This window comes from Bifidobacterium sp. 2450, assembly GCF_041900695.1.
Taxonomy (GTDB): domain Bacteria; phylum Actinomycetota; class Actinomycetes; order Actinomycetales; family Bifidobacteriaceae; genus Bifidobacterium; species Bifidobacterium longum.
Genome location: NZ_JBHEEA010000008.1, coordinates 1 through 57,671, shown reverse-complemented (window position 1 = coordinate 57,671; position 57,671 = coordinate 1). Strand labels below are relative to the sequence as shown.

The following is a 57,671-nucleotide window of genomic DNA, read 5'->3' as shown; positions in this document are numbered from 1 at the left end:
ATAGCGGCCCGCCCGAGCAAGGATACCCTGATGCTGCTCCACGTCTGCCGCGCTGAGTTGCTTCTTCAATGCGGTTCCGGAAATCATCGTCTCCAGGCAACCGTGCTTGCCGCAAGGGCACAGCGGCCCGTCAAGATCGATGGAAATATGGCCGATCTCGCCAGCCGCGTGCAGTTCGCCGATTACCGGCGTGTCCGAAAGCAGAATCGCCGAACCGATGCCTCTTTCGATGCGCGCGAAAAGCATATTCGGCCCGCCTTGGCCAAAGAAACGTTCGGTGAGCATGGCTGCGGTGGCGTCGTTGCTGACGTTTACTTCAAGTCCGAAATGTTCGGCGATTGGCGTGGACAGGTCGAGATTGTTCCAGCCGCGCATCGTGGAGGAGCGGGCCACGCCGTTGTCTACCACGCCGGGGGAGGCGACTCCGATGCCGATGACCTCGCCGTCGGACATGCCCAGCATCTTCTCAATGAGCTCGATGATCACATCCACGGAAACGAATGAGCCGGTGTTCAGGGTGACTTCGGCGTGACGCAGCGGCTGGCCGAGCAGATTGGTGACTGCGCCGTGCAGCAGGTGCTCCTGCGTCAGGTCGATGCTGATGATGCGCAGTCGATCGATATCGATGCTCAGCAGTGTGCCTCGTTTGCCTTTGCCGCCGCTGGGTGCCTGACCGGTCTCGCGCAGCAATCCTTCCTCCAGCATCTGACCGACCACATCGGAAACGGCCACGCGGCTCAATCCGGTGCGTCGGCCGAGCTCGGCGCGCGAATACTGGTTGGTGGGGAACAACAACCTGAAGATAAGTTGGCGGTTCTTGCGGCGCACATCGGCGAGGGAAGCCTTGGCCGCATGGTCGGCGGTCGTTGTGTTGAGACCGAGATATGACATGTTTCCTCCTGCCTGATGGTGAGCGAGTGGACGGCGATTGTTGTTCCATACACAGCTTAGACGGTGAAGCGCAATTTCGTCGTTGAAACTGTTATGAAACTTCACTAATAAATTCCAGTGTACCTGTGTGAAGCGTCAGGAAACACCGTGAGTGTTCATAAGGTCCAAAATTGTTAGTATCATTAACAAATAGCGAATCACCAATCGGCGCTACGCCGAACGGTGGTTGGAACGCCGCGCGGCACCCGGACGTGACAAGGATGTTGTCATTATCCGCAAGACGGGCGGCGGTACAGCGACTCGCATCGGGCGGGCCGCACGGAACTGGAGGAAACCGATGCCGGAAATCATCATTGTCAAGGACGAAGCCGAGGCCGGCGAGATCTACGGCCGTTGCGTGGCGGGCCTGATCAAAGCAAAGCCGGACGCCGTGCTGGGCCTGGCCACTGGCTCCAGCCCGCTGGCCGCCTATCAGGCGCTCGCCAAGATCGTCAAGGACGAGGCCATTGACGTTTCGGGTGTGCGTGGTTTCGCGCTCGACGAATACATCGGACTGCCGCTGACCCATCCGGAGTCCTACCATGCGACCATCCATCGCACTGTGGTCGAACCGCTCGGCCTGGACCCGGCCAAGGTTCATGTGCCCGGCGACGTACTCAACGGCACTCCGCTTGAAGACGGCGACAAGGTCGCGCTGGCCGGCCCGGCCTATGATCGTGCCATCGAAGCCGCTGGCGGCATTGACGTGCAGATCCTCGGCATCGGCACCGACGGCCACGTCGGCTTCAACGAGCCCGGTTCCTCGCTGGCCTCCGGCACTCGCGTCAAGACCTTGGCCGAACAGACCCGCATCGACAACGCGCGCTTCTTCGACAACGACATCAACCAAGTGCCCACCCACTGCATCACGCAGGGTATTGGCACGATCATGAAGGCCCGTCACCTCGTGCTGCTGGCGTTCGGTGCCGGCAAGGCCGAAGCCATCGAGGAGACGGTGGAAGGCGGCGTGTCCGCGTTCTGCCCGGCTTCCGCGCTGCAGATGCACCCGCACGCCACGATTATCGTGGATGAGGAAGCCGTTTCTCGTCTGCGCCACAAGGACTACTACCGTTACGCCTACACCCACAAGCCGGCCTGGCAGGGCATCTGAGTCAATCGTGTGCTGGCTCTCGCTGGCGGGAGCTGTCGAATGTAATGAGACTGAGGGTGGTTATCAGCGGCGGCATATGTGTATTGCTTCCCGATTGGACCACCCTCAGTCTCGCTTCGCGAGCCAGCTCTCGCTGGCGGGAGCGCATGAGCGGTAAGGAGAACAACATGTCTGATAGGAACGAGATAGTCTCGCGCGTGACCGCGGCACTGGAGGGCAAGCCGGCTCCGGTGGCGATTCGCAACGCGCGCAAGGCGGATGCGTGCGGCGAACGGCGCGGATATTGGGTCGTCTCCGATGCCGCCGGCGTCATCGTGGCGGCCGGCACGGGGGAGGAGGCCTTCGAGCACTACTGCCGCACGGTGGAGCTCGATCCGGCCGATCGCAACGCGGTCATCGACGCCGAAGGCCGTATTCTGACCCCCGGCTACGTGGACATCCACGCGCACGGCGCATGGGAGAAGAGCTTCGATGACGGGTCGGATGGCATCGACGTGGCGCGGGCCGGACACGCCGTGCACGGCACCACGCGCCAGGTGCTCTCGCTGATCACCAATCCCGTGGACGTGATCTGTCGGAACATCCGCACCGTCCGCGCCAAGATGGAGTCCGGCCGCCCCGACATCCTAGGCTGCCATCTGGAAGGTCCGTTCCTGGCTCTGGCCCGCAAGGGCGCACATGACCCGGAATGTCTCAAGGATCCGGTACCCGACATCGTCGACGACATGCTTGAGGCTTCAGGCGCGGCGAACGGCAAGATTGGCTGCATCCGCCAGATCACCATCGCCCCCGAACTACCCCACGGCATCTCCGCCATCCGCCAGTTCGCCGCTGCCGGCGTGGTGCCGGCCGTGGGCCACTGCGACGCCGACTACGAGACCGCCAAAGCCGGCTTCGACGCGGGCGCGGGCATCATGACCCACATGTTCAACGCGATGAACGGCCTGCACCACTGCGAGCCCGGTCCGATTCCGGCCGCGGTGGAGGATCCTCGCGTCACCATCGAGCTCATCAACGACGGATTTCACGTGCAGGATCCGATGGTGAGCCTCTCCTTCCGGTTCGCGCCTCATCGTACGGCCTTCGTAACCGATGCAATGGCCGCGACCGACTGCCCGGACGGTGCCTACAAGTTGGGTGCACTGGACGTGAACGTGGTCGACGGGCATGCGCGCTTGGTCTCCAACAGCGCCATCGCCGGCTCCACTCTGCTGCTGGAGGTCGCCGTGCGCCGTGCGGTGTGCGAACTGGGCTTTAGCCCGGTGGACGCGGTCGAGGCGGCCACTCTGACGCCGGCCGAGGCGTTCGGCTTCGACCGGCCGAACCCGGTCACCGGGGCGCCTATCGGCCTCATCGCCCCCGGCTTCGCCGCCGATTTCAACCTTGCCGATCCGACCGATTGGACGGTCGAACAGGTGTGGTGCGCGGGCCGCAAGCTCAAGTAGCAGTAGGCCGACCGGTTGACGAATGGAAAGCATTCGTCTACAAACATGTTCAAATGGTGACATGATAGCATGTTCATCTCACCATTTGAACGTTATTCACGTCGTAATACAAGAATCCGTAATACTGCTCGATACCGCATAAAACCGGCCATGGTCGCCACAAGCGAAACATAAGTCGATGGCTGTGGAAACGCAGGGGTAACACATCCGCACCATAGTCAGGCGGTAATCCACGCCCGCAGTGATGACGTGGAAACGAGTTATGAGAGAGAGGATTCCTGTTGAATTCCAAGAAGATTCTGGCCGCCGCCGTCTCCGTGGTCGCCATCGCATCCCTGGCCGCCTGCGGCGGTGTGAAGGATGACACCACCGCTGCAGGCGATTCCGGCAACGCCATCACCATCGGCACCACCGATAAGATCACCAGCCTGGACCCCGCCGGCTCCTACGACAACGGCTCCTACGCCGTACAGATCCAGGTGTTCCCGTTCCTGTACGCCCAAGACTACAACACCTCCGAACTGAGCCCGGACATCGCCGCCGATGACGGTACCTGGAACGATGACGGCACCGAGTTCACCGTCAAGCTCAAGGACGGCCTGAAGTTTGCCAACGGCAACGACCTGACCGCTTCCGACGTCAAGTTCTCCTACGACCGCATCAAGAAGATCAACGACTCGAACGGCCCGAGCTCCCTGCTCGCCAACGTCGAATCCGTGACCGCTAAGGACGACACCACCGTGGTGTTCAAGGATTCCGTGCCTTTCGACGTGACTCTGAAGCAGGTCATGTCCAGCCCCGCCGGCCCGATCGTCGATGAGGATACCTTCGACGCCGACAAGCTCACCGACGCCGACACCATCGTCTCCAAAAAGGCCTTCGCCGGCCCGTACACGCTGACCGCCTTCAAGATCAACGAGTCCGCCGCCTACGCTAAGAACGACTCCTACAAGGGCCTGACCCCGGCCAAGAACTCCGCCGTGCAGGTCAAGTACTTCGCCGACGCCTCCAACCTCAAGATGGCCGTCCAGCAGGGCCAGGTCGACGTGGCCTATCGCTCCCTGAGCCCGACCGACATCGAGGACCTCTCCAAGGACTCCAAGGTCAAGGTCGTCAAGGGCCCGGGCGGTGAGGAGCGCTTCATCGCCTTCAACTTCAAGATTCAGCCCTACGGCGAATCCCAGCCCGACGCCGACGCCAACAAGGCCAAGGCCGTGCGCCAGGCCGTCGCCAACCTCATCGACCGCGAAGACCTCTCCACCAAGGTCTACAAGGGCACCTACACCCCGATGTACTCCTTCATCCCGGACGGCCTGACCGGTCACGATGACACGCTGAAGTCCGCCTACGGCGACGGCAACGGCAAGCCGAGCACCGAGAAGGCCAAGAAGGTCCTCGCCGACGCCGGCGTCACCACCCCGGTCGACCTCAAGCTCCAGTACAACAGCGACCACTATGGCTCCGCCTCCGCCGACGAGTACGCGGCCTTGAAGTCCCAGCTTGAGGAAGGCGGCCTGTTCAAGGTCGACCTGCAGTCCACCGAATGGACCCAGTACTCCAAGGACCGCGTGGTCACCGACGATTCCGACGGTGTGTACCCGGTCTACCAGCTCGGCTGGTTCCCGGACTACTCCGACCCGGACAACTACCTGTCCCCGTTCTTCCGCGACGGCAACTTCGTGAACAACGGCTACTCCAACAAGGAAGTCAACGACCTGATCGTCAAGCAGGCCGGCGAGAAGGATGCCACCGCCCGTGAGGACATCCTCAAGCAGGTCCAGAAGCTCGAGACCGAAGACCTCTCCACCATCCCGCTGCTGCAGGGTGCCCAGGTCGCCGTCACCGGCACCTCCGTGAAGGGTGTCACTCTCGACGCTTCCTTCCGCTTCCGCTACGCCTCCGTCACCAAGGGCTGATCCAGCATGAGCTCCCCTCTTTGAGTGGGGGAGCTGTCTGCCGACGGCAGACTGAGGGGAGCCCAACTCGTATGACTCCCCTCAGTCGGCTTCGCCGCCAGCTCCCCTCGGAGAGGGGAGCCTTTATTGCTTTATATACCGATTACCAACACCAAGGAGCATCGCGTGTCAGACAGCGCCACAGCGACCTCCAGCACCACTCCGGCGAAAGCCAAGACGAAGAAGAACCGACTGTCAGGTAGTTTCTTCCGCTTCGTGCTGACGAGGTTCCTTCTCATTATCCCCACCGTTTTCATTCTGGTCACCATCGTGTTCTTCGTGATGCGCGCCACCGGCGATCCGATTTCCGCCGCCCTGGGCGGCCGCCTGACACCCGCCGAACTCCAGCAGCGCATCCACGCGGCCGGCTATGACCGCCCGCTGATCGTGCAATACGTCGACTATCTTGGCGGTCTGCTGCACGGCGACCTCGGCACGACACTGACCGATAACCAGCCGGTGATCAGCATCCTTACGCACTACGGCGCCGCCACATTCGAACTGGCCTTCCTCGCCCTGATCGTGGCGCTGATCGTCGGCATCGGCCTGGGCCGACTCGCCGCCCGCAAGCGCGACCGTGCCGCCGACGCCGGCATCCGCACCTTCGCCATCCTGTGCTACGCCACCCCGGTGTTCTTCCTCGGCCTGGTCCTGAAGCTCATCTTCGCCGTCTGGCTCAACATCCTGCCCGCCTCCGGCCGCTCCGACCTGAACTCCGAAATGCAGTTCACCCGTCTGGTCTCGCCGACCGGCTTCTACGTCATCGACGCCATCCAGCTCGGCGACATGAACGTGCTCGTCGACGTGCTGCGCCATGCCGTGCTGCCGGCCGTCGCCCTAGGCCTCCTGACCGCCGGCGTGTTCATCCGTCTGGTACGCACCAACGTCATCTCCACCTACAATTCCGGCTACGTCGAGGCCGCCCGCTCGCGCGGCGTCTCCGAAAAGCGCCTGCTCAACAAGCACGCCTGGCGGCCGGCCCTGATCCCGATCATCACCGTCATGGGCATGCAGATCGCCCTGATGCTCGCCGGCGCGGTCCTGACCGAAACCACCTTCGAATGGAAGGGCTTGGGCTTCATGCTGTCCCAGTACCTGAAGGCCCGTGACTTCGTGGCCGTGCAGGGCATCGTGATCCTTATCGCCATCATTGTGGCCGTCGTCAACTTCCTCGTCGACGTCATCGCCGCGCTTATCGACCCGAGAGTGAGGTACTGAGATGACCACCACATCCCAAGACAAGATCACCGTTCCCGGTGACGACCGCCTCACCAAGCTCAACGTCAGCACCAAGACGCCGTTCTGGACCAAGATTCCAATCATCAAGGAACTGCGCGTGGCGGTCGGCTGGCAGAAGGGCATGCTGATCACCGGTCTCGCGATCACCGCGTTCTTCCTGCTCGCGGCCCTCTTCGCCCCGCTGATCGCCCCCTACGGCCACGCCCAGATCAAGGCCGCCGACGGCACGTCCTTCCCGGCGCAGGCCGCGCCCTCCGCCGAACACATCTGGGGCACCACCGCCGCCGGATTCGATGTGTTCTCCCGTGTGGTGTGGGGTGCCCGCACCGCCGTCATCGCCATCGTCGTGGCCGTGCTGCTCTCCATCTTCGCCGGCGTGCTGCTCGGCCTGGTGTCCGGCTACTACGGTGGCTGGGTGGACCGCATCCTGGTGATGATCGCCGACGCCGTCTACTCCTTCCCCTCGCTGCTGCTCGCCATTCTGATGGCCATCATGATCTCCCACGGCCAGTCCGGCCTGTGGAGCGGCATCCTGGCCTCCGGCATCTCCATCACCGTGGTGTACATCCCGCAGTATTTCCGCACAATTCGCGCCGAAGTGATCCGCATCAAGGAATCCGCGTATGTCGAGTCCGCGCGCGTGGTCGGCGCCTCCACCTGGCGCATCATGACCAAGCACCTGTTCAAGAACTCCACCCGCACGCTGCCGGTGATCCTGACGCTGAACTCGTCCGAAGCCATCCTGACCCTCGCCGGCCTGGGCTTCCTCGGCTTCGGCATCGAGCCGACCGCCGCCGCCGAATGGGGGTACGACCTGAACCGTTCGGTTTCCGACGTGACCGCCGGCATCTGGTGGACCGCCGTGTTCCCGGGCATCGCCATCGTGCTTATCGTGCTCGGCATCACGCTCGTGGGCGAATCGCTCAACGATCTGGCCGACCCGCGTCTGCGCGCCCGCAAGTCCGCCGGCGAAGTGGTCGGATCGATCGAAGACACGTCCGTCGACCCAAACGAGAAGCCGTCCGCACGCAACGAGGTGATCGCCGAACTCGACGCGAACGTCGACCCGCCGGCCACCGTCACCGACCATGACCCGACCATCGTCGCCTCTGAATGGACTGGCGAGGGCAAGCCGGAAGGCAAGGAGTGAGAGATGAGCGAAGACAACAAGAATCTCGCCGATATCAAGGACCTGTCCGTCTCCTTCATGACCGACGCCGGCTCCATCAAGGCCGTCGAGGACGTGAACTTCACCATTCCGCGCAAGACCGTGGTCGGCGTGGTCGGCGAATCCGGTTCCGGCAAGTCCGTGACCGCGCGCTCCATCATCAAGCTGCTGCCGGAGACGGCCACCACCTCCGGTGCCGTCTACCTGTCCAAGCGCGATGGCTCCGATTCGCTGGACGTGCTCTCCCTGAGCGGCGAACAGCTGCGCGAAGTGCGTGGTTCCGAGGCCGCGATGGTGTTCCAGGAGCCCAATTCGGTGCTGAACCCGGTGTACACCATCGGCTGGCAGATTGAAGAGGGCCTGCGCGCCCACGGCATGAAGGACAAGAAGGAACTGCGCGCCAAGGCCATCGACATCCTGAAGAAGGTCGGCATCCCGGATGCCGAAACCCGCGTGGACTACTACCCGCACCAGTTCTCCGGCGGCCAGAAGCAGCGCATCGTCATCGCCATGGCGTTGGTGCTGAACCCCGGCCTGATTCTGGCCGACGAGCCCACCACTGCCCTCGACGTGACCGTGCAGGCCGAAATTCTCGACCTGCTGCGCCTCGCCCGTGACGAGTTCGACGCCTCCGTGCTCATCATCACCCACAACATGGGCGTGATCGCGGACATCGCCGACCAGGTGGTCGTCATGTACCGCGGCCACGTGGTCGAGCAGGGCGACGTGGAGCAGATCTTCTACCATCCGAAGGACGACTACACCAAGCGACTGCTGGGTGCCGTGCCGTGCATCGGTCAGAAGCTGGTCGTGCGCGACCGCGAGGGCAAGCCGATCGAGCGCAAGGCCGATTGGCGCGAACAGCCGATCGCCGTCGAGGCCAAGAACCTGACCATCACGTACCCGGGCCATCTCATGCAGTCCGACTTCAAGGCCGTGGACGGCGCGAACTTCACCATCCACCGCTCCGAAGTGCTGGGCTTGGTGGGCGAGTCCGGTTCCGGCAAGTCCACCACCGGCCGTGCCATCGCCGGCCTGCAGAAGGTGTCCGGCGGCTCCCTGAACGTGCTTGGCATCGAGATGAACGGCGTCAAGGAGCGTGACTTCAAGCCCAAGCGCGCGGACATTGGTTTCGTGTTCCAGGATCCGGGCTCCTCGTTCAACCCGCTGATGACCATCGCGGAGAATGTGGCCGAGCCGCTGCTCGTGCACCACAAGTACGGTTCCGTGGCCGAGGCCAAGAACTATGTGGGCGACCTGCTGGAGATGGTCCAGCTGCCGCGCGCCTACATGAACCGTTTCCCGCATGAGCTGTCCGGCGGCCAGCGCCAGAGGGCGTCTTTGGCGCGTGGTTTGGCGTTGAAGCCGTCGCTGCTGATTGCCGATGAGCCGACTTCTGCATTGGACGTGTCGGTGCAGGCCAAGGTGTTGGAGCTGTTCAAGCGACTGCAGGCGGAAATCGGCTTCGCGTGCCTGTTCATCACCCATGATTTGGCGGTGGTCGATATGCTCGCCGACCGCATCATGGTGATGCATAAGGGCCAGATCGTGGAGCACGGCGATGCCGACCAGATTATGCAGCACCCGGAGAACCCGTACACCAAGAAGCTGCTGGCCTCCCTGCCCGTGCCCGACCCGCGCGAACAGCAGCAGCACCGCGCCTACCTCCACGAGCTCCTAGCCCAAGAGGCGTAATCGCATAGCATTGGAGCTCCCTCGTCAGAGGGAGCTAACTTTATATCCGCTAGTACTGCTGCCCATCGAACTGGAACAGGGCGTGGGCGTCGCCGTGCTTTTTGTTCTCGATGTAAGTATGGAACAGCTCCAGCCGCTCGCTCGTGCTGGCCGCTAGGGGAGTGGGCAGGTCATCCAGATCGAACCAGCCGACGCTGAGGCTTTCCTCGTCGCCCACGAATGGCTCGGCATTGCCGCCGGGTTTCAGGGCACACAGGAACGAATGATCCATGTACATGGTGTTGTCGCCATTGACGTAGGTCAGCACCTTGTTTGACGAGGTGACGGCCACTAAATCGGTGACGATGGCATCGATGCCCGTCTCCTCCTTGATTTCGCGCACCACCGTGTCCGCCGGCTGTTCGCCCGGCTCGTTGATGCCGTAGACCATCGCCCATTCGCCCGTGTCCGAACGACGACCCAACAGCAGTTGACCATGTTCGTTCAGTACACAACCGGTCACGCCATTGAGCCACAACAGATCATGGCCGATCTTCTTACGCAATTCCAACACAAATTCCGGAGTGGACACATTGCCTCTTTAGTAGAAAAGAAGCTCCCTCATCAGAGGGAGCTTAGGTTACTTCGCCTGGGCAGCCTGCTCGGCCATCCAGGCTTCGACGTCGTCGATCTGCTTCGGGATGCCGGCGGAAATCCATTCGGGGCCGTTCTCGGTCATGAGCACGTCGTCCTCGATGCGGATGCCGATGCCGCGGTATTCCGGCGGAATCAGCAGATCATCCTCGCGGAAGTACAGGCCGGGCTCGATCGTGAAGATCATGCCCGGGCGAATCGGCGCGCCCTGATAGGACTCGAAACGGGCCTGCGCGCAATCATGCACATCAAGACCCAGGTGGTGGGCCACGCCGCAGGCGAGCCAACGGCGGTGCTGCTGGCCTTGCGGAGACAGCGACTCCTCGACGCTCACCGGCAGCAGACCCCAATCGTGCAGACGCTCGGCGATCACACGCATGCAGGCGTGGTGGATGTCGGAGTAGGTGGCACCCGGCTTGGCGGCTTCGAAACCGGCCTGCTGCGAGTCGAGCACGGCCTGGTACAGACGCTTCTGGAAGTCGGTGAACTTGCCGTTGGTCGGGAAGGTACGGGTGATGTCGGCCGTGTACAGGGAATCGACCTCAACGCCGGCATCCACCAGCAGCATGTCGCCGGTCTTCACCACACCGGTGTTGCGCATCCAGTGCAGAATCGGGGCGTGGGGGCCGGAGGCCACGATGGAGTCGTAACCGACGGCGTTGCCCAGTTCACGGGACACGGCGTTGAACGCGCCTTCGAGGATACGTTCGGAGCGCGGCTTGTCGAGCGCGGCCGGCAGTGCGGAGAGCAGACGGTCGAAGCCATGCTTGGTGGCGTCCACGGCCTTGCGCATTTCGTTGATTTCGTAGCCGTCCTTGACCATGCGTGCCTCGGCGGCGAACTCGTGCAGCTTGTCGTCGGATGCGGAGTTCTTGTCCGGATCGGCGAAACCGTTGGCCTCGCGGATGGATTCAACCATCGAAGTGATTTGCGGGTCGGTTTCGCTGACCACGCGCACGCGTACGGCGCCGGCTTCGGCGCCCACGTCCTTGGACAGGGCGTCGGCCAGCTGGGCGATGTCGTGGGTTTCGATGCCGGTCATCGCCTGCATCTCCTTGAGGCCAGCACGCGGGCCAACCCAGTATTCGCCGTAGTGGGCGGACATGAAGAAGTCCTCGGTGGAATTGTCGGCGCGCGGCGCCACGAACAGTTCCGGAGTGTGCGTCTTGCCGGCGGCGGCCTCGGGGGAGTCCGGATCGACCGGGTTCAACACCAGCACGGCACCGGCTTCGTAATCGGAACCCAGACCGGTGTAGTAGGCGAACGTGGTGTCCGGACGGAACATGTAATCGCAATCATTGTTGCGCACCTTCGGCTGGCCGGCCGGAATGACCAGACGTTCGCCCGGGAAGGCCTTGCCCAGCGCCTCAAGGCGGGCTGGCGTGAACTTGGAGGATTCGAGAGGCTTGATCTCCGGATCATCATCGGCCCAGCCGGACTTCATGAACTCCTTGAATGCAGCCGACTGCGGGCGCAGCGAGCGGTTGTTCACACGGTCGCTCATCGACTGGTTCGCGCCCGGCGCAGTAACGCGCTCTTCGGCCTCATATTCCTTGTCCTTGGCGGTGATCACTTCACCCATTGCCACTCTCCTGTATGTAGTTGTTGTCGAATCATCGATTCCCACCTCATATTAGTCGGCTTTATGCGATGTGCCACGATTGACGGCTGGCGGTAAAACCGAGTACGGAATTTGGACGGTCTTCTGGACATGCCCATATGGCGAGTGCGGCGGGCTGGAATGCGGGCCCGTTTATTGTTCTCGGTAGGGAAGGAGAGGGGCATGGGCTTGGGCTGGAGCTTGCCGATTGATATTGACATATTCTGCGGGCTGAATCCATGTGAACCCATGCGATGAAGGTTTATCGCGTCGCGGGACTCACTGCTATGCGGAGGTCTCCACCTGAGGCACCCCGGCTTTGATCAGTTTTACCCGCAGCGGAGTGCGTTCGATGACGTCGGCGTATGTGAAATGGACGATTTCGGTGGCACCGGCTCGTTTCAGTACCTCGTCGCGTGCACGTTCCTTGGCCACCACCTCCTGAATGCTGCGGTTATCGGTCATGGCTGGGTCCACGTATTTTTGTGTGCCGTCGTATTCGGCCACTATCACGCGCCCGTCATCGAGCTTCCATACGAAATCAACGCGGTACTCGGTATTCGTCTGCGGGTCGGTCACCGTTACCTGAATACGCGGCGTGAGGAAGCGGTCTTCGATGATGGTGCCTCGCGCGAGGGATTCTCCACCATTCTCGCTCCTTTCGCTTGCATAGCGCAGCAGGCGGAATACTCGGGCATAATCGATTCTCCATTGAACGCAGTCGGCGGCTATCTCTTCCTTGGTTATTCCCTTGGCAAGGGCCGAGTCAAAGATCGGCAACGCAAACCGAAAATCAAGGTCTATAGCGGCCTCGACCAAGGTTCTAGCCGGTGATATCAGGGATAGGCCGGAGGCCTCGTAATGTGTCTTCGGACTGTTCATATCGGGCATATAGACATGTCGTAAGCGCTGATGGCATTGACGAGATCCATGATCGGAAGTCACGATGGTTATGCAGCCATCATGCAAATGCCATTGATGTTCGAATCCATAGGCACTTACTGCCACCAAGCCGCCAAAAACCCACTGAGGATGCTCTTGCGCAAGAGCGCGGGCCATATGCAACGTTCGCTCCGGCGGCGTCAAACCATCCCAGTATGCGGTATTTGCATAAAGACTGGGAATGCCGTCATACACTTTCAACAACTCACCACTCTGGGCACGGCGGCGTAGAGCGGTTTGTTCCGCTTCATTTCTTGAATAGACGCATCTCAGCTCATTCTGCGCGGCTGATATGAGCGAGACCACTGCTTTGTGTGTCTTCATGACGTCGAGCGTAGCCGGAACGAAGCAGCGTAAGTATGAATTTCAGCCATTGTGGTTCTAGCCTCGGAGCTTGGCTGTCTTGGAGTGAGATATTCCCGATAATTTCAAGGTATTAGGCCGTTAATTCGGAATAGTGGATAACATACAAAACTTATCCACCATCAGTAATGTCATTCGAACAACGTGCTTTGGGGATTCGAACAAGATATCATCGGCGAAGGCGGATGTAGCTGGTAGAGGGCGGTGAATTGACGGTTAACGGTGCTTATGCTTTGTACGTCCTCGGTGCTGGTTCAGATATTGGCTGGCTTCTGTCTGAGTGTGGAATCTAGCGTCGGCGTGAGTCCAATGGTTGTATCGTGGCCGACGATTTGCTGCAATTTATTGGCGGCATAGATCCAGGGCTTGGACGGCTGCCGACGGTGAGAGCAGTCATAACAGTGAATGAGCCTCTGCGAGTTCAAAAGATGATGTAGAGGACGTTTGTGAGAGTCGTTTCCGGGGCAAGACATGGTCGATTGACGACGTTGAAATTTCTCAACGACGGCAGAATGGCATGCCTTGGCGAGGAGACGACACTGAGAGGCGATGGAGTCGGGATTAATCCAGGTTTTGGCCAGCTACCGACTCGCAAGAGCATCATAGCGTCGGTGTGCCGCCAGAAGCTGGCACTGTACCGACGCTGAATAGCATCAGCGTCGCCGGACATACAAGTTTTGGATTGCAGCCGACTAAGTATGGGATGCCGACGGCAAGAGCCGCATTGCAACTATATGAGACGGCTTCACTGTGCGCGCTGCAGGTAGAGACTGCTCGCGCGGCGGCGACATATGAGACGGTTTCACTGTGCGGGCACGATAAACCACCCCGGCGGCTAGGATAGAGGGAATTGAGGGAGTGCGGCTCCACGCGTGAAGGCAAGAATCCCGAACCATGCAGGGCAAACCTGTGCAAGGGGAGCTTCCTGCGCATGCGGAAGCGGAATATATGCGGGCATGCGTAGACATGACGAGAATGGCGCGAACACGTAAGTGGCATACGCACTCCGAACGGTGCAACAGCAACACGAGCAGAGGTTAGAAGAGGATATGTCATTCGAGCATCCGAATCGGAACAATGAGAGCATGCGGGACGTCGAACTGGACATCATGAGCCGCCCGCCGGAGCATAACACCACCAATCTGGATCTCGACCGGATGAACCTGATGCTCGACATCCTGGGCCACCCGGAGCAGTCGTTCCGCGTGATTCATATCACCGGCACCAACGGCAAAGGCTCCACCGCACGCATGGCCGAGGCCATCTGCCGCGCCTACGGCATGCGCACCGGCCTGTACACTTCGCCGCATCTGGAGAAGATCAACGAGCGTATCGCCATCGACGGCCAGCAGCTGTCCGACGACGATTTCATCGACATCTGGGACCAGACCAAGGATCTCGTGGCCCTGGTGGACGCCAAGATGGAGGAGCAGGGCAAGCCGAAGATGAGCTTCTTCGAAGTGCTCACCGCCATGGCCATCTGGAAGTTCGCCGACACGCCCGTGGACGTGGCCATCGTCGAGGTCGGCATGGGAGGCCTGTGGGACGCCACCAACGTGCTCAACGCGGATGCGGCCATCATTGGCCCGGTGGACATGGACCACATGCAGTGGCTGGGCGACACCGTCGAACAAATCGCCACCGAAAAGGCCGGCATCATCAAGCCGAACTGCACCGCCATCATCGGCCCGCAGCCGCATGAGGAAGCCGTCATGCCGATTCTCACCGATGCCGCCGAACGCAACCACGCCATGCTCGTGCGCGACGGCTACGAAATGACCGTGTCCGACCGCATGTCCGCAGTCGGCGGCCAAGTCGCCACCTTGACCACGCCCAACGGCACTTACGAGGGCGTGCCGATCGCCAAGTTCGGCGAGCATCAGGCCCACAACGCGCTTGCCGCGCTCGCCGCCTCCGAAGTGGTGATTCCGGTCAACGGCCCGCTGGACGGCGACTTGGTGGCCGAGGCGTTGAGCTCGGTCAAGATTCCCGGACGCATCGAACAGATCCGCACCTCACCGACCATCATTCTGGATGGCGGACACAACGTGAATGCCGCCGAAGCCCTGCGCAAGGCCATCGAGGAAAGCTACGACTTCAAGCAGCTGGTCGGTGTGGTCGCCATGATGCGCGACAAGCAGGTCGAGGAATATCTGGGCGTTCTGGAGCCGATCCTGAGCTCCGTGGTGGTCACCGAGAACTCGTGGCGCGAGCGCGTGATGCCGGCCGACGAGCTCGAGAAGATTGCCGTGGACGTGTTCGGTCGTGACCGTGTGATCAAGGAAGCGAACCTGCCTGACGCGATTCAGACCGCCGTCAATATGGTCGATGCCGAGGACGAGCTGGGCGTGGGCTACGGCCACGGCGTGCTTATCTGCGGCAGCTTCGTCACCGCCGGCGACGCACGCCTGATGCTTGAGGGGCACGCCAGCCCCACGATGAGGCAGGCTATGGCCGTTCATCAGCCGGCGGCTGACCCGGACGATTCGGATCAGACGGCAGATAAGGCCGAGGATGAGGCCGCCGACAACCTCGAGGATTCGGTAAGCCCGGACGACTTCGACGTGTTCGACGTCCTCGGCCTCGGCAAGGAACAGGCCAGTGACGCCGGTAACGCCGGCACCGGCACGGCCAGTGCCGACACCGACAACACTGACACAGCCAGCGCCGACACCGGCACCGACGATTCCGCCGACGTCCGGTAACCCGCATCCAAGGCATATCGGATATCCGGACACCCGACACACGGAAAACAGTCTCACGCCATGTATCTCAAGGAACTCACCCTCCGCGGATTCAAATCCTTCGCCTCCGCCACCACGCTGCGCTTCGAGCCCGGCATCACGGCGGTCGTCGGCCCCAACGGTTCGGGCAAGTCGAACATCGTCGACGCCCTGACCTGGGTAATGGGTGAGCAGGGTGCCAAAAACCTGCGCGGCACTTCGATGGAGGACGTGATTTTCGCAGGCACGTCCTCCCGCCCGCCGCTGGGCCGTGCACAGGTGAGCCTGACCATCGATAATTCCGATCACACGCTCGATATCGATTACACGGAAGTCACCATCTCCCGCACCATCTTCCGCAACGGAGGCTCCGAATACGCGATCAACGGCTCGCAATGCCGCCTGCTCGACATTCAGGAACTCCTCTCCGATACCGGTCTTGGCCAGCAGATGCACGTGATCGTAGGCCAGGGACGATTGGATGCGATTCTGAAGGCCGACCCGTCCGGCCACCGTGCGTTCATCGAAGAGGCCGCCGGCATCCTGAAGCACCGCAAGCGCAAGGAACGCGCGTTGCGCAAGCTGGCCAATACCGAAACGAACCTGAGCCGACTCGACGATTTGCTGGGGGAGATTCACCGCCAGCTCGGCCCCCTCGGACGCCAGGCACGTATCTCCCGGCGCGCCGACGCGATTCAGATATCCGTACGCGACGCCCAAGCCCGTCTGTATGCCGAAGACGCCCAACGTTCGATGAGCCGCCGCGACACGGTACGTCAAGAGCTTGGCAATGTGCGTAACCAGCTGGCCGTCGCCCAGCGTGAACTCGCCCAAGTCAAAGTACGCATCGAACAGGTCGAGGCGTTGAGCTCCGAATCCAGTCCGGCCATCGCCAAGGCCAACCAATACTGGCATGAATTCTCGCAGACCCGTGAACGACTGAACGCGCTCGCCCAGTTGGCCGAAGAGCGCAGCCGATCACTCACCGGCCAGATCGCCACCAACTTCGGTGAGGATCCCGGCATGCTCGTCAAACGAGCCGAGGAACTGGAATCTCAGGCCGCGGCACAAACCAAGGCCGTGGCCGATGCGCGCATCGCACTTGACAAGGCCACCGAGGAACGCGCCGACGACGAGAAGAAGCTTGCTTCGGTCCGTCAGACCTTGACGGAACTGCGCAAAACCGCACAGGAGCGCGATGCACAGATCGCTCGATTGCGTGAACTCATCGCCCGCGAGGAATCCGCCGTGCAACTGGCGACCAGCCGCGCCAAGGATTACGCCTCCCAGCGCGACTCGCTGACTTCCCAGCGCGACGATGCCCGGCAACAGCTGGACGCATTGCGCAGCGAAGCGGACTGCATTGCCGACGATGACGGTGCCGCATTGGACGCCGCACGTGCGACGCTCGCCGAATGCCGCGAACGACTGAATGAACGCGCCGATAAGCAGCGCGAGATACAGTCCAAGATCATCTCGCTCAAAGCCAAGGCCGATGCGCTTGCCGACACGCTAGGCAGCCGCAATGCCTCCGGACCGTTGGAACGCGACACGGACGTGGCCTCGCTTGGCCGACTCACCGACTTCATCCATGTGGCCGAAGGCTGGGAAGAAGCCGTGGCCCACGCGCTCGACCAGTATGCCAGCGCCATCGTGGTACCCGAGGCAGACAACATGTTGCACGCCCTCGAACACGCTCGGGAAGATAAGCTCGGCAAAGCCGTGGTGCTGACCGCGAGCATTGCCGGCGATCCCGCCACAGAGCCGGGCACGGAGTCGGAGGAGAGTAGCGCCGAGAACACGGCGGCCGCCCCGCAATCGGTCAGCGCGCTGGCAGCGCTCGTCACTGCGAACCCGGATGCCGAGAACTCGGCGCAGGCCGAAGCGGTCGTGCACACCGTGCGTCTCCTGCTGGCTGATGTAGCCGCGGCCGGCACCGCCGACGAAGCCCAGCACATCGTGGCGTCCGGCGAAGCCATGCGGGCCGTCACCAAGAACGGCGAGACCTTTGTGCACGGCGTGGCGGCGGTCGGCGGCTCTTCCATCTCTCAATCGGACCTGTCTTTGGCCGTACGCCGGGACAAAGCATTGGCACAGGTCAAACAGTTGACCGCTCAAGACGGCGGAATGGCTGAGCAAGTGGCCGAGGCCAAAGCCAAACGCGATGAAGCGGCCCGACTCGTCGACCAGGAATCCGCCAAACGCACCGAAGCCCGGCTCAAAGCCCAACAGGCGGAGAAATCTCTGAAATCCGCCACGGATCGCGTCGCATCGTTCGCCCGTCAGCTCGAGCAGCTGGACAGGAAAATCACCGAGACCCAAGAGAATCGCAACGAGCATCAGCTCAAGCTCGACGATCTCAATCGCGCTTTGGCCTCGGTCCGGCAATCCACAGCGGAACATGCCGATTTCGACGAACTCGATGAACGCGAACGCACGCTGGAGCGCGAACTGAACCTGACTCGCGAGCATGAGGTCGCCGCGAAAATCGCGTGGACCGAAGCAAGCCGCAAAGGGGAGTCACTGAGCCGACAGGCCGGGCTGCTGCGGGACAACGCCAAAGAAGCCGCCGAACGCCGCGCCCGCATCGAGGCGTTGAACGATCGCAGACGCGAGCAGGCCGCACACCTGCAAGGCGTGGCCGATGACGCGCGAGCAGTGGCCGCCATGGTAGAGCATACGCTGCATGACGTGGCCGCCAAACGAGACGAGCTGCAGGCCGCCGCCTCCAGCCATGACGAGGAACTCAAGGCCCTGCGCGCGCAGCGCAACCAGATCGAGCCCAAGGTCACCGATCTGACCGGGCGTGAACATGCCTTGGATGTAAACCGCGAACGGTTGGCCGCCGAATCTGGGCAGCTCATGCAAAAAGTGTCCGACGAACTCGGTCTCACTTTGGAGGAATTGGTTAGTGATTACGGCCCCGAACAGCCGGTGCCCGTGCTGGATGATGAGGGCAACCCTGTGCCGTTGGATGAGACGGAAGCTGAGGCTGAGACCGAAGAGGAAGAAACCGGGGGAGAGACCGGCACCAACGGCGATTCCGCCCGCTTTAAGACCGTGCCGTATAACCGTCAGGAGCAGAAGAAGCGTCTCGATAAGGCTCGCCGCGATCTGGCCGCACTCGGCAAGATCAACCCTTTGGCCACCGAGGAATTCGAAGCGCTTGAGGAGCGGAACAAGTATCTCAATGATCAGCGCAACGATGTGGTCAAATCACGTGACGATTTGATGCAGCTCATCAAGGATCTCGATTCCACGATGGTCCAGGTATTCAAATCCGCGTTCGACGATACCGCCGAGGCATTCGAGCAGATGTTCGCCACGCTGTTCCCAGGCGGCACCGGGCGACTGCGCTTGGAAAACCCGGAAGACATGCTCACCACCGGCGTACTGGTCGAGGCCAGCCCGGCCGGCAAGCGCGTCAAACAGCTGAGTCTCCTGTCCGGCGGCGAACGTTCACTGACCGCGCTGGCGTTGCTGTTCGCGATTTTCACCGCCCGCCCCAGCCCGTTCTATGTGATGGACGAGGTCGAGGCCGCGTTGGACGACGTGAACCTGACCCGTTTGATTAATGCGTTCAATGAGTTACGCGCCCATGCGCAGCTCATCATCATTACGCACCAGCAACGCACCATGTCGATTGCCGACGCGCTTTACGGCGTAACCATGCGAGCCGACGGCGTAACAGCCGTGGTGAGTCAAAAACTCGAACGATAAACGAGTGGTTCCCGCTGGTAGGAACTGGCGCCACAGGTGACAGAGAGTGGCCCATCTCAAAAGACCACCCTCAGTCTCGCTTCGCTCGATAGCTCCCGCCAGCGGGAGCGGGACGGTATTAGCGCAATGCCTTGCGTACGCCTTGGATGGTTTGCAGCGTCTTGTAGAAGACCTTTTTGATGGGTACGTCGCGGGCGGGGGCCACCGGGGTGATTTCCTCGGTGAACTTGCACTTGAACTCGTTAAGACCCTTGAGCGACGGCGCGAAATCGGAGCCGATGCCCATCAGATCGTATTCCGTAATACCTTGCGAGCCCAGGATGCAGCATTCGGAATACAGCAGCTTGTCGGTCACATGCAGACGCATAACCTCGTTGCGCATGCCGGCATAGTAGCGCACCGCATGCGTGCCATTCACGGTGACAATCGACCATGCCACCACACGGTCTTCAATACGTGCGGCGAACACACGGCAATGGTCGGCACCCAACGCGCCGATCATATCGGAATAGTCGCTCATCGGAGCAGGCGTGAATCCATCGCGCTGTCCGGTTTCGACCATCACATCGTAATATTCGGAGAAATCGGTCAGGGCCTTATCCGTCTCATCGGCAACCTCGGCCGGGCATTCACGTAGAGACTTGCGCACGTCACGGCGTCCACGACGCTTCATCCGAGCCAGAATCTCATCATCGCCACCGGTGACGTCGATGACCACGGTCTGGTCGTACGGCACTGTGGAGAGCACCTTCTCCGTACCATCGGCGAACCAGGTGTCGATACGCAGGAATGCGATGTTCTTGTCGGCCTTCTTGACGGTGTCCACGATGGCGTCTACGACCTCGCGCTCCTCAGCCTCGGTGGGCTTGGTGACCCACGCCGGCCCATGCATTGAGCGCAGATAATGATAACCGTGCGTCTCAAAATCGATAAAGGAGATCACGGCGACCAATTCACTATCACGCTTGATCAGATAATCGCCCCATGGTGTGCGTCCGTCGATATCCGCCTGAAAACCAGACCAAACCTTGGTCTGTTCGATGGGCAACGTGATGCCGGTCCTCTCGGCTTCGGCTTCCAGTGTGGCTCCGTCAACTTTCTCCAACGTGATCATTACGATTCAGCTATCCTTTTTCGTTCGTATCCGTATGTTGTGTTTCTGGTTTGGTCGTATTGCGCGTGATCTGATGTGGGCCAATCGGGATCCGATCAGGATCTGATTGGCCGGAATCCCGTCACAAGCCAAACATGCGTTCGACGACGTGATCGTCGCCGTCGAACGGCACATGCTTGTGATGGTCCTTGATCCAACGCTCGTTGCCCTTGCCGATGATCAGCAGGATGTTGAATCGGTCGGCGTGCGCACGGGCATCGTGAATGGCGTTGGTGATGGCCGTCGGACGGTCGGAAATCACCGTGGAGGCCACATCCTTGTTCGTGATGTAGCCTTGCATTTCCATGCAGATGTCGATGATCGGCTCGGTGTCCGTATCTTCGGCGGTGAAAATGAAGTTCGCGATGCGGTTCTCGGCAGCCTCGACGATTTCCTTACGACGATCGTAGGCCTTGTTGCCGGTCGATCCGGTCACCAGCGTGATACGCGGGTTTTCCTCGCCCCAACGCTCGTAGACGAAGTCAAGCAGCGCGGTGACGGATGCGTAGTTGTGCGCATAATCGACGATGGCGAGCGTGTTTGACTGCGGGTCGCGGAACTGTTCCATACGGCCGGCGATACGTACGGATTCGATGGCGTGCAGTGCGTCAGTGTCATCGAGCGATACGCCAACCGCATGGGCGATGGCGATGGCCGCCGCCGCATTGAGGTAGTTGAAGTCGCCATCGATGGACAGATGGTAGTCGCCAAGGGCCTGATCTCCGTCGGCGATGTGGAAGGAGGCGTGCGCCGGGTCGGCGGGCCAGGCGACGACGTCCGCACTGGTGCCGGCATTATCCGCGTCATGCAGGGCGAAGGTGGTCACGCCGATGCCGGCTGCCGCCGCGTCCTCCCGCAACAGATCGGCGTGCAGACTGTCCGCGCCGAGTACCAGCGACTTCGCGTTGGCGATGATCTGGCGCTTGCAATACAGGTAATCCTCGAACGTGGGGTGTTCGATCGGGCTGATGTGGTCGGGGGAGATGTTCAGGAACGCGGCCACATCGAAAGTCAGTCCATAGACGCGGTCCACCTTGTACGCCTGGGAGGAGACCTCCATCACCAGATACTTCATGCCGTTATCGGCCGCCTCGCGCATCATGCGGAAGGCGTCCATCGATTCGGGCGTGGTCAGATCGGATTCGACGTAGGTGTGGCCGTCAAGGCAATTATCGACCGAGGAGAACAATGCGGCCTTGCCGCCGGAGACGGCGTTGATAAGCGCCTGCGTGAAGTACGAGGTGGTCGTCTTGCCCTTGGTGCCGGTGACGCCGATGACCGTGAGCTCGTTCTGCGGATATCCGTAGAACGCGGCGGACAGCAGGCTCATCGCCTTGCGTGCGTCGTTGACGATCAGGCCGGGGGTGGCGGTTGCGGCTGAGTACTCGGTTTCGGCCACGTATGCGGCCAGGCCGGCTTCGTCGATGCCGTTCAGATACTCGGCCTTGAATTGGCCCTTGCAGCACAGCAGGGTACCCGGCGTGACCTTGCGGGTGTCGTAGGTGATGCCGGCGAACGGTTCATCCGCCGAAACGATACGGGCCGGGTCGTCGGTCCAGACATCCCATTGGATGATTTCACGCAGCAGGTGGTGTTCCTTGAGCAGGTCAGCAGCCGAAGCCAAAGTCAAAGCCATAATTGTTTCTCCCTATTATTTAGCCGATACGCCATTCTACAGGTGGGGTGTAGCGTGTTGTGACTCACACGTCATCGACCACGATATGGGCACATGATCTGATTAGAATGGTGAAGCGTGACGACAAGCGAAGCAACTATGCAATCCGGGCAGTCAGCCGGATCGGGCGAGTCCATGGTAGCCAAGCGCGCCAGATTTGAACAGCTCGCCATGCCCGCCGTCAATGCACTGTACCGGCGGGCGATGAGGCTGACCAACAATCCCGATGACGCGCAGGATCTGGTCCAGGACACCTTCGAACGCGGGTTCAAGGCCTTCGACTCATTCCAGCCGGGCTCCAACTTCGAGGCGTGGATGACCACCATCGAGCGCAATGCCTACTTCAACCAGTATGCCAAGGCCAAGCGGCGCCCGCAGCGTGCCAACGACTCCACCGGTGAATACGACGACTGGGATATTTACGATGCCGCCGAACATACGTCGGACGGGCTCAAGTCCGCTGAAGAGGAATATTTGGACGCCTTCGCGCCCGGGGAAATCATGGCCGCGCTCGCCAAACTCTCGCCGGAACGCCGGCAGGTGTTCATCGACGCCGCCATCGACGGCAAGTCCTACCAGCAGGTGGCCGATGAGCAGGGCGTGAAAATCGGCACGGTGATGAGCCGCCTGAATCGCGCCCGCACGCAACTCAAGCGTGAGCTCGCCTCGTATGCGAAAGAGCGCGGGTACGTGACTGGTTCGTCGGCTGGTTCACGGTCTGGTTCGTCGGCTGGTTCACCATCCGCGAAGTTGGGCGAAAACGTTGGTCGAATCGCCGATCCCGGCCATAATGGAAGTAGTGAACAAACTGTTGGTAGCAATGGCGACACGCAAGCCGTAGTGAGACATAGTCATGTGACTCACACCCACACGCCACAACAGTCAAGCAAGCTTTCGGGAAAGGAGATCTGATGAACGATCAGCCGGTAGAGCGTACTCGCCACATCTCCATAACCCGTACGGCGGCCGATGGCACAGTCAGCCAGACCGAAGTGCATATCACGGCGGTGCATCATCGTTCAGTGGATACCGGCTCGGCCTCTGCGTCGGTCCAGACGGACGTGCATATCGTTACGGAGGGCGACTGTTTTGACCCCCGTACCTGCTGCGACGAGCGTGAACGGGCGTTGATTGCCGCGTTGCATGCCTACTTGCGCCCGGATGCGGCACCCGAATGTCTGATGGCCCGGCTCAAGGCCACGCTTGATCACTGCTGCGGCGAAGATAAGTAACGACATATACAACAAGGCCCGTCTGATGTATCATCAGACGGGCCTTGAGCGTTCTATAAGAAACGCGAAGAATCAGGCGTTAGGACGCTTGCCGTGGTTGGCGGCCTTCTTACGACGATCCTTGCGCTTACGTCCGCGCATGCCCATGATGGACTCCTTTGCTGCAGTAAAAAATAAGCCTTCGGAATTATGCCACATAAGTATGACGTGATGCAACACGGGTGTCCATGTGGCGATGATCGTCAGGCTTGGTTATTCGGTTTTTCAGATTTGTTCGGCGTGGAAGGTGACCACGGTGGTGTAGTCATCGCCCGGCTCGAGCACAACCAGATCCTTGCCGGTGCGGAAGGCGTCGGCGTAGGCGGTCATCGGTTCGCCGGCCACGCCGGCCTGACGAGCCTTCTCGCCGATTTCGTTGCCGGTGCACACCTGCCAGGAATTGATGGTCTTGTCGCCGGTCAGCGTGACCTTGATGCCGTCGGGGCGGGTGAACATGGCGGAAGTGCTGCCGTCTTCGCCGCGGTTGGTGATATCGGTCCAGGCATCGTCGAAGCCACGTCCCTCCAGCGTGGGGTTATCGCGCAGGTCGAAGATGCCGGAAACCGGCTCTTCACCGGTGGGCAGCAGGTGTTCGTCTACAGTCACGTGAGTATCGCAGTGCAGCTCAAGACGGCAGGGCTCGTTGTCGGCGGTAATGGCCTGACCGGTGGCGTGCTTGCCGTTGGCCAGCCACGGGTGGATGCCAAATGCCCACGGGGCCTTCACGCTGTCGTTGTTGTGCACGGTGAAGGTTTCCGTGAGACCGTTCTCGTCAAGTGCATAAGTGACGGTGATGGTGATATCAAACGGGTAGCCGGCGATGTCGGGGGAACGCCAGGAGAGCGTCACATGTGATTCCTGCAAATCAACGAGCTCCCACATGTAGCGGTAGGCGTAGCCGTGCAGGGAGGATTGGCGGTCGAACTCGTCGATCGGCATCTGGTAGTCTTCGCCATCGAAAGAATACTGACCATTGGTCACGCGGTTCGGGTACGGTGCCAGCACCCAGCCGTTGCAGCAGGGGATGACCTTGTTCGGGTCGAAGGGGACGATGAGGTCTTCGCCGCGCCACTTCAGCTCGCGCAGGCTGGCACCCAGTTCGGTGACGACGGCATTCCATTCGCCGGACGAGATGGCGTATTGGTTACCGGTGCGAGGCTTCAAAGCCATAGTGCACACTCCTTTGTGAAAGCGTATTGTTATCGCTCACAATCGTACCGCATACGGTATGGGGCGCGGCGTACATAGATAACAAATTGGCTCTCCTCAACGAGGAGAGCCAAGACATAAGGCTACTTCTGGATTACTTCTGGGCTACTTCGTAACGCACCACAGTGGTGTAATCACTCTCGGGGGCGAGCGTCACCAAGTGGTCACCAGTGCGGAAGGCATTGGCTGGAGCGGTCATCGGTTCGACGGCGATACCATACGGATGCTCGGAGAACGGCGCGCCAGTGGCGGTGTAGCACTGCCAAGCATTAATCGTCTCATCGCCAATGAGCTTCACTTCAATCCCGTCCGGGCGGGTGAATGTGGTGGTGGTCGTACCATCGGCGGCGCGTTCCACGTCGACCCAGGCATCATCGAAGGTGCGGCCTTCAAGCGTCGGACCATCGTTCAGATCGTAGATGCCGGCTACTGGCTCCGTGCCGGTGGGAATCAGCGCCTCGTTCACCGTCACATGACTGGCGGCCTTGATCTGCAGGTGGCAGGCGGCGGAGTCGGCATCGCGTTCGGCGACAGTCGCGCCCTGCTTGCCGTTGGCCAGCCACGGATGCAGGCCGAGAGCCCACGGTGCCGGCTCGTCGCCGTCATTGCGGGCATTGACGGTCACGGTCATGCCGTTGTCGCCGAGTTCGTAGGTGACGGTCACGGTCACATCGAACGGGTATCCGTCCAGGTTGGGGAAGCGCAGCGAAAGCGTCACGGCGCTATCGGTCAACGATTCAAGCTTCCACATGTAGTGGTAGGCATAGCCGTGGTTCGCATTGTTGCGCGGTGCGGGATGATATTCGTTGACCGGAGCGCAGTAATGCTTGCCATTGAAATCGTATTCGCCGTTTTCGATGCGGTTTGGCCACGGGGCCAGCACATAGCCGTTACAGGTGGGGGTCAGGTCGTTGACGCCGAACGGGCAGAAAATTTCCTTGCCTTGATAATCGAATCGGCGAATCTTGGCGCCGAGTTCGCAGATGACGGCGGAATAATCGCCATAGTGAATCGAATACTGATTTCCGGTGCGTGGTGTTTTACTCGTCATGGAATCACTCCCGTAGTGAGGTGTGGTGGGCCGGTAGCTCCTGCTATCGCTGGCCCCAGTCTAGCGCGTCTCCTCTATCGAGGCGGGGATTGGCGATAGCCGGCATATAATAAACAATTCGTACAAACACGGTAGCAATACGTGGAGTGACGAGTCTCACACCATCATGCGAGAAGCACGTGGATCCCTTGGAAACCGGTGATTCGTGGGAGACGCGGAAAAGTTGTGACGGCAGATTCCTGTAATCCCTGCCTTACACTGGAAAACACTATTGACGTTCAGGAGGTTCCGATGACCAAAAGCGTTGTGCTCGCTGATCCGCGAGGCTTCTGCGCGGGTGTGGACCGTGCGATTCTTACCGTACAGACCATTCTCAAAGCCGCGGAGGCTTCCGGAAAGCGGACGCGCGAGGATGGGCTGCCCCCGGTATATGTGCGCCGGCAGATCGTGCACAACAAGCATGTGGTCGAGGACTTGGCCGGGCAAGGCGCGGTGTTCGTCCAGGAATTGGCGGAGATTCCGGATGCTGCTGCCCAAGCGGGTATTCCGGTGGTGTTTTCCGCCCATGGCGTATCTCCGGTAGTGAAGGCGGAAGCCGAACGTCGTGGCATGCATGTGGTGGATGCCACCTGCCCTCTGGTGGGTAAGGTGCACCGTGAGGTGCTGCGTTTCGTGCGCGAGGGGTATGAAATCGTCTATATCGGGCACAAGGGCCACGATGAAGCGGTCGGCGTGGTGGGGGAGAGCCCCGAACATGTGCACTTGATCGAGCATGAATCGGATGTCGATTCGTTGGATTTTGCGCCCGACACCAAGCTGGTGCTGCTCTCGCAGACTACGTTGAGTGTGGATGAGACCGCCGGCACCATTGCCGCGCTGAAGGCCAAGTTCCCGTGGATTCAAGAGCCGCCGAGTTCGGATATCTGCTATGCCACGTCGAATCGTCAGGCTGCGGTCAAACTGGTGGCCCAGCAGTCCGATTGCGTGGTGATTGTCGGATCGGCCAACTCCTCGAATTCCGTGCGACTGATGGAGGTGGCGCAGGAGGGCTTGGGGGAGCGCGGCAAAGCGTATCGCGTGGATGATGCCAGCGAGCTTGCCCCGGCATGGTTCGAGGGTCTGGAATCCGTGGGTATCTCCTCCGGTGCCTCCGTGCCGGACGAACTGGTGTCCGGTGTGATTGACGCTCTGCAAAACTTGGGCTTCACCGGTATGAAGTCCGTCGAAACCATCAAAGAAAACATGCACTTCGTGCTGCCGGCGGAGTTGCGCAGGAAGCCCTCGCGGTAAACCGCTCGCTTCGCCTACGAACAGCCCACTGGGCCGTCCGTTTTACGGCTCAGTCTGCCGAATTGCGTAAGCGGCCTTTTCAATAGATTGCTTATCAGGCATTTTAATGATGGATTCGTATGGTTACAGATTAGTAATGCTGATTAATGCCATTGAAGATATGAGAATAATGTAAAGTTTTTTTTTCAACTATAGTTGATATTGATGTGCCTACATTTTTGAAGGTATCATTTGCCATCTATAAATTCAGTTTCGAATTGCATCGGTTTGTCTGCAATATGAATATTTGATTTTTTTTTGGGGGGGGGCGGTGTTATTGGGGTTCAGGGCCATGTCTGGAGTCGGTCGGTTATTGCGGTTCGGGGCCGAGGATATTGCCGTTGAAGGCCGTTGGTGGTTAGGCTCCTTTCTTTTTAAGTGATTGTGAACCATGAGCCCAGTGGGCGTTTTGTCTGGAGGGGGGGGGTATCGTTTTCGGCATCGGCATAGGAGCCGAAGGGAAGGCCGGAAGGAGGCTTCGCAAAATATGAGCGGGTCATTTATTGCGTTGAATAGTGTTCTGCATTTGTCCAAGCATGAGCTGGATACGATGAAGGTTCGTTTTGTTGACCGGAATGAAGAAACAACAGCATACAAAGAATATATGAAATCTCCTTCAAATGTTAACGATGGCTGGTTTCTGTGGAGAACGAAGATAGATCGCTTTCGTATGGGAGAGTCGGGTATGTGTCTTATGCGGTTGCCGAAAAATTCTGATTTATGGTTGTTGACAACAATCAAAACGATTGTCAGGGAGCTTGCTCCTAAAGGATCTGTTCCTGGCCCTGCCTACATGGGTGAAGAGTGGTCATCTCTTCGGCCCTTTTATGGTCGTCTGATTATTCGTTATCACAAAAGTCGTCCTGTCTTAGTGCGTCTAAACACCATCATTGATGATCTCACGGTTGATTCTATCTTAAGTAGTGCAGTTACTTGGAATATGGAGTAAAGGTGTGAGCCAGCTATGAAAAAGAAAGCATTATTTATCATACCGGTGGTTGTTCTCCTTGTTCTTGGTAGCGTTATATTTGCAAAAAATATGAGACTATGCTCAACGATGGAAAAAAAGCGCAATGAAGAAATAGGTAAGGCAATAGAGCCTGCTGATGAAACAAATGTGAGCGAGGATAATGATGCAGACAAAGATGATTCCAAAGAAGACGATGATGCCTCCGATAATCCGCAATCAGTGACCAGAGAAATCAATTTCGAAAGTATATTTCTTTGCTTAGATCAATACAATTCTGTATTTAGCGGAAACAGCGCTGATGCATATTTTAAAATTGACCGAGACAGAGATGATAACAGTATTGCATATCTGCAATTTAAAGGACCAAATTATGATCGGATGAGGATGTATGACGGCTATGATTTAGAATCTCATGATTATGCAGTCACGATGGGGCTGGGGTGTATTGCGTGGGACGTCGGTTATGAGCCGGGCTTGGATTCAGGGACTGCTGGTGAACGATTGCGAGGATATCTGGAAGGGCTTGGATTGCAAAATCAAATTGATGAATATTCAGGTATCTATGGCAGTTCGATTTGGAATATAGAGTTCTCACCTTTGACTGATGTAGCACAGGCTCGCTGTACGCACAATAAAGGTTTTACAGTATGCCATATACAAGCAGCTGGAACAGGGGAGTCCACGATTACATATGACATACAGTGATTAATTTATAACAGAATAAACGAATAAAGGAAGTAGAATGAATAGAAAAATTAAATATTATTCTGCTGTTGTATTGGCTTTGATTATTGGAACTCTTATTTCCGCATGTTCGGTTCCATTGGGTAGTAATCCATATGGCACATACGAAGGGATGCTGGAGGATTGTGGTCATGGAGACAACATAAAAGAAATGCAATTCTACTCATTGTCATGTGATTATACCTTCACCATAAATAAGAATGGGACTTTGTCCGCTAATGTCGTTTATTATGATCAAAAAACCGGAGATGAAGTTACAATAGATAGCGTTCCCGGCGAAGTGTGGGGTGGCGCAGGATTGGTTAATATTCAGAATGGGAAGGTCGTTTCGGGCTCTCCAGAAGATAATTGGTTTGATGTCGAACTTAATACAGGAGATACTGTGAGAGTTTCAATTGAAAATAATGACATGACTTTTGACGTTGGAGGCGATCACGAGTTCACTCTTGAAAAGCAGTGAAACATTCGGGGTTAGTAAAGTACAATAATTGAGACTGATGGTTACGTTATTTATGCGACCGTCAGTCTCGAATTTTATGTATGAGAGAAGAGATTTCAACGAAATATAGAGAATAGCCGAGAAAATGTAGTGACTGAAAGCTGATTCCGTCACCACGTGCCGATCGGTGCGGCAACGGCGTTCAGGACCTTGAGCAGGTCCTGTGGATTCACGCCCACAGACAGGCCTCGCTTGCCGCCGGAGACCAGAATCTGGTCGAATTGCAGGGCGCTTTCATCCAACACAGTCTTATGACGTGTCTTCTGGCCCAACGGCGAGATGCCACCTACCACATAGCCGGATTCGCGCATTGCCACCTTGGGATCGGCCATAGAGGCCTTCTTGGCACCTACAGCCGCAGCCAGGGCCTTCAAATCCATATGTCCGCTGACCGGTACCACGCCCACCACACGCTCCGAACCGGTGTCCGCCATCAACGTCTTGAACACCTGATGCTCGTCGAAGCCGAGCTTGGTGGCCGCCTCCACGCCGTAGCCGTCATCCATATGGTCGTTGGAGTGCTCGTATTCGTATACGTGGAATTCCACGCCCGCCTTCTCCAGTTGGACTGTCGCCGGAGTGGAACCCGCGCCTTTATCATGTTTGCTTTTCTTTGCCATGATTACCGTTCTACTACGAAGAGACCCCCGCACAAGGCGGGGGTCTCACAGCTTAGTTCTCAAACGAACCGTAGCGGCCTAGACCGCAGTGGTTCACTCGGAGATCTCAGCGAAGTACAGCAGGGTACGGATCATGTTGGAGGTGAAGCCGTACTCGTTGTCGTAGAAGGACACGGTGCGAGCCAGGGTCACGCCGTCAATGGTGTTGACGTCGGTCTGGGTCGGGTCGAACACGCCACCGTGGGTGTCGCCGAGGATGTCGGAGGAGACGATGCCCTCATCGTTGTAGCCGTAGTAATCGGTGTCGGAGAAGGCAGCCTTGAAGGCTTCGTTGATCTCGTCGGCGGTGGTCTCGGTGTTCAGAACGGTGGTCAGCTCGGTGACGGAGCCGTCCGGAACCTGGACGCGCTGGGCGTGGCCCTGCAGCTTGCCGTTCACGGACGGAACGACCTTGCCGATGGCCTTGGCAGCGCCGGTGGAGTGGGCGATGGTGTTGATGGCGGCGGCGCGCAGGTTGCGGCCGGTCTTGGTGCCACGCGGGCCATCGAGCAGCATCTGGGTGCCGGTGTAGGCGTGGATGGTGGTCATGAAGCCGGCCTTGATGCCGAACTTCTCGTCCAGCAGCTTGACCATGGCGGCCATGGAGTTGGTGGTGCAGGAGCCGGCGGAGACGATCACGTCGGAAGCCTTGAGGATGTCGTGGTTCACGCCGAACACAACGGTCGGGGTGGTGTCATCCTTGGCCGGGGCGGAGATCAGGACCTTCTTGGCGCCAGCGTTGATGTGGGCCTGGGACTTCTCGGCGGAGGTGTAGAAGCCGGTGCACTCGAGCACGTACTCAACACCGTCGTTCTTGACCCACGGAATGTTGTTGGCGTCCTTCTCGGCGTAGACCTTGTATTCCTTGCCGTCGACGATGATGGAGTCTTCGGTGGCCTTGACATCAACCGGAGTGCCATCGTCATGACGGAAGGTGCCGTGGGTGCTGTCGTACTTCAGCAGGTAAGCCAGGGTAGCCGGGGTGGTCAGATCGTTGATGGCGGCAACTTCAATGTCACCAGCCTGGCCGCCGCGAGCCTGCAGCTCGAAGATGCGACGGAAGGCGAGACGACCAATGCGACCGAAGCCGTTGATACCAATCTTAACTGTCATGTAATTCTCCCTTGTAGGGTGGCCTTGGCGCGCTTTGGCACACCGGGCCATTGTTTACCAACAGTTGCTACTGTAATGCCGACTCTGTACACATGGCAACGTTTCAGCGTGCGTTTTGGGTAAAAATGCCGTATTTTCTGTGAGCGCTCACAATTCGGATTGCCCGCAACCGACATGTGATTTTCCTCTCCTTTGGAGGAATGTCTCGAATCATCACGAGCAAGCGCGCGGCATGCAAGTCAGCGAACCAGCAGCTTGGACACTTCGGTGTCCAGCTCGCCGATATCGCCGCCGAATTCATGGAATCTGCTCACCTGTGGCAACGCCACTTCGATGGGGAAGGTGACGATCAGTGTGCCGCGTTTCACGCTGATGGCCGCGTCCACGCCGTCGTGGAACTCGTTGCTGACCCCCTGCACCACCGTATTGGTCAGCGTGCCGTCTTTAAGCTCATATTTCAGCCCCGGTTCGTTCACGCCAAGCGAAACATCGGAGTGAGAGAACGCTGACACCATGCGGCCGTCCTCGGGCACCGGATGCGCGGGGAACGAAAGCCTACCATCGGTGATGGCCGTGACGATGAGCCCGTCGCCATACAGATACCCGCTTGCCCCGTGTCGGGCCAGCAGCGCCATAAGCTGGATACCAGAAATCGTATGGTCAATACGGCCGCCAAGCCCGCCATACACGTGAAACTCTCGGCAACCCGCCGACCAACCGACCTTCAGCGCGGAAAGCATGTCCGGGTCGTCCTTCAACGCGGGCAGCGCAATGGTGCGCACAGCGGTGCGGGGCGGCCGGCCCTCCAGCGAATCGAAATCGCCCACCACCACATCGGGCACGATGCCCAACTCGCGCGTATGGTCGAGTCCGCCATCGGCCGCAATCACATACGCACCGGTGGGAACCACGGGCGTGCCCGCATAGTATTCGCCCGCACCAAAAATCACGCATACCTGAGTCATGATGCCTACAGTAGCCGGTATCCACCCATCGACACACGGGCCGCGAATGTCCGGGCGTATGGTAGACTTCCTACTTGGCTTGAGAAATCAAGAAAGCGGGGCAACCCCACCTGGAAGCCTTTCAAGGCCTCGGGTTCAAGGCAAACAGCCTAGCGATTGCGATATACAACGCGCAATCAGGAATGACGCAAAGAACTGATATGCGTCTGCAGAAGCTGAGCGCATATTGCGCTGGTTTTGGCTTGCCATGAACCCAAAGCATTGAACAGGACTCCAGCAAAGGACCTCGCCACGGAATTGAAGTAGAGGATTGGAGTCATCATCAGCGACGAACCACGTATTAACGACGAGATTCGCGTCCCGCAGGTACGCCTGATCGGCCCGAAGGGCGAGCAGGTGGGCGTCATCGCGACTTCCGTCGCGCTGAACCTGGCCAAGGAGGCAAACCTCGATCTCGTCGAGGTGGCCCCGAACGCGAAGCCTCCGGTCGCCAAGCTCATTGATTACGGCAAGTTCAAGTACAACGAGAAGATCAAGGCTCGTGAAGCTCGCCGTAACCAGAGCACCGCGGAAGTCAAGGAGATTCGTTTCCGCCTGAAGATCGACGACCACGATTTCGACGTGAAGAAGGGCCATGTGACCCGCTTCCTTAACGGAGGCGACAAGGTCAAGGTCACCATCATGTTGCGCGGTCGTGAGATCTCCCGCCCGATTGGTGGCGTGGAACTGCTGCAGCGTCTGGCCGACGATGTCGAGGAATACGGCACCGTCGAGTCCAAGCCGAAGCAGGAGGGCCGCAACATCATCATGACCCTTGCGCCGAAGGGCAAGAAGGTGCACACCCAGTCCGAGCAGCGTCGTCGTGGCGCCGAGTCCCGCGCCGAGCGTCAGGCTCGCCAGGCGGCTCGTCTCGCGGCCAAGCAGGAGCCTCAGGCTCAGGCCGCGGCCGACGCGCAGTCCGCGATTTCTCAGAAGACTTCCGACAAGAAGCAAACCAGCAAGGAGGGCAGCAATGCCGAAGATGAAAACTAATTCCGCCGCTTCCAAGCGCGCCAAGATCACCGGCACCGGCAAGGTGAAGCATGTCGGTTCCGCCATGCGCCACAACCTCGAGCACAAGTCCGCTCGCAAGCGCCGTGAACTGTCCGCCGACGATGTGCTGCGCGGCGGCCAGGCCAAGAAGCTGCACCAGCTTCTGCAGAAGTGAGCATAGGGCTTACCCGGAAATAACAAGACTTTAGAAAGCTGAGGAATAGATTATGGCACGTGTCAAGCGCGCAGTGAACGCCCACAAGAAGCGTCGCGTTGTTCTCGAGAGGGCTTCCGGCTACCGTGGCCAGCGCTCCCGCCTGTACCGCAAGGCCAAGGAACAGCTGCTGCACTCCTTTAACTACAACTTCCGCGACCGCAAGGCTCGCAAGGGCGACTTCCGCAAGCTGTGGATCCAGCGCATCAACGCTGCCGTCCGCGCTGAGGGCATCACCTACAACCGCTTCATCCAGGGCCTGCGTCTCGCCGGCATCGAGCTGGATCGTCGCGCTCTGGCTGAGATCGCCGTCTCCGACCCGGACACCTTCAAGACCATCGTGGACGCCGCCAAGGCCGCCCTGCCTGAGGACGTCAACGCTCCGGTTGAGGCCTGATTGCTTGAAGTCGTGACTTCACACTAGAAAACCCCGCTTCCGAGCGGGGTTTCTTTGTACCATGGGCACTATGACCAACGGATTCACCAGACTCACCGAGCAGTTCCTCGTCCACATCGGCGTGGAGCGAGGGCTCGCCACGGCCACCGTCACCGCCTACGAATCCGACATCGCCAAATACATTGATTGGCTCGAAACCCGCGGCATCCACGAACCGGACGTCATAACCAGACAAGACGTCGAAGACTACATCGCCGCCCTTGACCAGGCGGGGGAGTCCGCCCGCTCCAAAGCCCGAAGACTGGCCTCGATCCATGAATTCCACCGTTTCGCGCTCGGCCAGCACGCGGTGACGGCGGATGTTTCGGCCGCAGTCAAGGCACCCAAAGGTGCCAGCACCCTGCCCGACGTACTCACCGTGGACGAGGTAACCCGTCTGCTCGACGCGGCGGCAGTCGGCGGCTCAACCGATCCGGTGGTATTGCGGGACAAGGCCCTGCTCGAATTCATGTACGCCACCGGCTGCCGCGTCTCGGAGGCCACCGGCGCGAATCTGGACGACATCGACCTGGACGAGCACATCGCGCGACTCATGGGCAAGGGCTCCAAGCAGCGGCTTGTGCCATTGGGCAGTTACGCATGCCGGGCCATCACCGCATACCTCAATGCGGGGCGTGGCGAGTTGGAACGGCGCTCCAGCGCCAAGATTCCCGAGAGACGCGCACTGTTTCTCAACAAACGTGGCAAGCGCATCTCGCGGCAATCGGTATGGGAAATCGTCAAAGCAACCGGGGAGCGGGCCGGCATCACCAAACCACTCCATCCGCACACCCTGCGCCATTCTTTCGCCACACACCTGATTCAAGGTGGCGCGGACGTGCGCACCGTGCAGGAACTGCTTGGGCATGCCAGCGTGACCACCACTCAGATCTACACGCACGTAAGTCCGGAAACCCTGATCGAAACGTATCTGACCTCACACCCCAGAGCGCGGTGAGACACACCATTCTGCGACGCGTCCGCCCATAGCGGAATCACGGCGGGGAGTACCAAAGTCGGCCGGAAATTCAAGGCGTGACAATACAGTACATAACAGCGAACCGTCAGCCAGGAAGAGGTATTCATGCTGCAGATCAAATCGATCTCGAAGCGCTATAAAACCGGTGATTTCGTTCAACAGGCGCTTGACAAAGTCAGCCTGAACCTACGCGACAGCGAATTCGTCGCGATTCTGGGTCCCTCGGGTTCCGGCAAGGCCGACCGTCGCGAACGTGCGCGCAAGGCGCTGGAGAAGGTCGGACTCGGCGAACACATCAATAAAAAGCCGAACCAGCTGTCCGGCGGCCAGATGCAGCGCGTGGCGATCGCCCGCGCACTGGTCTCGACCCGGACATCGTCCTGGCCGACGAGCCGACCGGCGCGCTCGATTCGGACACGTCCGTGCAGATCATGAACCTGCTCAAGGACGTGGCCAAGGACCGCCTCGTGGTCATGGTCACCCACAACCCCGAACTTGCGGAACAATATGCCACGCGCATCGTCAACCTGCGCGACGGCGTGATCCGCTCCGACTCCGACCCGTTTGTCGTGGATGAGACGGCCGAACAGCCGGCCGTGCACAAGACGATGGGCCGCGCGTCGATGTCGTTCGTCACGTCGCTGGCGTTGAGCTTCAACAATCTGAAAACCAAGAAGGCGCGTACCCTGCTGACCTCGTTCGCCGGCTCAATCGGCATCATCGGCATCGCGCTGATTCTATCGGTGTCGACTGGCGTGAACGCGTACATCAGCGACATCCAGCCTGACCAGTTCGATTACCGAAAACAACCTGACCCGCTTCAAGAAATACCTGGATAATTCCAAGAGCGAGATTCACCAGTATGTGGGTTCCGCCGGTATCCAGTACACGTATGACGTGAAATTCTCCGTGTTCGACCACGACCCCGATGGCACGCTGGTCAATGCGGACGGCGTGACGATCGGTGCCAGCGACTCCACTTCAATGGCCTCGCAGATGGCGTCCACAAGCTCGTCCGGCATGTCCGGCACCTCGTCGATCACCTCGCAGCAGATGTCGATGCTGACCGGCAAAACCGATGAGAACGCCGCGCCCGACTCATTCAATGAGATCATGCCGGGAGCGGACGACAGCAAGCTCGTAGGCAAGGTCATCACCGACAACTACCAAGTGGTCAACGGTTCATGGCCGAAGTCCAAGGACGAGGTGGTGCTGGTGCTCAACGACAACAACAGCGTGCCGCTGACCACGCTGTACGAGCTCGGCCTGCTGCCCGCCTCCGACTACCACGAGATGATGTCCAAGCTCAACGCCGGCGACAAGGTCAGCACTCCACAAGACAAGATCGACTATGCCAAGGCGCTCGACCAGACGCTGTACATGATTCCGGCATCCGACCAGTACGTCAAGGACGATGACGGTCACTACCGTTTCATCGGCAACGACAAGGACGAAATCGAACAGCGCCTCGAAACGGCCACCAAACTCAAGGTGGTGGGCGTCGTCAAGGCGAAGAAGGATGCTTCGGCCACGCCGTTGGCCGCTGGTGTGGGGTACGCGCGCGCCCTGACCGATGATTTGATCGACCGTGCGGCCTCCAGCGCCATCGTCACCGATCAGAAGGCCAACCCGAACACGAACGTGCTCAACGGCATGACGTTCTCGCCCTCGGACGACGCCACCAAGGCGGCCGACGCGCGCACCTACGTGGCTTCGCTGGGCGTGACGCAGAAGGCGAACGTGGCCATGTCGATGATGAGTGCCGGGCAGCAGTCCGGTACGGGCGCATCGGACGCCGCTGGTGCTGGTGCTGGTGCGGCTGGTGCTGCGGGTGCCGCTGGCGCGGCGGGTACTGGCGATCAGGCCGCCGCGATGGCCGCGATGAGCGAACAGCAGCTCGCCGACAGTTTCGACTCGTATATCGCCACGGCTTCGAACGACGTGCTTGTCGCGATCTACGACCAGTACGTGTCGACCGGCACCTTCGACGACAACCTCGCCGCATTCGGTGTGGTGAGTCGTGACGCGCCCAGCTCGATCAACGTCTACGCCGACAGCTTCGAAGACAAGGACCACATCGCCGACGCGATTACCGACTACAACAACACCGTCTCGAAGAAAGACAAGATCACCTACACGGATTACGTGGGGCTCATGATGAGTTCGGTGACCACCATCGTCAACGTGATTTCCTACGTGCTTTTCGCGTTCGTGTCCGTCTCGTTGATCGTTTCCTCGATCATGATCGGCATCATCACCTACATTTCGGTGCTGGAGCGCACCAAGGAAATCGGCATCCTACGCGCAATGGGTGCCTCGAAGCACAACGTGTCCCAGGTGTTCAATGCGGAGACCGGCATCATCGGCCTATGCTCCGGCCTGTTGGGCGTGGGCTTGACCGTGCTGCTCGATATTCCGATCAACGCCGTGTTGCATCACTTCATCGGCAATGCGGACGTCAATGCCGCCCTGCCGGTGACCGGCGGCGTGGTGCTGGTGATCCTAAGCGTGGTGCTCACGCTGATCGGCGGCCTGATTCCCTCGCGCAAGGCAGCCAAGCAAGACCCGGCCACCGCACTGCGCACCGAGTAAGCGCATCGACATAGTACGAGACGAGATTCATAAACCTCGGAACACTGGAATGTCCGCTGCAGAACGGTGTTCCGAGGCGAGCCCGGCGAGTACATTAGGATGGGCGAGCAGGTATTCCCGGCAAAGGGGGCGAGGGCAACGATGGACGACTGGCGAGACACCCGCGATAAAGACAGCGCATTCCGTCAAGGAACGCTGCCTATGGCAGGAACGTATGTCGTTGCACCCCCAGCGAACCCGGATGTTGATAAGGTAGACAGTATGCCTACCGATTTGCTTGGACGTGAATACGAAACCTTTCCTGCACCCGAACCGCTGCAACAGCACGGTCCGGCGCGTGTCATTGCCATGTGCAACCAGAAGGGCGGCGTAGGTAAGACCACCAGCTCCATCAATATCGCCGGTGCGTTGGCCCAGTATGGCCGCCGCGTGCTTATCGTCGATTTCGATCCGCAGGGCGCCGCCACTGTGGGACTGGGCGTCAACGCGAATACCGTGGAGAACACGATTCACACCGCGCTGTTCGATATTTCCGTGGACCCACATGATGTGGTGCAGCACACCGCATTCGAGAACGTCGATGTGATTCCGGCGAACATCGATTTGTCCGCCGCCGAGGTCCAGCTGGTCACCGAAGTGGGCCGGGAGCAGATCCTGAACAGCGTGCTGCGCAAGCTCAAGTCGGAATACGATCTCATCATCGTCGACTGCCAGCCATCGCTCGGCCTGCTCACCGTGAACGCGCTTGCCGCAGCTGATGGCGTGATCATTCCCGTGGCCGCCGAATTCTTCGCCTTGCGCGGTGTGGCCCTGCTGATGCAGTCCATCGAAAAAGTGCAGTCCCGCATCAATCCCGCATTGGAAGTGGATGGCGTGCTCATCACCATGTACACCAAGACACTGCACTGCGAAGAGGTCTGCCAGCGCATTTACGAGGCGTTCAGCGAAAAGGTGTTCCACGCGTTCATCTCCCGCTCCATCAAACTGCCCGATTCCACGGTTGCCGCCGCGCCCGTGGTGGTCTATGCCCCTGAGCACAAGACATCAAAGGAATACCGTGAGGTGGCACGTGAGCTCATTGCTCGCGGCATCGTGGCGTAACGATTGTTTCGATAAACGATGAATGAGACTTCCCTTTCTCGGCTCCCCTCTCTGAGGGAAGCTGGCTCGCGTAGCGAGGCTGAGGGGAGCTCCGCGGAAGCCGAAATCAGCACGGAGGAATCCGCCACTTCCGGCTTCCGGGTCAACCTCGAAGTCTATTCCGGTCCGTTCGATGCCTTGCTCGGCATGATCGCCAACAACAAACTCGAGCTGACCGAAGTTTCCCTCTCCTCGATCACCGAGGAATTCCTGACATACGTGCGCGGGCTCGACTTCACGAAAAACATGGATGAGGCCAGCGCCTTTCTCGACATCGCCTCTATTCTGGTCGAGGCCAAAAGCGTGGCGATTCTGCCCGGCGGCGAAGACAACCAGCACGACGAGCAAAGTCTCGAGGCGCTGCGCGAACGCGATTTGCTGTTCGCCCGACTCCTCCAATACCGCGCCTACAAGCAGGCCGCCGGTGATTTCCGGGCGCGTATCGCCGCCAATGCCGGCCGATTCCCGCATCCGGCGGCCATGGACGAGGGCATTGCCGCCATGCTGCCTGAGCTGGTATGGACGCTGACCCCGCTCGAACTCGCCCAACTGGCCGCCCAGGTCATCGCCAACGCGCCCGCCTCCGAAGTATCGATCCACCAGCTGCACGTGCCGCTGGTCGATCTGCGGGCCCAATCGCTGGTGGTGCGCGACCGGCTGATCGCGGCACTGGAATCCAAGAGCGACCAGTCGATGTCGTTCAGCGAATTGACCCGGGACTGCACTTCTCGTATTGAGGTGGTGGCTCGGTTCATGGCCGTGCTCGTGTTCTTCAAACAAGGTGTGCTGCAGTATCAGCAAGATGGTCCGTTTGCCGAACTGCACCTGAGGTGGGTACCCGGCGTAGACGAAACGATGAGCGACGTGAACATTTCCGAAGGCGATTTTGCGTAAGGACGGCGATTGGTGACTGAACGGATTGACGCAACGAATGCAACCGAACACATGGCGGATGCCGAATCGACGGCTGAATCCGCAAAGGCCGCGGTGAGGGGAGTGGAGGAGATGCACCCCGAATACGTGGATTTCACGGTAGACGTTTTTCCCGGCGGGCTGCCCGCCTGTCTGGAAGCGATTCTGATGGTCGCCGACCAGCCGCAGACCGCCACCGAGCTGGCCCGTATTTTGGCATTGGACCGCAACACAGTCGAAGAGGCATTGCAAGCCCTGCACGATGATTATGAGGGCGATGAATCCCGTGACATCCGCCCGCGCGGCTTCGAACTACGCCGCACCGCTCGTGGCTGGCAGTTCGCCAGTCGCGCCGCGTTCGAGCCGGTCGTCTCATCATTCGTCACCGACGGCCAGACTGCGAGACTCAGTCAGGCCGCACTGGAGGCGCTTGCCATCGTGGCCTATCGCCAACCCGTCACCCGAGCCCAAGTGGCCGCGATCCGCGGTGTCAACTCCGATGGCGTGATTCGCTCGCTCACGGTACGCGGCCTTATCAAGGAAGACGGCGTGGACCCCGAATCCCGCGCGGCCCTCTTGGTTACCTCCGAATTCTTCCTCGACCAAATGGGCCTGAAGAGTCTCGACGAACTACCCTCCCTAGCGCCGTTCCTCCCGTCCGTCGCCGAAATGACACAGTCGAAATCGGAAGATACGGACGTGATTTCGTAGCGATTGAGGCCCGCTAACTGACCAATATTCGTGCGCTGGAACATCCAATATGCGATTTATGGTCATTGTGACTATAAGTAGTGCTATGCTCTCAATGCAGGGAGAACAACCGGTATGGAAAGAGGCATGGCATGGGATTCGGCAATGTGTCCGAGCGCCGCAGCGCACCGCCACAGGTCGGCGTGTCAGTGGTGATTCTGGCACTCGGCCCGGAAGGCGATACCGGCAACAGTGCCGCCGATTCCGGCAACGCCGCGAACTCGGCCCATTCCCGTCTCTGGTTGCCCCTGGTCAAGCGCGTCCGTCAGCCGTTCCTGGGCTGCTGGGCGTTGCCCGGCGGTGACCTGCGCTCCGACCGGTCGTTGGAACAGTCTGCCTACGCGGCCCTCGAATCGACCACAGACCTGCACCCGCGATACCTCGAACAGCTGTACACCTTTGGAGGCCCGACCCGGTCCCATGGCGGATTGCCCATGGTATCCGTCGTGTACTGGGCGCTCGTCGGCCAGACCGAGGCCGCGGGCTTCGAGGACGGTGACAACGTGCGATGGTTCCCCGAAGACGAACTGCCCGAGCTGGCGTTCGACCATCGCCAGATCATCGACTACGCGCTGCTCCGCCTGCGCTCCAAAATCGAATACTCCGACGTGGCCACCCGACTGCTCGGCCCCACGTTCACCCTGCGCCAACTGCACGGCGTCTATGAGGCGATTGGCGGCGAACCCCTCGACTTGGCGAACTTCCGCCGCAAAATGCTTGCCTCGGGCGATCTTGAAGACACCGGGGAGAAGATGCGCGAAGGCCGCCAACGACCGGCCACCGTCTACCGCTACATCCCCAAACGACCTGTCGAGAACGGTACGCCCCACGAATCCGATGGCGACGACATCGTGGAACTGTCCAGACAAGGCGAGCGTGAAGACGCTCTCGACGCGCTGATCCCATCCGCGCGCATCTGATTTTTCCCGCCGACCCGCTTCGGGCCGGCATCACAGACGTATATAGGAAAGGAACCACTATGACCGCACTATTCACTGCGCCGTCCGTTGACGAGATCATCGCCAAGCTGGGCGCGCAAAGCACCTGCGATGCAGGACTGACCCAGGACCCATGGCACTTCGACACCACCACACCCAGCTACGGTCCAGGTGCCTCGATGCTTGACCGTCTGCCCGCCAACGCGCCGCGCCAGCAGGTGCTGCCGGACGAGTACCGCAAGGCCTCCGACGAGGAGCTGCAGCAGCGCATCTCCGACGCCAAGCAGCGTCTCGGCTCCAAACTGTTGATTCTGGGCCACTTCTACCAGCGTGACGAGATCATCAAGCACGCCGATTTCGTGGGCGACTCCTTCCAGCTGGCCAAGAACGCCACCGAACGTCCGGACGCCGACCACATCGTGTTCTGCGGCGTGCACTTCATGGCCGAAACCGCCGACATCCTCTCCACGCCCGAACAGAGCGTGACCCTGCCCAACCTGTCCGCCGGCTGCTCGATGGCCGACATGGCCAACATCGACCAGGTCCAGGAATGCTGGGACCAGCTCGGCGAGATCTGCGACACCCAGCCGGACTCCGATGGCTTGCAGCAGATCATCCCGGTCACCTACATGAACTCCTCCGCCGCACTGAAGGCGTTCTGCGGACGCAACGGCGGCATTGTATGCACCTCTTCCAATGCGCACGCCGTGCTGGAATGGGCGTTCGCCCGCGGCAAGCGCGTGCTGTTCTTCCCGGACCAGCACCTGGGCCGCAATACCGCCCGCGCCATGGGCATTCCGCTGAGCGAGATGCCGCTGTGGGATCCGTTCAAGGCACAGGGAGGCGCCGCCGATCCGGCCGACTACGCCCGTGCCAAGATGATTCTGTGGAAGGGCTTCTGCTCCGTGCACCAGCGCTTCACCGTCGAACAGGTCGAACGTGCCCGCAAGGCATACCCGGGCGTCAAGGTGATCGTGCACCCCGAGTGCTCGATGCAGGTGGTCGATGCCGCCGACGGTACTGGCTCCACCGCGTACATCGTCAAGGAGATCGCCAACGCGCCCGCCGGATCCGCCATCGCTGTGGGCACCGAAATCAACCTGGTGAACCGTCTGGCCGCGCAGTACCCGGACAAGACCGTGTTCTGCTTGGACCCCGTGGTCTGCCCCTGCTCCACGATGTACCGCATCCACCCGGCCTACTTGGCTTGGGCTTTGGAGAACCTCGAAGCCGGCAACGTGGTCAATCGCATCACCGTGGACGAAGACACCGCCCGCGAAGCCAAGGTGGCACTGGAGCGCATGCTGCGCGTTCACCCGTGATCCGTCCCTGGCGCTCCTCGTACATGAGGGGAGCTGTCCGCGTAGCGGACTGAGGGGAGCAGATGACGCAAAAACAGAGGAAAGCAACACAATGAGCAACACTGAAATCGTCGTCGTGGGCGCAGGCGTCGCCGGACTGTCCGCGGCACTGGCCGTGGCCGGCACCGGACACGACGTGACCTTGGTAACCAAGGCCGAACTGGTGGAATCAAACACCTATCATGCGCAGGGCGGCATCGCCGCGGCCATCTTCTCCGACGACGACCCGAAGCTGCACGCCACCGACACCATGGCCGCGGGCCACGGCCTGTGCGACCCGAAGGCCGTGGACATCCTCACCCGTGAGGGTGCGGAGCGCGTCCGCGAGTTCGCCGCGGCCGGCGTCCACTTCGACCGCGACGCGCATGGACACATGCTGCGCGGCCTGGAAGCGGCTCATTCGCGCGCTCGCGTGGTGCATGCCGGGGGAGACGCCACCGGCAAAGTGTTTGAACTGGACGTCTCCGCCATGGTGCGCAAGAACCCGCGCATCCACATCATCGAGAACGCCTTCCTCAAAGATCTCATCGTGCGGGACGGCCACATCGCCGGCGTCCACCTGCTGATCGACGGGCAGGACAAGGGTCTGGCCGCCGACCGGGTGATCTTGGCCACCGGTGGCGCGGGCCGTATGTACCCGTACACCACCAATCCGCCGGTCGCCACCGCGGACGGCCTCGCCGCCGCATGGCGTGCGGGCGCCCAGGTCGCCGATCTGGAGTTCTACCAGTTCCATCCCACCGCCATGGCCGTGGGCGAGCACTTCCTCGTCTCCGAAGCCGTGCGCGGCGAAGGCGCGGTGCTGCTGGACGAACACGGCCACCGGTATATGAAGGACATTGATCCGCGCGCCGAACTCGCACCGCGTGACGTCGTGGCCCGCGAGAACTTCCGCGTGATGCAGGCGCAAGGCGGCAAGCCCGTGATGCTCGACGTCTCGCCGATGGCCCGCGAGAACCCCGACCTGGCCAGATTCCTGGCCCACCGATTCCCGACCATCGACGCCTATACGCGTTCGCTTGGCTTCGACTGGAGCAAGGAGCCGATCCCGGTGGCGCCCGCCGCGCACTACTACATGGGAGGCATTCGCACCGATCTGAACGCCCGGACCTCCATCCCCGGCCTGTACGCGGCCGGCGAATGCGCCCGCACCGGTGTCATGGGCTCCAACCGCCTTGCCTCCAACTCGCTGCTCGAAGGACTCGTCTACGGACGCCGCGCCGGTCTTGCCGCCGTCACGGACGGTGACGACGCGGTCTGGGCACCCGAACCGTTCCTGAACTCCGCCACCGGTGCCGTGTTCGACCATGCGTCGATCGCGCTAGCCGCTCCTGCCGCTACGGCTGCTGCTGACGATACCGTCGCCGACAAGGTGTGGGATCGTACCCGCATCCAGAACACCATGTGGCATGGCGTCGGCGTGCTTCGCGACGAGGCCGGACTGAAAACCGCCATCGCCGAACTCGGCCAAGGCCTCGCCGCCTCAAACGCCCAGGCCGATGCTGATGCCAAGAGCGCCACGAATGCGACCGCAAACGATGGTGAAGCCGTTGCCGCAAATACCGTCGAGGCTTTGGAGAACCGCAACATGCTCACCGTAGGCTATGTGGCCGCCACCGCCGCGCTCGCCCGCACCGAGTCAAGAGGCGCCCACGCCCGCACCGACTACAGCGAGCCGCAAGACGACTGGGCCCACTCCGTCGCCTACATCAAGGACTGACCCATGCTCACATCACACATCATCCGCACCGCCGTCGAAGCGGCGCTCGCCGAAGACTCGCCCTACGGCGACATCACCTGCGAGACCACCATCCCCGCGGACGAAACCGGCTCGGCCCACCTCACCGCGCGCGAAAACGGCGTGATGAGCGGCATTGACGTGTTCGCCGCAGCCTTCGCCGCACAGAATCCGGCCGTCACTGTCACCGTCGCCATCAAGGACGGCGAGCGATTCCAGCGCGGCCAGGTACTCGCCACCGTGGAAGGCCCGGTACGCGACCTGCTCACCGCCGAGCGCATTGCCCTCAACTTCACCCAGCGCATGAGCGGCATCGCCACCATGACCGCCGCCTTCGTGGACGCGGTGAACGCCATCTGCGGCGACGACTGTGACTGGCCCGTCACCCGGCCGCGCCGCTACGAGCACACCCGCATCGTCGATACGCGCAAAACCACGCCCGGCCTGCGCCCGTTCGAAAAATACGCCGTGGTCTGCGGCGGCGGCCACAACCATCGCTACGGACTGTCCGACGCGGTCATGATGAAGGACAACCATCTGGCGGCGCTCGCCGCGCGCGGCATCGACTTGGCCGGCGCGATCCGCCACGTGCGCGAACAGGTGGGCCACACTACGCATATCGAAGTGGAAGTCGACCGCCTTGACCAGATTCCCGCCGTGCTCGCCGGCGGAGCGGACACCATCATGCTGGACAATTTCTCGCTCGACGACACCCGTCGCGGCGTGGAGCTCATCGACGGCAAGGCCATCGTGGAAGCCAGCGGCAACATGAGCCTGGAGCGAGTGCCAGCCGTGGCCGCCACCGGCGTGGACGTGATCTCCGTGGGCGCGCTCACCCACTCCGTGCGCAGCATCGACCTCGGATTGGATTGGAACTAGTCATGGCCGATACCCCCAACGCATCCGGTGAACCCGGCGAACTGTACCTGGACGCCGCCGCCACCGAACCAGTGAGCCCGGCAGTCATCGAGGCCATGACCCCGTTCCTGACCGAGGCCTACGCCAATCCGGCCAGTGTGCACCAGCCCGGCAAAACCGCGGCCCGCGCACTGGACGCGGCCCGCGCATCATTCGCCGCGGCGTTGGGCGCCCGGCCGGATGACGTGATCTTCACCTCAGGCGGCACCGAATCGGACAATCTGGCCATCAAAGGCATCGCCATGGCGCGCATGCGCAAACTGGGCCTGCGGCCGGTCTACGGATTCGCCGAAGCCGATGGCGAACAGCCGGCAAATTGTCGCCCGCGCATCATCATCTCCTCCATCGAGCACCCGGCCGTCGCGCAATCGGCTGATTGGCTGCACGAATGGTTCGGTTTCGAAGTCGTGCACATTCCCGTGGATGCGCAAGCACATCTCGATCTCGACGCACTTGAACGCGAGCTCGACGGCGAGGCCGGCGAACGTACCACGCTGGTCTCCACCATGCTGGCCAACAACGAGGTCGGCACCGTGGAACCCGTGGAGGAACTGGTCCGCATCGCCCACGCGCACGGCGTGCCCATCCATGTAGACGCCGTACAGGCCGCCGGCCAGATTCCGATTCGTTTTCGTGACTGGGATGTGGACGCCCTGTCCGTATCCGGACACAAATTCGGCACCCCCAAAGGTCTGGGAGCGCTGCTGGTACGCGGCCGCACACCCATCGAACCGGTGCTGTCCGGCGGCGGGCAGGAACGCGGCCTGCGCTCTGGCACGCAGAACGTGGCCGGTGCCGTGGCGCTCGCCATCGGACTCAACGAATCGAATGCGCGCATGCAGGTGCAGTACCGTGAGTTGGTCGCGTCCCGAGACATGCTCATCGACGCGGTTCGCCGGGTCGCGCCTCGCGCCGACCTGACCGGCGACCCCGAACGCCGTCTGCCCGGTCACGCCTCCTTCATCTTCCCCGGCGTCACCGGGGAAGCGCTGCTCGTCGACCTGGACGCGCGCGGCATCGCTGCCTCATCCGGCTCGGCCTGCGCCATCGGGCGCCACGAGATTCCTGCCACGTTGCTGGCGATGGGCCTCGAACCGTCCATCGCCAAATCGGCATTGCGCATGACCTTCCGCAAGCCGCTGACCCGCGAACAAGTCGAACGCATCAGCTTGGCCATCGAAGAGTCCTGCACCGACCTGACCCGCCATTAAATCTGACGCCACTTACCAGAAAGGAAACGACGTGAGCACCACCACTTCAGCGCAACCCGCGCAGCTCACCCGCAACGAGCGCCTCGACCGGCTGCCCTTCAACAAGGCGCACCGCAAACTCCTCGTCGCCTCCGGCATCGGCTGGGCATTCGACGCCATGGACGTCGGCCTCGTCTCCTTCGTAGTCGCCGCCATCGCAGCCGACCCGCACTTCAACCTCACCCCGACCGAAAAGTCGTGGGTGCTGTCCATCGGCTTCGTCGGCATGGCCATCGGCGCGGCGGTGGGCGGCTTCATCGCCGACCGCGTGGGCCGCAAAACCGTGTTCACCGCCACGCTGATCATCTTCGGCATCGCCAACGGCGCCATGGCGCTATCCTGGTCGCTCGGCATGCTGCTCGGCGCCCGACTGATCATCGGACTGGGCTTGGGCGCGGAACTGCCGGTCGCCTCCACGCTGGTCTCCGAGTTTTCGCCGACCAAACAGCGCGGCCGCATGACAGTGCTGCTGGAATCGTTCTGGGCCGTCGGCTGGATCATCGCCGCCATGATTGGCTACTTCGTGATCCCGAACACCGGCGACTGGGGCTGGCGCTGGGCGCTGGCCATTGGCGCGCTGCCGCTGCTCTACGCGATCGTCACCCGCGTGCACATCCCAGAATCCGTGCGATTCCTCGAAGCCAAGGGTCGCGAAGACGAAGCCGAAAAGGCCGTGCGCTACTTCGAGGAAGCCGGGGGAGTGGCTCCGGTAACCTCTCCCAAGGGCAAGCCGCTGCCGAAGATCAAGACGCGCGAACTGTTCGGCTCCAAGTACCTGGCCCGCACCATCGCCATCTGGGCCACATGGTTCTTCGTGAACTTCTCCTACTACGGCGCGTTCACATGGATGCCGTCGCTGCTCGCCGACCAGTTCGGCTCCCTGACCAAGTCATTCGGCTACACGCTCGCCATCTCCATCGCCCAGCTGCCCGGTTACTTCCTGGCCGCCTGGCTGGTGGAGGTCTGGGGCCGCCGCAAGACGCTGAGCATCTTCCTGGCCGTCTCCGCCGTGGCCGCCTTCGCGTTCTCGCAGGCCGGATCCGTGGCCCTCGTGCTCGTGTTCGGCATGCTGCTGTCCGCCTCCAACCTCGGTGCGTGGGGCGTGTTGTACGCCGTGACCCCGGAAGTCTACCCGACCCGTCTGCGTGGCGCGGCCGCCGGTGCCGCCGCCGCGGTGGGCCGCATCGCCGCCATCGTCGCGCCGCTCCTCATGCCGTGGTTCCTGACCTTGTCCGGCGGCAACAAGGCCGTGGCCTTCATCATCTTCGCCGCCGCCTTCATCATCGCCTGCGTCGCCGCCCTCTGCCTGCCCGAACGTAAAGGCCTCGATCTCGAAGACTGACGGAAGTCGATGACGGGAGAACAGATATTTGCCTGATTACCGGCAGAGCCCCCCGCGTCCCGACGAAAGGGACGCGGGGGGCTCTGCCGTTTGAAGGCCGTAAAACGGCAGAAATCCCGCGAGGGGTTCGTCGAGACACGGGAGTTCTGCCGTTGTGAGGTGCTTTTCTGTGTTCCGACATAGTCAAGGTGTGCGAGTATCATCGTGACGGTTTGTGTGTGGGTATGAATAAACACCTCAGAGTAAGTACTTAAGTACTCGAGAACGCAAGTACCGAACGATTACGCAAAAGAATCAGTATTAAGAGAGGTTTCGATGGCGGTTCGTGGAGATATCCGTAATGTGGCGATTGTGGCTCACGTCGATCACGGCAAGACCACCCTGGTCAATGCCATGCTTCAGCAGTCGCACGTGTTTAGCGAGCGTGAGGAAGTGCCGGATCGTGTAATGGATTCCAACGATCTGGAACGCGAGAAGGGTATCACCATCCTCGCCAAGAACACGGCCGTGGAATACACCGGTCCGCTGGCCGCCAAGTACGACCACCCTGAGGGCATCACCCTCAACATCATCGACACCCCCGGCCACGCCGATTTCGGTGGCGAGGTCGAGCGCGGCATCTCCATGGTTGACGGCGTCGTACTGCTCGTGGACGCCTCCGAAGGCCCGCTGCCGCAGACCCGCTTCGTGCTGCGCAAGGCACTCGAAGCCAAGCTGCCGGTCATCTTGTGCGTGAACAAGGTCGACCGCCCCGACGCCCGTATCGAAGAGGTCGTCGGCGAAACCTCCGACCTGCTGCTCGGCCTGGCCGACGATGTGCAGCACGAAGGCATCGACCTGAACCTTGACCAGCTGCTTGAAATGCCGGTCATCTACTGCGCTGCCAAGGCCGGCTACGGCTCCGTGAACCAGCCCGCCGACGGTGGCCTGCCGGACAACGACAACCTCGAGCCGCTGTTCGAAACCATCATCTCCACCATCCCGGCCCCCGAATACGAGGAAGGCGCCCCGCTGCAGGCTCACGTGGCCAACATCGACTCCTCCGACTTCCTCGGCCGACTCGGTCTGGTCCGTATCTACAACGGCACCCTTGAGAAGGGCAAGACCTACGGCCTGTCCCGTGTGGACGGCTCCCTCGAGAACTTCCGTGTCTCCGAACTGCTGCGCACCCAGGGCCTCGAGCGTATCCCGGTCGAATCCGCAGGCCCCGGCGACATCGTGGCCGTTGCCGGCGTTAACGACATCATGATCGGCGAGACCATCGTCGACCCCAACGACCCGAAGCCGCTGCCGCTCATCCATGTGGACGATCCGGCCATCTCCATGACCTTCGGCACCAACGACTCCCCGCTGGCCGGCACCGAGGGCAAGGACCACAAGCTCACCGCCCGCATGATCAAGGACCGTCTGGACCGCGAGCTCATCGGTAACGTGTCCATCAAGGTGCTGCCCACCGACCGCCCCGACGCTTGGGAAGTCCAGGGCCGTGGCGAGCTGGCGCTGGCCGTGCTTGCCGAGCAGATGCGCCGCGAAGGCTACGAGCTGACCGTCGGCCGTCCGCAGGTGGTCACCAAGAAGATCGACGGCGTGATCAACGAGCCGATGGAAAACACCACCATCGACGTGCCGGAAGAGTACATGGGTACCGTCACCCAGCTCATGGCCGACCGTAAGGGCCGTATGGATGGCATGACCAACCACGGTTCCGGCTGGGTCCGTCTGCAGTTCACCGTGCCGTCCCGTGGTCTGATCGGCTTCCGCACCGCGCTGCTTTCCGCCACTCGCGGCACCGGCATCTCCTCCTCCATCTCCGCCGGCTACGCGCCGTGGGCTGGTGCCATCACCATTCGCCAGAACGGTTCCATGGTTTCCGATCGCAAGGGTGTCGCCACCCCGTACGCCATGCAGCGTCTGCAGGCCCGCGGCAACTTCTTCGTCGAACCGCAGTCCCCGGTGTACGAGGGCCAGGTTGTGGGCGTGAACAACAAGCCCGACGAGCTGGACGTGAACATCACGCTGGCCAAGCACATGACCAACATGCGTTCCTCCACCGCTGACGTGCTCGAAACCCTGACCCCGCCGATCAAGATGAGCCTTGAGGAGTCCCTGGACTTCGCCAACGAGGACGAGTGCGTGGAAGTCACCCCGGAGTCCATCCGCGTGCGCAAGATCATCCTCGGCCGTGAGGACTGGTACAAGTGGCGCGCCAAGCAGCGCCGCCAGAACGCCGCTCAGCAGGGTAAGTGATCTGGTGCGGCTGTAGCCGACCATTCTCTCTAGCTCCCCTCTCTGAGGGGAGCTAAGTTTATTCCTCACCAAGTCATATCCCCACCTATACTGAAACGCATGACTGTGAAGAGCACTACTGAATTGCGTCCGTGGTCGTATCGCCAGAACGCACTGGTCAAATCGTTGATCACGATTGCGGCGGGCGTGGCTTCCGCCTATGTGGGCACGTTCGCCCACCGTATGGGTGCGGAACTGAATATTCCGTATGGTCTGGTGCTGGCGTTTCTGCTGATCGGCCTATCGACATGGTGCGCCCGTTCGCGCATGGGCGCGGTCGGACTGGCCCTGCACCTCATCGCCTCCTCACTGACCGCATGGGGTATGGCTCCGACCACCACATCCGGCAAAGTGCTCATCGTCGCCGGATTCCAAGGCGATATGCCGTTCTTCTCCCAGCATGCCGGCTACATCTGGCTGTACGGCCTGATACTGGTCCAAGTCGTCCTGCTCATTCTTCCCACCCGCTGGTTCGTCATTCCCACTCATTCTGGATCGCGCGCGTAACTATATATGGCGACACATTCCCGGGAATGCGTCGCGTATCGGCGGGCGTAGGGGATTACGGCCGCTACCATAGAACTTTATGGCACGCATGAAACTGTTTTACTTGGGCCCGGAGGGCACCTTCACCCATCAGGCGGCAATGACGGCCGCCGACCAGTTCGCCACACTCGGCGACTTCGACCTCATCGCTCTGCCCGACGTGCCCGCGATCATGCAGGCCGTACAGTCGCGCCAAGGCTGGGGCGTCATCGCATGGGAAAACAACGTCGAAGGCTATGTGGTCCCGAATCTCGACGCGCTGATCGACGCCCCCGACGCGGCCGGCTTCGCCCGGATCAGTGTGGACGTGGCCTTCAACGCCTTCACCGTGCGCGGCCACAGCATCTACGACTGCACCGGCAACCCCGTCAGCGCCCACCCGCACGGTCTGGCCCAATGCACCCGGTTCATCGCCAAACACCATTTGCAGCCCGAACCCGCATCCTCCAACGCCGCCGCCTGCCGCGACCTGAAGCCCGGCCGCGTGGCGCTCGGCCCCAGCATCTGCGGCGAACTCTACGATCTCGACACCCTCGCCGAACATGTGCAGGATTTCGATGGCGCGCGCACCGAATTCCTTGTCATCGCCCCGCGTGATGTGGTCCAGGAACTCAACGCCCGCGCCCACCGCAATGACGCCAGCGATTTCGAAACCATCATCACCTTCATCCCGCTGGTCACTGGCCCCGGCGTACTCGCCGACCTGCTGGACGTCCTGCGCGATGCGGGACTGAACATGACCAGCTTCATCTCGCGCCCAATCAAAGGCCACGACGGAACCTACAGCTTCATCGTCACCCTTGACGCCGCCCCCTGGGAGCCAAGATTCCGCACCGCACTGGAAGAGATCGCCGGACACGGCGACTGGGCAAAAACCCTGGCCGTCTACCCACGCCGCGAACGCCCGAACCCGCCGGTCGACGCCTGGATGCTGCCCGAGGGCGGCGTCCACATCACCAATCGCGCGCCGGAAGGCTGGCAGTACACCGAGGGAGCAAGGAAGGAACTGCTGTGGTAGATACAGTCGGAATCGTCGGACTCGGATTGATCGGCGGCTCGCTCGCACGCCGCCTGACCGAGCGCGGCGTGCGCGTCGTCGCGTGGAACCATCGCCCGCACCCCTACGCCCAGGCCGAAGCCGATGGCATTTTCTGCAAGAGCACGCTCTCCGAACTCATGGATGCCGAGCCGGATGTGGTCGTGCTGTGCAATCCGCTCAAGACGATGCCCGCAATCCTCGCCGCCCTAGCCCCGCTCATGGGCGACCATCCGAACACCACGCTCACCGACGTGGGCTCGGTCAAGGGCATGGTCCGCGATCAGGTCAAGGCTGCCGGGCTGGGGAAGTGCTACGTCGGCGCCCATCCGATGGCCGGCAACGAACTGTCCGGCTGGCAGGCCGCCGACCCGCATCTGTACGACGGTGCCCTATGGGCCATCACCGTGGACGAGTCCACGGACTACCGCCGCTTCCTCGACGTCGCCGCGATGATCACCAAGGACGTCGGCAACCGCGTCATCGTCGTGGACGACGAAACGCACGACAAGGCCGCGGCGATGATCTCCCACATGCCGCATGTGGTGTCCACCGCGCTGATCAACGAACTGGTCGCCAACCCGGACCGCAACATCGCCGCCGCGCTGGCCGCCGGCTGCTGGAGGGACATGACCCGCGTGTCCCTGACCGACCCGGACCGTACGCGCGCGATGGTCGAGGAAGACTCGCTGAACGTCGAAGCGCTGCTGCGCCGCATGGCGGCACGTCTGACCGATATGGCCGACCACCTGCACGCTGGTGCCGCCGGCGAGCAGGATGTGATGGGATTCTTCGCCGAAGGCGACCCCTTCCGCCGGTACAAGGCCGCCGTGACGAGAGCCGGCATCACCGCTGCACAAGACGGTACAGCCACCGCTGCGCCGCAAGCCGGCACAACTGCTGCCGGATTCCCGGAACGTGAGCTCGCCGTCCCCGAAGCCGGCTGGCAGCAGACCCTGCTGTTCTCCGCACGCCGAGGAGAAGCCATCACCGGCTTCGTCCATCCGCGTCAGGCCATCATTCAACTGCGCCCCGCCATGTAACTGCGCCCCGCCATGTAGGCCCGTGCGCAGGTTCCTCTCACCGTCCGTCACGAAGAAGGCTGTGCGAGGGGGATGAAGTTCCCGCTTGTTTTCGTGAGAAGACCGTGTGGCTCCGCTGTTCGAAAGGTCCAAAGGAGTAAGGTAGTCTGTACCGTTTTTCGGGAAACGCATCGAAGTTGATGCGGCGAATGGTTAAGGGGATGATGACGTATGACGTTACCAAGGCAGATTCCGGCCGGTGCCCGCGTGGTGGTGCGCATCACCGACGGCATTGACCCGGTCGACCACCGTATGAAGTTCCGCGACTATGTGGGCCACGTGGTTTCCTGGGACGGATACACGTTGGAGATGGTGCGTGACGCCGCCGCCAATGGTTCGCGCCCGGCCCAGAACGTGACCATCCATCAGGAACAGATTGCCACATTGAAACCCGTGCCGGAGCGGCGCAACACGCCACCTCGGCCGTAGCCCAAGGCTATAAAGGATTCGGAGGAGAACGAGAGTGTCATCTACGCAGTTCGACGGCGATATCGACTCCTTCGTCTCCTATCTGAAGTCCAACCGCGGCTTGTCAGCGAATACGCTCAAAGCGTATCGCGCGGATCTCACGGCATGCCTGCACCTATTCGAGCTGCGCGGCGTGACCGATCTGAACGAGATCACGCTGGATGATCTGCGCAGCTGGATGGCGGTGGAATCGCGCGATCACGCCCGCAGCAGCATGGCCCGCAAAACCGTGGCCGTGCGCGGGTTCTTCGCGTGGGCCTATGAGCATGGGGTGACCAACACCGACCCGGCCGCCACACTGATGACTCCCTCGATTCCCAGCACGCTGCCCGCGGTGCTCACCGAATCCCAGGCCGAGCAGTTATTGGATGTCGCCGAACATGTCGTTGCAACAAACCAGTATAAGGGCGATGGGGGAGCGGCAGCCGCGTCCGACAGTGGTAGCGGCAAGGCAGTCGGCAAGACAGCTGATAAGTCAGCCGACACCGTAAACCGCAACGAGGCACCCGCCCGTGCAGACAAGCGCGACAGCGCCCGAGTCGTCGCCGAATCGCAGCGCAACGCCGCGATTCTCGAACTACTGTATGCCACTGGCATCCGTGTCGCCGAACTGGTGTCGATGGATATCGTTGACGTCGACTTCTCCAATCGCACCATCAAAGTCACCGGCAAAGGCAACAAGCAACGCGTGGTGCCGTTCGGACTACCCGCCCAGCGTGCGCTGGAGACTTGGCTTGAACAAGGGCGGCCTGTACTGGCCCGTACGGCAACGGATGCAGCCAAGTCCCGTGCTGCCAACGCCCTGTTCCTCGGCGCACGAGGCGGCCGTATCGACCAACGCATAGCCCGTGGCATCGTACACAGAGCGGCCCGAGAGGCCGGCGTACCGGACATCAGCCCCCATGCGTTGCGCCATTCCGCCGCCACGCACATGCTGGACGGCGGTGCCGATCTGAGGGAGGTGCAGGAGATGCTCGGGCATTCCTCCTTGAAAACTACACAACGCTATACGCACGTCTCCATCGAGCAGCTCAAGAACCGTTACGGACAGGCCTTTCCCCGGGCATGACCACTATGTGGACATTGGTTAACAAACTTGGCAAAGACTGAACCTAGCCGGTAAAAACCCCTGAATTTTACATGGGTGTAACAAAAATACGCTGCTTGTCTCCCAAGTGCGCAAAAATGACAGGTAACAGCAACGGGGTTGGGTGTCCGAAGTGGCGGGAAGCGTAAGCGTCCCGACGATGAGGAATCCGACCCCGTTCGCATGAGGCGGGGCTGAAACGCTTCGCAACCTAATGAATAGGAGAAATCATATGAAGAAGAAAGCTCTTGCTTTCGCTGCCATGGCTTGCTCCGTGGCCATGCTGCTGAGCGCCTGCGGCGGCTCCAACAGCAACGCTGCCTCCGGTGACACCGCTGGCTCCAACGTCATCACTGCGTACAACTCCGAACCGCAGAACCCGCTGATCCCGGGCAACACCAACGAGACCGGTGGCGGCAAGCCGGGCGGCCTGCTGTTCTCCCGTCTGGTCTCCTTCGACAAGGATGGCAAGGCTGCCAACGAAGTGGCCGAGTCCATCACCCCGAACGATGACGCCACCCAGTACACCATCAAGCTGAAGTCCGGCTGGAAGTTCACCGACGGCACCCCGGTGACCGCCGAGTCCTTCACCAAGGCCTGGTCCTACGTGGCCAACGCCAAGAACGCCCAGAAGTGCTCCTCCTTCTTCTCCACTATCAAGGGCTACGATGCGCTCCAGGCTGATGGTCTGAAGGGTGACGAGCAGCTCTCCGGCCTCAAGGTCGTGGACGACACCACCTTCACCGTTGACCTGAACCAGTCCGACTCCGTGTTCCCGATTAAGGTCGGCTACCTGGCCTTTGCCCCGCTGCCTGAGTCCTTCTACAAGGACCCGAAGGCCTTCGGCGAGAAGCCTGTCTCCAACGGCCCGTACAAGCTGGACCACTGGGATCACAACAAGGAAATCGCCCTCGTCAAGAACCCTGACTACAAGGGTAATGAGCAGCCCAAGAACGACGGTGTGACCTTCAAGGTCTACACCGACGACTCCGCCGCTTACCGCGACATCCAGGCTGGCAACCTCGACGTGATGGAATCCGTCCCAGCCGCCTTCACCAAGACCTTCAAGACCGACAAGAAGGTCCAGGCTTACTCCGAGGCCGGCTCCGTCATCCAGACCTTCACCATCCCGTCCTCCCTTGACCACTTCAAGAACGACGAGGAAGGCCAGCTGCGTCGTCAGGCCATCTCCATGGCCATCAACCGTGACCAGCTCATCGACAAGGTGCTCAACGGCAACGCCACCGCCGCCATCGAGTTCACCTCCCCGAAGACCCCGGGCTACTCCGACTCCCTCAAGGGCAACGACAACCTGAAGTTCAATGCCTCCAAGGCCAAGGAACTGTGGGCCAAGGCTGACGCCATCTCCAAGTACGACGGCCAGCTCACCTTCTCCTACAACGCCGATGGTGGTGCCAAACCGATCTACGATGCTATCGTGAACCAGCTCAAGAAAAACTTGGGCATCGACGCGGCCACCAACCCGATCCCGACCTTCCAGGAATTCCGTGACGCGGTCACCAACCGTCAGATGAAGGGCGCCTTCCGTACCGGCTGGCTGCCTGACTACCCGTCCGCCGAGAACTACCTGTGGCAGCTGTACTCCACCGCTGCTGCTGATGGCAACGGCTCCAACGATGGTGACTACAAGAACCCGGCCTTCGATGACCTGTGCAAGCAGGCTGCTGCCGCTTCCAGCACTGATGACGCCAACAAGCTGTACCAGCAGGCTGAGGAAATCCTCCTCAACGACCTTCCGGCCATCCCGCTGTACTACTCCAACGCCTCCGGTGTGGCTTCCCTCAACGTGAAGTCCGGCTACGCCTTCGATTGGCAGAACCTCCCGACCTACGCCGAGATGTCCAAGAAGTGAGTCTGACTCACTGAACGGATACCGTTAGGTAGTTCGGAAATAAAGGGCGAGGATCGCAAGATCCCCGCCCTTTTTTGTTGTTGAGGGTGCTTGCTCCCGCCAGCGGGAACCAAGTTAAAGTATCCACTATCCGACCGCAACCATGGACATTTCCACCAGCATTGCCGATAACGCCTGAGATTTTGCGCACTTTGGTTTGGGCTTGAGATAGGGGCATGGCCCGTGTCCTGTGTACGATTTTCAGTCGCCAGACATTAGAAAACCGCGATTGGAAACGAGGGCACGAAGCCATGTCACAGCAGATTCTACAGGTCGACCAGGCCATGTTGGAAACCACCCTGGACCGGATGGTCCGCAAAAGCGTCGAGGAGACCCTGAACGCGATGCTCGACGCCGAGGCCGACGAGATCACCGGCGCCGCGCGCTACGAGCGCAGCGGGGACCGCAAGGCGTACCGGGCCGGCCACTACGAGCGCGACCTGACCGTCAAGGCCGGCAAAATGAGCCTGAAAGTGCCGAAACTCAAGGGCGCGGTGTTCGAGTCGGCCGTGATCGAACGATACCGTCGGCGTGAGGAGAGCGTCGAGGAGGCCTTGATCGACATGTACCTGGCCGGCGTCTCCACCCGCCAGGTCGATGATGTCAGCCGGCTCCTGTGGGGCGACCGCATGCCCTCGCAGACCCTGAGCGACAAGCTCAAGCGCGTCTATGCGGATATCGACGCATGGCGGGGCAGGCCCCTCGAACAGGATTACCCGTACCTGTTCATGGACGGCGTGTGGCACAAAAGGTGCTGGGGCGGGTCCGTGGAGAACGTGAGCATCCTGGTGGCCATCGGCGTCGGCATGGACGGGCGGCGCGAGGTGCTTTCGGTGGCCGAGGGCATGAAGGAGGACGCGGAAAGCTGGCGCGAATTCATCAAAGGCATGCTCGCACGAGGCCTCAAGGGCGTGAGACTGGTGACGGGAGATCGGTGCGCGGGGCTGGTCGCCGCCGCGGGCGAGCTGCTGCCCGATGCCCGCTACCAGCGGTGCATGGTGCATTTCGAGCGCAACATACTCGCCAGGGTCAACCCCGGGAACCGCGACTGGGCGGCCGACGCACTGAAGGCCGTGTTCTCCATGGAATCACGCGACAAGGCGTTGGAGAAGGCCGAATCCGTCGCCCGGGACATGGAATCCAGGAAACTCAAGGAGGCCGCCAAATGCCTGCGCGAGGGCATCGGCGAGACCACGACCTACCTGCTCGACGACTACCCGCGCGAGCATAGGCGTCGGATCCGCACCAACAACATGATCGAACGGCTCAACCGCGAGATCAGGCGCAGGACCCGCGTGGTCGGCTCGTTCCCCGACGGACGCAGCGCGTTGATGCTCGTCTGCGCGAGGGTCCGCTACGTGACATCCGACGAGTGGTCGACGCGCCGCTACCTCGACATGTCAAGGCTCGGTGAGACCGTACCAGCAGCGAACTGATCACCGCCACAGGGACGGGCGAAGACCAAAGTGCGCAAGAGTTCGGGCACTACC

Annotated in this window: 47 protein-coding genes and 1 pseudogene (1 of these 48 running past the window's edge); 36 read left to right on the top strand and 12 right to left on the bottom strand. The window is 60.8% G+C overall.

Annotated features, from left to right (window positions below; translation table 11 throughout):
• Nucleotides 1-891: the 5' portion of an ROK family transcriptional regulator gene (locus tag ACEUKI_RS06150; RefSeq protein WP_080784554.1), read on the bottom strand. Its footprint begins 234 nt before the window's first position; the window shows 891 of its 1,125 coding nt (coding positions 1-891); its start codon is at nt 889-891; its stop codon lies beyond the left edge, outside the window.
• Between the two features lie 337 nt (nt 892-1,228).
• Here ACEUKI_RS06150 and nagB point away from each other — a divergent pair, with 337 nt between their 5' ends.
• The 6 genes from nagB to ACEUKI_RS06120 all read left to right on the top strand — a co-directional run bounded on the left by nagB (nt 1,229) and on the right by ACEUKI_RS06120 (nt 9,543).
• Complete coding sequence (nagB, locus tag ACEUKI_RS06145; protein WP_144169850.1) at nt 1,229-2,041, top strand: glucosamine-6-phosphate deaminase; 813 nt, start codon at nt 1,229-1,231, stop codon at nt 2,039-2,041.
• A gap of 167 nt (nt 2,042-2,208) precedes the next feature.
• On the top strand, nt 2,209-3,486 hold the full coding sequence (locus tag ACEUKI_RS06140) for an N-acetylglucosamine-6-phosphate deacetylase (RefSeq protein ID WP_144169851.1): 1,278 nt from the start codon (nt 2,209-2,211) through the stop codon (nt 3,484-3,486).
• Nucleotides 3,487-3,767: 281 nt separating this feature from the next.
• The gene (locus ACEUKI_RS06135) at nt 3,768-5,402 is read left to right on the top strand and encodes an ABC transporter substrate-binding protein (RefSeq protein ID WP_144169852.1); all 1,635 of its coding nucleotides are present in this window, start codon (nt 3,768-3,770) and stop codon (nt 5,400-5,402) included.
• 165 nt (nt 5,403-5,567) lie between these two features.
• Nucleotides 5,568-6,659 carry an ABC transporter permease gene (locus ACEUKI_RS06130; RefSeq protein WP_115770576.1) on the top strand — a complete coding sequence of 364 codons (1,092 nt, stop codon included), beginning with the start codon at nt 5,568-5,570 and terminating at the stop codon, nt 6,657-6,659.
• Between the two features lies 1 nt (nt 6,660).
• Nucleotides 6,661-7,830, top strand: a complete 1,170-nt coding sequence (locus ACEUKI_RS06125; protein WP_144169853.1) for an ABC transporter permease — start codon at nt 6,661-6,663, stop codon at nt 7,828-7,830.
• A gap of 3 nt (nt 7,831-7,833) precedes the next feature.
• Complete coding sequence (locus tag ACEUKI_RS06120) at nt 7,834-9,543, top strand: ABC transporter ATP-binding protein (RefSeq protein ID WP_115770574.1); 1,710 nt, start codon at nt 7,834-7,836, stop codon at nt 9,541-9,543.
• 49 nt (nt 9,544-9,592) lie between these two features.
• Here ACEUKI_RS06120 and ACEUKI_RS06115 read toward each other — a convergent pair whose 3' ends face one another.
• The 3 genes from ACEUKI_RS06115 to ACEUKI_RS06105 all read right to left on the bottom strand — a co-directional run bounded on the left by ACEUKI_RS06115 (nt 9,593) and on the right by ACEUKI_RS06105 (nt 12,913).
• A complete protein-coding gene (locus tag ACEUKI_RS06115) occupies nt 9,593-10,114 on the bottom strand; it encodes an NUDIX domain-containing protein (RefSeq protein WP_080784569.1) in 522 nt (173 codons plus the stop codon).
• Nucleotides 10,115-10,162: 48 nt separating this feature from the next.
• Nucleotides 10,163-11,758, bottom strand: a complete 1,596-nt coding sequence (locus tag ACEUKI_RS06110) for an aminopeptidase P family protein (protein WP_080784571.1) — start codon at nt 11,756-11,758, stop codon at nt 10,163-10,165.
• 303 nt (nt 11,759-12,061) lie between these two features.
• Complete coding sequence (locus tag ACEUKI_RS06105) at nt 12,062-12,913, bottom strand: hypothetical protein (protein WP_179133368.1); 852 nt, start codon at nt 12,911-12,913, stop codon at nt 12,062-12,064.
• A 1,253-nt stretch (nt 12,914-14,166) separates the two neighbouring features.
• Here ACEUKI_RS06105 and ACEUKI_RS06100 point away from each other — a divergent pair.
• Nucleotides 14,167-15,786, top strand: coding sequence for a folylpolyglutamate synthase/dihydrofolate synthase family protein (locus ACEUKI_RS06100; protein WP_374156617.1), 1,620 nt, complete (start codon nt 14,167-14,169; stop codon nt 15,784-15,786).
• A gap of 60 nt (nt 15,787-15,846) precedes the next feature.
• Nucleotides 15,847-19,524, top strand: coding sequence for a chromosome segregation protein SMC (gene smc / locus ACEUKI_RS06095; RefSeq protein WP_374156616.1), 3,678 nt, complete (start codon nt 15,847-15,849; stop codon nt 19,522-19,524).
• Between the two features lie 118 nt (nt 19,525-19,642).
• On the opposite strand, the gene ACEUKI_RS06090 is transcribed toward smc, so the two are convergent.
• Together ACEUKI_RS06090 and ACEUKI_RS06085 are read right to left on the bottom strand one after the other, a co-directional pair.
• Nucleotides 19,643-20,638: a GNAT family N-acetyltransferase gene (locus tag ACEUKI_RS06090; protein ID WP_080784580.1), complete on the bottom strand. Its 996-nt coding sequence runs from the start codon at nt 20,636-20,638 to the stop codon at nt 19,643-19,645.
• Nucleotides 20,639-20,759: 121 nt separating this feature from the next.
• Nucleotides 20,760-22,313, bottom strand: coding sequence for a UDP-N-acetylmuramoyl-L-alanyl-D-glutamate--2,6-diaminopimelate ligase (locus ACEUKI_RS06085; RefSeq protein WP_115770570.1), 1,554 nt, complete (start codon nt 22,311-22,313; stop codon nt 20,760-20,762).
• A gap of 138 nt (nt 22,314-22,451) precedes the next feature.
• On the opposite strand from ACEUKI_RS06085, the gene ACEUKI_RS06080 reads away from it, so the two are divergent.
• The gene (locus ACEUKI_RS06080; protein ID WP_181896268.1) at nt 22,452-23,264 is read left to right on the top strand and encodes a sigma-70 family RNA polymerase sigma factor; all 813 of its coding nucleotides are present in this window, start codon (nt 22,452-22,454) and stop codon (nt 23,262-23,264) included.
• The gene (locus tag ACEUKI_RS06075) at nt 23,264-23,584 is read left to right on the top strand and encodes a hypothetical protein (RefSeq protein WP_080784588.1); all 321 of its coding nucleotides are present in this window, start codon (nt 23,264-23,266) and stop codon (nt 23,582-23,584) included. The genes ACEUKI_RS06080 and ACEUKI_RS06075 overlap by 1 nt, the downstream gene beginning before the upstream one ends.
• A gap of 72 nt (nt 23,585-23,656) precedes the next feature.
• On the opposite strand, the gene ACEUKI_RS06070 is transcribed toward ACEUKI_RS06075, so the two are convergent.
• The 3 genes from ACEUKI_RS06070 to ACEUKI_RS06060 form a co-directional block, all read right to left on the bottom strand.
• The gene (locus ACEUKI_RS06070) at nt 23,657-23,731 is read right to left on the bottom strand and encodes a 50S ribosomal protein bL37 (protein WP_003817083.1); all 75 of its coding nucleotides are present in this window, start codon (nt 23,729-23,731) and stop codon (nt 23,657-23,659) included.
• A 117-nt stretch (nt 23,732-23,848) separates the two neighbouring features.
• Entirely contained in the window at nt 23,849-24,793 is a 945-nt protein-coding gene (locus tag ACEUKI_RS06065) for an aldose 1-epimerase family protein (protein ID WP_374156615.1), read from the bottom strand.
• A 133-nt stretch (nt 24,794-24,926) separates the two neighbouring features.
• Complete coding sequence (locus ACEUKI_RS06060) at nt 24,927-25,883, bottom strand: aldose 1-epimerase family protein (RefSeq protein ID WP_080784590.1); 957 nt, start codon at nt 25,881-25,883, stop codon at nt 24,927-24,929.
• 270 nt (nt 25,884-26,153) lie between these two features.
• Here ACEUKI_RS06060 and ACEUKI_RS06055 point away from each other — a divergent pair, with 270 nt between their 5' ends.
• From ACEUKI_RS06055 to ACEUKI_RS06040, 4 genes are all read left to right on the top strand, one after another.
• Entirely contained in the window at nt 26,154-27,173 is a 1,020-nt protein-coding gene (locus tag ACEUKI_RS06055; RefSeq protein WP_256866769.1) for a 4-hydroxy-3-methylbut-2-enyl diphosphate reductase, read from the top strand.
• A 526-nt stretch (nt 27,174-27,699) separates the two neighbouring features.
• On the top strand, nt 27,700-28,161 hold the full coding sequence (locus ACEUKI_RS06050) for a hypothetical protein (RefSeq protein ID WP_143247981.1): 462 nt from the start codon (nt 27,700-27,702) through the stop codon (nt 28,159-28,161).
• Nucleotides 28,162-28,176: 15 nt separating this feature from the next.
• A complete protein-coding gene (locus tag ACEUKI_RS06045; RefSeq protein ID WP_374156614.1) occupies nt 28,177-28,887 on the top strand; it encodes a hypothetical protein in 711 nt (236 codons plus the stop codon).
• A 37-nt stretch (nt 28,888-28,924) separates the two neighbouring features.
• The gene (locus ACEUKI_RS06040; RefSeq protein ID WP_143247983.1) at nt 28,925-29,386 is read left to right on the top strand and encodes a hypothetical protein; all 462 of its coding nucleotides are present in this window, start codon (nt 28,925-28,927) and stop codon (nt 29,384-29,386) included.
• A gap of 149 nt (nt 29,387-29,535) precedes the next feature.
• Here the strand turns inward: ACEUKI_RS06040 and ybaK are convergent, their stop codons facing one another.
• From ybaK to ACEUKI_RS06025, 3 genes are all read right to left on the bottom strand, one after another.
• Entirely contained in the window at nt 29,536-30,045 is a 510-nt protein-coding gene (ybaK, locus tag ACEUKI_RS06035) for a Cys-tRNA(Pro) deacylase (RefSeq protein WP_013410753.1), read from the bottom strand.
• A 93-nt stretch (nt 30,046-30,138) separates the two neighbouring features.
• Nucleotides 30,139-31,197, bottom strand: a complete 1,059-nt coding sequence (gene gap, locus ACEUKI_RS06030) for a type I glyceraldehyde-3-phosphate dehydrogenase (RefSeq protein WP_003830594.1) — start codon at nt 31,195-31,197, stop codon at nt 30,139-30,141.
• A gap of 239 nt (nt 31,198-31,436) precedes the next feature.
• Nucleotides 31,437-32,162 (bottom strand): thiamine diphosphokinase, encoded by a 726-nt coding sequence (locus ACEUKI_RS06025; protein WP_080784595.1) that lies wholly within the window; start codon nt 32,160-32,162, stop codon nt 31,437-31,439.
• A gap of 309 nt (nt 32,163-32,471) precedes the next feature.
• Here ACEUKI_RS06025 and infC point away from each other — a divergent pair, with 309 nt between their 5' ends.
• From infC to ACEUKI_RS05915, 22 genes and pseudogenes are all read left to right on the top strand, one after another.
• Nucleotides 32,472-33,194, top strand: a complete 723-nt coding sequence (gene infC / locus ACEUKI_RS06020) for a translation initiation factor IF-3 (protein ID WP_080784597.1) — start codon at nt 32,472-32,474, stop codon at nt 33,192-33,194.
• The gene (rpmI, locus tag ACEUKI_RS06015) at nt 33,175-33,369 is read left to right on the top strand and encodes a 50S ribosomal protein L35 (protein WP_007052593.1); all 195 of its coding nucleotides are present in this window, start codon (nt 33,175-33,177) and stop codon (nt 33,367-33,369) included. The genes infC and rpmI overlap by 20 nt, the downstream gene beginning before the upstream one ends.
• Before the next feature lie 52 nt (nt 33,370-33,421).
• Complete coding sequence (gene rplT / locus ACEUKI_RS06010) at nt 33,422-33,805, top strand: 50S ribosomal protein L20 (protein WP_007052594.1); 384 nt, start codon at nt 33,422-33,424, stop codon at nt 33,803-33,805.
• A 70-nt stretch (nt 33,806-33,875) separates the two neighbouring features.
• Nucleotides 33,876-34,802 (top strand): site-specific tyrosine recombinase XerD, encoded by a 927-nt coding sequence (gene xerD / locus ACEUKI_RS06005; protein ID WP_374156613.1) that lies wholly within the window; start codon nt 33,876-33,878, stop codon nt 34,800-34,802.
• A gap of 126 nt (nt 34,803-34,928) precedes the next feature.
• Nucleotides 34,929-37,415: pseudogene (locus tag ACEUKI_RS06000) on the top strand (ATP-binding cassette domain-containing protein).
• 261 nt (nt 37,416-37,676) lie between these two features.
• Nucleotides 37,677-38,516: a ParA family protein gene (locus tag ACEUKI_RS05995; protein ID WP_179133366.1), complete on the top strand. Its 840-nt coding sequence runs from the start codon at nt 37,677-37,679 to the stop codon at nt 38,514-38,516.
• A gap of 18 nt (nt 38,517-38,534) precedes the next feature.
• Entirely contained in the window at nt 38,535-39,449 is a 915-nt protein-coding gene (locus ACEUKI_RS05990; protein ID WP_080784601.1) for a ScpA family protein, read from the top strand.
• Nucleotides 39,450-39,461: 12 nt separating this feature from the next.
• On the top strand, nt 39,462-40,178 hold the full coding sequence (scpB, locus tag ACEUKI_RS05985; protein WP_080784657.1) for an SMC-Scp complex subunit ScpB: 717 nt from the start codon (nt 39,462-39,464) through the stop codon (nt 40,176-40,178).
• Between the two features lie 131 nt (nt 40,179-40,309).
• The gene (locus tag ACEUKI_RS05980) at nt 40,310-41,137 is read left to right on the top strand and encodes an NUDIX domain-containing protein (protein WP_007054449.1); all 828 of its coding nucleotides are present in this window, start codon (nt 40,310-40,312) and stop codon (nt 41,135-41,137) included.
• A gap of 59 nt (nt 41,138-41,196) precedes the next feature.
• The gene (gene nadA / locus ACEUKI_RS05975) at nt 41,197-42,477 is read left to right on the top strand and encodes a quinolinate synthase NadA (protein WP_080784603.1); all 1,281 of its coding nucleotides are present in this window, start codon (nt 41,197-41,199) and stop codon (nt 42,475-42,477) included.
• Between the two features lie 91 nt (nt 42,478-42,568).
• The gene (gene nadB, locus ACEUKI_RS05970; RefSeq protein ID WP_080784605.1) at nt 42,569-44,236 is read left to right on the top strand and encodes an L-aspartate oxidase; all 1,668 of its coding nucleotides are present in this window, start codon (nt 42,569-42,571) and stop codon (nt 44,234-44,236) included.
• A gap of 3 nt (nt 44,237-44,239) precedes the next feature.
• Nucleotides 44,240-45,133: a carboxylating nicotinate-nucleotide diphosphorylase gene (gene nadC, locus ACEUKI_RS05965; RefSeq protein WP_080784607.1), complete on the top strand. Its 894-nt coding sequence runs from the start codon at nt 44,240-44,242 to the stop codon at nt 45,131-45,133.
• A gap of 2 nt (nt 45,134-45,135) precedes the next feature.
• A complete protein-coding gene (locus ACEUKI_RS05960) occupies nt 45,136-46,383 on the top strand; it encodes a cysteine desulfurase family protein (protein ID WP_080784609.1) in 1,248 nt (415 codons plus the stop codon).
• Nucleotides 46,384-46,414: 31 nt separating this feature from the next.
• The gene (locus tag ACEUKI_RS05955; protein ID WP_080784611.1) at nt 46,415-47,764 is read left to right on the top strand and encodes an MFS transporter; all 1,350 of its coding nucleotides are present in this window, start codon (nt 46,415-46,417) and stop codon (nt 47,762-47,764) included.
• Nucleotides 47,765-48,079: 315 nt separating this feature from the next.
• Nucleotides 48,080-50,011, top strand: a complete 1,932-nt coding sequence (typA, locus tag ACEUKI_RS05950) for a translational GTPase TypA (protein ID WP_080784614.1) — start codon at nt 48,080-48,082, stop codon at nt 50,009-50,011.
• Between the two features lie 99 nt (nt 50,012-50,110).
• Nucleotides 50,111-50,557 carry an alcohol dehydrogenase gene (locus ACEUKI_RS05945; protein WP_179133367.1) on the top strand — a complete coding sequence of 149 codons (447 nt, stop codon included), beginning with the start codon at nt 50,111-50,113 and terminating at the stop codon, nt 50,555-50,557.
• Nucleotides 50,558-50,636: 79 nt separating this feature from the next.
• Nucleotides 50,637-51,614 carry a prephenate dehydratase gene (locus ACEUKI_RS05940; RefSeq protein ID WP_374156612.1) on the top strand — a complete coding sequence of 326 codons (978 nt, stop codon included), beginning with the start codon at nt 50,637-50,639 and terminating at the stop codon, nt 51,612-51,614.
• Complete coding sequence (locus ACEUKI_RS05935; RefSeq protein ID WP_236838345.1) at nt 51,608-52,675, top strand: prephenate dehydrogenase/arogenate dehydrogenase family protein; 1,068 nt, start codon at nt 51,608-51,610, stop codon at nt 52,673-52,675. The genes ACEUKI_RS05940 and ACEUKI_RS05935 overlap by 7 nt, the downstream gene beginning before the upstream one ends.
• Nucleotides 52,676-52,885: 210 nt before the next feature.
• A complete protein-coding gene (locus ACEUKI_RS05930) occupies nt 52,886-53,143 on the top strand; it encodes a DUF6725 family protein (protein ID WP_007052610.1) in 258 nt (85 codons plus the stop codon).
• Nucleotides 53,144-53,177: 34 nt separating this feature from the next.
• Complete coding sequence (locus tag ACEUKI_RS05925) at nt 53,178-54,251, top strand: tyrosine recombinase XerC (protein WP_080784620.1); 1,074 nt, start codon at nt 53,178-53,180, stop codon at nt 54,249-54,251.
• Nucleotides 54,252-54,501: 250 nt separating this feature from the next.
• The gene (locus ACEUKI_RS05920) at nt 54,502-56,142 is read left to right on the top strand and encodes an ABC transporter substrate-binding protein (protein ID WP_144169874.1); all 1,641 of its coding nucleotides are present in this window, start codon (nt 54,502-54,504) and stop codon (nt 56,140-56,142) included.
• 290 nt (nt 56,143-56,432) lie between these two features.
• Nucleotides 56,433-57,617 carry an IS256 family transposase gene (locus ACEUKI_RS05915; protein ID WP_131218582.1) on the top strand — a complete coding sequence of 395 codons (1,185 nt, stop codon included), beginning with the start codon at nt 56,433-56,435 and terminating at the stop codon, nt 57,615-57,617.
• Nucleotides 57,618-57,671 lie beyond the last annotated feature (54 nt).

What these genes read in the sequence shown, in the direction of transcription:
- rplT (WP_007052594.1), top strand. Translation starts at nt 33,422, where the DNA reads ATGGCACGTGTCAAGCGCGCAGTGAACGCCCACAAGAAGCGTCGCGTT.
- ACEUKI_RS06100 (WP_374156617.1), top strand. Translation starts at nt 14,167, where the DNA reads ATGCGGGACGTCGAACTGGACATCATGAGCCGCCCGCCGGAGCATAAC.
- xerD (WP_374156613.1), top strand. Translation starts at nt 33,876, where the DNA reads ATGACCAACGGATTCACCAGACTCACCGAGCAGTTCCTCGTCCACATC.
- ACEUKI_RS06140 (WP_144169851.1), top strand. Translation starts at nt 2,209, where the DNA reads ATGTCTGATAGGAACGAGATAGTCTCGCGCGTGACCGCGGCACTGGAG.
- gap (WP_003830594.1), bottom strand. Translation starts at nt 31,197, where the DNA reads ATGACAGTTAAGATTGGTATCAACGGCTTCGGTCGCATTGGTCGTCTC.
- nadA (WP_080784603.1), top strand. Translation starts at nt 41,197, where the DNA reads ATGACCGCACTATTCACTGCGCCGTCCGTTGACGAGATCATCGCCAAG.
- rpmI (WP_007052593.1), top strand. Translation starts at nt 33,175, where the DNA reads ATGCCGAAGATGAAAACTAATTCCGCCGCTTCCAAGCGCGCCAAGATC.
- nagB (WP_144169850.1), top strand. Translation starts at nt 1,229, where the DNA reads ATGCCGGAAATCATCATTGTCAAGGACGAAGCCGAGGCCGGCGAGATC.
- ACEUKI_RS06125 (WP_144169853.1), top strand. Translation starts at nt 6,661, where the DNA reads ATGACCACCACATCCCAAGACAAGATCACCGTTCCCGGTGACGACCGC.
- ACEUKI_RS05930 (WP_007052610.1), top strand. Translation starts at nt 52,886, where the DNA reads ATGACGTTACCAAGGCAGATTCCGGCCGGTGCCCGCGTGGTGGTGCGC.
- ACEUKI_RS06090 (WP_080784580.1), bottom strand. Translation starts at nt 20,638, where the DNA reads ATGATCACGTTGGAGAAAGTTGACGGAGCCACACTGGAAGCCGAAGCC.
- ACEUKI_RS06025 (WP_080784595.1), bottom strand. Translation starts at nt 32,162, where the DNA reads ATGACTCAGGTATGCGTGATTTTTGGTGCGGGCGAATACTATGCGGGC.
- ACEUKI_RS05995 (WP_179133366.1), top strand. Translation starts at nt 37,677, where the DNA reads ATGCCTACCGATTTGCTTGGACGTGAATACGAAACCTTTCCTGCACCC.
- ACEUKI_RS05945 (WP_179133367.1), top strand. Translation starts at nt 50,111, where the DNA reads ATGACTGTGAAGAGCACTACTGAATTGCGTCCGTGGTCGTATCGCCAG.
- ACEUKI_RS06060 (WP_080784590.1), bottom strand. Translation starts at nt 25,883, where the DNA reads ATGACGAGTAAAACACCACGCACCGGAAATCAGTATTCGATTCACTAT.
- ACEUKI_RS06085 (WP_115770570.1), bottom strand. Translation starts at nt 22,313, where the DNA reads ATGGCTTTGACTTTGGCTTCGGCTGCTGACCTGCTCAAGGAACACCAC.
- ACEUKI_RS05915 (WP_131218582.1), top strand. Translation starts at nt 56,433, where the DNA reads ATGTCACAGCAGATTCTACAGGTCGACCAGGCCATGTTGGAAACCACC.
- ACEUKI_RS06120 (WP_115770574.1), top strand. Translation starts at nt 7,834, where the DNA reads ATGAGCGAAGACAACAAGAATCTCGCCGATATCAAGGACCTGTCCGTC.
- ACEUKI_RS05920 (WP_144169874.1), top strand. Translation starts at nt 54,502, where the DNA reads ATGAAGAAGAAAGCTCTTGCTTTCGCTGCCATGGCTTGCTCCGTGGCC.
- typA (WP_080784614.1), top strand. Translation starts at nt 48,080, where the DNA reads ATGGCGGTTCGTGGAGATATCCGTAATGTGGCGATTGTGGCTCACGTC.
- nadC (WP_080784607.1), top strand. Translation starts at nt 44,240, where the DNA reads ATGCTCACATCACACATCATCCGCACCGCCGTCGAAGCGGCGCTCGCC.
- ACEUKI_RS05940 (WP_374156612.1), top strand. Translation starts at nt 50,637, where the DNA reads ATGGCACGCATGAAACTGTTTTACTTGGGCCCGGAGGGCACCTTCACC.
- ACEUKI_RS06050 (WP_143247981.1), top strand. Translation starts at nt 27,700, where the DNA reads ATGAGCGGGTCATTTATTGCGTTGAATAGTGTTCTGCATTTGTCCAAG.
- ACEUKI_RS06040 (WP_143247983.1), top strand. Translation starts at nt 28,925, where the DNA reads ATGAATAGAAAAATTAAATATTATTCTGCTGTTGTATTGGCTTTGATT.
- ACEUKI_RS06110 (WP_080784571.1), bottom strand. Translation starts at nt 11,758, where the DNA reads ATGGGTGAAGTGATCACCGCCAAGGACAAGGAATATGAGGCCGAAGAG.
- ACEUKI_RS06075 (WP_080784588.1), top strand. Translation starts at nt 23,264, where the DNA reads ATGAACGATCAGCCGGTAGAGCGTACTCGCCACATCTCCATAACCCGT.
- ACEUKI_RS05990 (WP_080784601.1), top strand. Translation starts at nt 38,535, where the DNA reads ATGAATGAGACTTCCCTTTCTCGGCTCCCCTCTCTGAGGGAAGCTGGC.
- ACEUKI_RS06065 (WP_374156615.1), bottom strand. Translation starts at nt 24,793, where the DNA reads ATGGCTTTGAAGCCTCGCACCGGTAACCAATACGCCATCTCGTCCGGC.
- ACEUKI_RS06045 (WP_374156614.1), top strand. Translation starts at nt 28,177, where the DNA reads ATGAAAAAGAAAGCATTATTTATCATACCGGTGGTTGTTCTCCTTGTT.
- ybaK (WP_013410753.1), bottom strand. Translation starts at nt 30,045, where the DNA reads ATGGCAAAGAAAAGCAAACATGATAAAGGCGCGGGTTCCACTCCGGCG.
- ACEUKI_RS05960 (WP_080784609.1), top strand. Translation starts at nt 45,136, where the DNA reads ATGGCCGATACCCCCAACGCATCCGGTGAACCCGGCGAACTGTACCTG.
- ACEUKI_RS05980 (WP_007054449.1), top strand. Translation starts at nt 40,310, where the DNA reads ATGGGATTCGGCAATGTGTCCGAGCGCCGCAGCGCACCGCCACAGGTC.
- nadB (WP_080784605.1), top strand. Translation starts at nt 42,569, where the DNA reads ATGAGCAACACTGAAATCGTCGTCGTGGGCGCAGGCGTCGCCGGACTG.
- smc (WP_374156616.1), top strand. Translation starts at nt 15,847, where the DNA reads ATGTATCTCAAGGAACTCACCCTCCGCGGATTCAAATCCTTCGCCTCC.
- ACEUKI_RS06080 (WP_181896268.1), top strand. Translation starts at nt 22,452, where the DNA reads ATGCAATCCGGGCAGTCAGCCGGATCGGGCGAGTCCATGGTAGCCAAG.